Annotated in this window: 62 protein-coding genes; 27 read left to right on the forward strand and 35 right to left on the reverse strand. The window is 59.8% G+C overall.

Annotation, left to right across the window (positions count from 1 at the left end):
- The first annotated feature begins 355 nt into the window (after nucleotides 1-355).
- From KJQ12_RS04110 to KJQ12_RS04155, 10 genes are all read left to right on the forward strand, one after another.
- Nucleotides 356-619 carry a hypothetical protein gene (locus KJQ12_RS04110; RefSeq protein WP_213483617.1) on the forward strand — a complete coding sequence of 88 codons (264 nt, stop codon included), beginning with the start codon at nucleotides 356-358 and terminating at the stop codon, nucleotides 617-619.
- A gap of 238 nt (nucleotides 620-857) precedes the next feature.
- The gene (locus KJQ12_RS04115; RefSeq protein ID WP_213483618.1) at nucleotides 858-1766 is read left to right on the forward strand and encodes an aldo/keto reductase; all 909 of its coding nucleotides are present in this window, start codon (nucleotides 858-860) and stop codon (nucleotides 1764-1766) included.
- A 209-nt stretch (nucleotides 1767-1975) separates the two neighbouring features.
- Nucleotides 1976-2986 (forward strand): methionine ABC transporter ATP-binding protein, encoded by a 1011-nt coding sequence (locus KJQ12_RS04120; protein ID WP_425315956.1) that lies wholly within the window; start codon nucleotides 1976-1978, stop codon nucleotides 2984-2986.
- A complete protein-coding gene (locus KJQ12_RS04125) occupies nucleotides 2976-3638 on the forward strand; it encodes a methionine ABC transporter permease (RefSeq protein ID WP_213483620.1) in 663 nt (220 codons plus the stop codon). The genes KJQ12_RS04120 and KJQ12_RS04125 overlap by 11 nt, the downstream gene beginning before the upstream one ends.
- A gap of 28 nt (nucleotides 3639-3666) precedes the next feature.
- Nucleotides 3667-4587, forward strand: coding sequence for a MetQ/NlpA family ABC transporter substrate-binding protein (locus KJQ12_RS04130; protein ID WP_213483621.1), 921 nt, complete (start codon nucleotides 3667-3669; stop codon nucleotides 4585-4587).
- A 131-nt stretch (nucleotides 4588-4718) separates the two neighbouring features.
- A complete protein-coding gene (locus KJQ12_RS04135) occupies nucleotides 4719-5318 on the forward strand; it encodes a TetR/AcrR family transcriptional regulator (RefSeq protein ID WP_015253754.1) in 600 nt (199 codons plus the stop codon).
- 27 nt (nucleotides 5319-5345) lie between these two features.
- On the forward strand, nucleotides 5346-5804 hold the full coding sequence (locus KJQ12_RS04140; RefSeq protein WP_213483622.1) for a DUF2269 family protein: 459 nt from the start codon (nucleotides 5346-5348) through the stop codon (nucleotides 5802-5804).
- 73 nt (nucleotides 5805-5877) lie between these two features.
- Nucleotides 5878-6660, forward strand: a complete 783-nt coding sequence (locus KJQ12_RS04145) for an alpha/beta fold hydrolase (protein ID WP_213483623.1) — start codon at nucleotides 5878-5880, stop codon at nucleotides 6658-6660.
- A 178-nt stretch (nucleotides 6661-6838) separates the two neighbouring features.
- The gene (locus KJQ12_RS04150; RefSeq protein WP_213483624.1) at nucleotides 6839-7282 is read left to right on the forward strand and encodes a MarR family winged helix-turn-helix transcriptional regulator; all 444 of its coding nucleotides are present in this window, start codon (nucleotides 6839-6841) and stop codon (nucleotides 7280-7282) included.
- A gap of 147 nt (nucleotides 7283-7429) precedes the next feature.
- On the forward strand, nucleotides 7430-8287 hold the full coding sequence (locus KJQ12_RS04155) for a manganese catalase (RefSeq protein WP_213483625.1): 858 nt from the start codon (nucleotides 7430-7432) through the stop codon (nucleotides 8285-8287).
- On the opposite strand, the gene KJQ12_RS04160 is transcribed toward KJQ12_RS04155, so the two are convergent.
- The 6 genes from KJQ12_RS04160 to KJQ12_RS04185 form a co-directional block, all read right to left on the reverse strand.
- Nucleotides 8284-8610, reverse strand: a complete 327-nt coding sequence (locus KJQ12_RS04160) for an AzlD domain-containing protein (protein ID WP_213483626.1) — start codon at nucleotides 8608-8610, stop codon at nucleotides 8284-8286. The genes KJQ12_RS04155 and KJQ12_RS04160 overlap by 4 nt on opposite strands.
- A complete protein-coding gene (locus tag KJQ12_RS04165) occupies nucleotides 8607-9308 on the reverse strand; it encodes an AzlC family ABC transporter permease (protein ID WP_015253749.1) in 702 nt (233 codons plus the stop codon). The genes KJQ12_RS04160 and KJQ12_RS04165 overlap by 4 nt, the downstream gene beginning before the upstream one ends.
- A 143-nt stretch (nucleotides 9309-9451) precedes the next feature.
- Nucleotides 9452-10021 (reverse strand): DUF4256 domain-containing protein, encoded by a 570-nt coding sequence (locus KJQ12_RS04170; RefSeq protein WP_213483627.1) that lies wholly within the window; start codon nucleotides 10019-10021, stop codon nucleotides 9452-9454.
- Complete coding sequence (locus KJQ12_RS04175; RefSeq protein ID WP_213483628.1) at nucleotides 10018-11901, reverse strand: patatin-like phospholipase family protein; 1884 nt, start codon at nucleotides 11899-11901, stop codon at nucleotides 10018-10020. Before KJQ12_RS04175 ends, KJQ12_RS04170 begins: the two co-directional genes overlap by 4 nt.
- Before the next feature lie 88 nt (nucleotides 11902-11989).
- Nucleotides 11990-12634: an FMN-dependent NADH-azoreductase gene (locus tag KJQ12_RS04180; protein ID WP_213483629.1), complete on the reverse strand. Its 645-nt coding sequence runs from the start codon at nucleotides 12632-12634 to the stop codon at nucleotides 11990-11992.
- A gap of 11 nt (nucleotides 12635-12645) precedes the next feature.
- Nucleotides 12646-13506, reverse strand: coding sequence for a DMT family transporter (locus tag KJQ12_RS04185; RefSeq protein ID WP_213483630.1), 861 nt, complete (start codon nucleotides 13504-13506; stop codon nucleotides 12646-12648).
- 169 nt (nucleotides 13507-13675) lie between these two features.
- Here KJQ12_RS04185 and KJQ12_RS04190 point away from each other — a divergent pair, with 169 nt between their 5' ends.
- The 5 genes from KJQ12_RS04190 (at nucleotide 13676) to KJQ12_RS04210 (ending at nucleotide 17600) form a co-directional block, all read left to right on the forward strand.
- A complete protein-coding gene (locus KJQ12_RS04190) occupies nucleotides 13676-14146 on the forward strand; it encodes a MarR family winged helix-turn-helix transcriptional regulator (RefSeq protein ID WP_213483631.1) in 471 nt (156 codons plus the stop codon).
- 132 nt (nucleotides 14147-14278) lie between these two features.
- A complete protein-coding gene (locus KJQ12_RS04195) occupies nucleotides 14279-15451 on the forward strand; it encodes an MFS transporter (protein WP_213483632.1) in 1173 nt (390 codons plus the stop codon).
- 72 nt (nucleotides 15452-15523) lie between these two features.
- Complete coding sequence (locus tag KJQ12_RS04200) at nucleotides 15524-15973, forward strand: Rrf2 family transcriptional regulator (RefSeq protein ID WP_213483633.1); 450 nt, start codon at nucleotides 15524-15526, stop codon at nucleotides 15971-15973.
- Nucleotides 15974-16084: 111 nt separating this feature from the next.
- Nucleotides 16085-16369, forward strand: a complete 285-nt coding sequence (locus tag KJQ12_RS04205; protein ID WP_213483634.1) for an ArsR/SmtB family transcription factor — start codon at nucleotides 16085-16087, stop codon at nucleotides 16367-16369.
- A gap of 61 nt (nucleotides 16370-16430) precedes the next feature.
- Nucleotides 16431-17600, forward strand: a complete 1170-nt coding sequence (locus tag KJQ12_RS04210) for an MFS transporter (protein WP_213483635.1) — start codon at nucleotides 16431-16433, stop codon at nucleotides 17598-17600.
- A gap of 69 nt (nucleotides 17601-17669) precedes the next feature.
- Here the strand turns inward: KJQ12_RS04210 and KJQ12_RS04215 are convergent, their stop codons facing one another.
- The 7 genes from KJQ12_RS04215 to KJQ12_RS04245 form a co-directional block, all read right to left on the reverse strand.
- Entirely contained in the window at nucleotides 17670-18086 is a 417-nt protein-coding gene (locus KJQ12_RS04215) for a hypothetical protein (RefSeq protein WP_213483636.1), read from the reverse strand.
- 88 nt (nucleotides 18087-18174) lie between these two features.
- Complete coding sequence (locus KJQ12_RS04220; RefSeq protein WP_213483637.1) at nucleotides 18175-19347, reverse strand: ABC transporter permease; 1173 nt, start codon at nucleotides 19345-19347, stop codon at nucleotides 18175-18177.
- Nucleotides 19326-20045: an ABC transporter ATP-binding protein gene (locus tag KJQ12_RS04225; protein ID WP_425315957.1), complete on the reverse strand. Its 720-nt coding sequence runs from the start codon at nucleotides 20043-20045 to the stop codon at nucleotides 19326-19328. Before KJQ12_RS04225 ends, KJQ12_RS04220 begins: the two co-directional genes overlap by 22 nt.
- Nucleotides 20045-21304 carry an efflux RND transporter periplasmic adaptor subunit gene (locus tag KJQ12_RS04230; protein WP_213483638.1) on the reverse strand — a complete coding sequence of 420 codons (1260 nt, stop codon included), beginning with the start codon at nucleotides 21302-21304 and terminating at the stop codon, nucleotides 20045-20047. The genes KJQ12_RS04225 and KJQ12_RS04230 overlap by 1 nt, the downstream gene beginning before the upstream one ends.
- Nucleotides 21305-21410: 106 nt before the next feature.
- Nucleotides 21411-22043 (reverse strand): glycoside hydrolase family 11 protein, encoded by a 633-nt coding sequence (locus tag KJQ12_RS04235; protein WP_041853783.1) that lies wholly within the window; start codon nucleotides 22041-22043, stop codon nucleotides 21411-21413.
- Nucleotides 22044-22070: 27 nt separating this feature from the next.
- Complete coding sequence (locus KJQ12_RS04240) at nucleotides 22071-22961, reverse strand: formylglycine-generating enzyme family protein (RefSeq protein ID WP_213483639.1); 891 nt, start codon at nucleotides 22959-22961, stop codon at nucleotides 22071-22073.
- A gap of 77 nt (nucleotides 22962-23038) precedes the next feature.
- A complete protein-coding gene (locus KJQ12_RS04245; protein ID WP_015253740.1) occupies nucleotides 23039-23671 on the reverse strand; it encodes a glycoside hydrolase family 11 protein in 633 nt (210 codons plus the stop codon).
- Nucleotides 23672-24067: 396 nt separating this feature from the next.
- Here KJQ12_RS04245 and KJQ12_RS04250 point away from each other — a divergent pair, with 396 nt between their 5' ends.
- Complete coding sequence (locus KJQ12_RS04250) at nucleotides 24068-25114, forward strand: glycoside hydrolase family 76 protein (protein ID WP_244860413.1); 1047 nt, start codon at nucleotides 24068-24070, stop codon at nucleotides 25112-25114.
- A 48-nt stretch (nucleotides 25115-25162) separates the two neighbouring features.
- On the opposite strand, the gene KJQ12_RS04255 is transcribed toward KJQ12_RS04250, so the two are convergent.
- The 7 genes from KJQ12_RS04255 to KJQ12_RS04285 all read right to left on the reverse strand — a co-directional run bounded on the left by KJQ12_RS04255 (nucleotide 25163) and on the right by KJQ12_RS04285 (nucleotide 33260).
- Nucleotides 25163-26206 carry a glycoside hydrolase family 76 protein gene (locus KJQ12_RS04255; RefSeq protein WP_213483640.1) on the reverse strand — a complete coding sequence of 348 codons (1044 nt, stop codon included), beginning with the start codon at nucleotides 26204-26206 and terminating at the stop codon, nucleotides 25163-25165.
- A 14-nt stretch (nucleotides 26207-26220) separates the two neighbouring features.
- On the reverse strand, nucleotides 26221-27390 hold the full coding sequence (locus tag KJQ12_RS04260; protein ID WP_244860414.1) for a glycoside hydrolase family 76 protein: 1170 nt from the start codon (nucleotides 27388-27390) through the stop codon (nucleotides 26221-26223).
- 8 nt (nucleotides 27391-27398) lie between these two features.
- Nucleotides 27399-28277, reverse strand: a complete 879-nt coding sequence (locus KJQ12_RS04265) for a carbohydrate ABC transporter permease (protein WP_425315958.1) — start codon at nucleotides 28275-28277, stop codon at nucleotides 27399-27401.
- A gap of 28 nt (nucleotides 28278-28305) precedes the next feature.
- A complete protein-coding gene (locus KJQ12_RS04270; RefSeq protein ID WP_213483680.1) occupies nucleotides 28306-29184 on the reverse strand; it encodes a carbohydrate ABC transporter permease in 879 nt (292 codons plus the stop codon).
- A gap of 39 nt (nucleotides 29185-29223) precedes the next feature.
- A complete protein-coding gene (locus tag KJQ12_RS04275; RefSeq protein ID WP_015253734.1) occupies nucleotides 29224-30516 on the reverse strand; it encodes a glycoside hydrolase family 125 protein in 1293 nt (430 codons plus the stop codon).
- Nucleotides 30517-30576: 60 nt separating this feature from the next.
- Nucleotides 30577-31914, reverse strand: coding sequence for an ABC transporter substrate-binding protein (locus KJQ12_RS04280; protein ID WP_213483642.1), 1338 nt, complete (start codon nucleotides 31912-31914; stop codon nucleotides 30577-30579).
- A gap of 188 nt (nucleotides 31915-32102) precedes the next feature.
- Nucleotides 32103-33260 (reverse strand): GntR family transcriptional regulator, encoded by a 1158-nt coding sequence (locus tag KJQ12_RS04285; RefSeq protein ID WP_213483643.1) that lies wholly within the window; start codon nucleotides 33258-33260, stop codon nucleotides 32103-32105.
- A gap of 179 nt (nucleotides 33261-33439) precedes the next feature.
- On the opposite strand from KJQ12_RS04285, the gene KJQ12_RS04290 reads away from it, so the two are divergent.
- The 3 genes from KJQ12_RS04290 (at nucleotide 33440) to KJQ12_RS04300 (ending at nucleotide 35082) form a co-directional block, all read left to right on the forward strand.
- On the forward strand, nucleotides 33440-33634 hold the full coding sequence (locus tag KJQ12_RS04290; protein ID WP_015253731.1) for a helix-turn-helix transcriptional regulator: 195 nt from the start codon (nucleotides 33440-33442) through the stop codon (nucleotides 33632-33634).
- Nucleotides 33635-33649: 15 nt separating this feature from the next.
- A complete protein-coding gene (locus KJQ12_RS04295; protein ID WP_213483644.1) occupies nucleotides 33650-34027 on the forward strand; it encodes a hypothetical protein in 378 nt (125 codons plus the stop codon).
- Nucleotides 34028-34359: 332 nt separating this feature from the next.
- Entirely contained in the window at nucleotides 34360-35082 is a 723-nt protein-coding gene (locus KJQ12_RS04300) for a hypothetical protein (RefSeq protein ID WP_213483645.1), read from the forward strand.
- An 83-nt stretch (nucleotides 35083-35165) separates the two neighbouring features.
- On the opposite strand, the gene KJQ12_RS04305 is transcribed toward KJQ12_RS04300, so the two are convergent.
- On the reverse strand, nucleotides 35166-35747 hold the full coding sequence (locus KJQ12_RS04305) for a TetR family transcriptional regulator (protein ID WP_015253728.1): 582 nt from the start codon (nucleotides 35745-35747) through the stop codon (nucleotides 35166-35168).
- Between the two features lie 168 nt (nucleotides 35748-35915).
- Between KJQ12_RS04305 and KJQ12_RS04310 the strand changes: the two genes are divergently transcribed.
- Entirely contained in the window at nucleotides 35916-36737 is an 822-nt protein-coding gene (locus KJQ12_RS04310; protein ID WP_213483646.1) for an SDR family NAD(P)-dependent oxidoreductase, read from the forward strand.
- A 198-nt stretch (nucleotides 36738-36935) separates the two neighbouring features.
- Nucleotides 36936-37547 carry a hypothetical protein gene (locus tag KJQ12_RS04315; RefSeq protein ID WP_213483647.1) on the forward strand — a complete coding sequence of 204 codons (612 nt, stop codon included), beginning with the start codon at nucleotides 36936-36938 and terminating at the stop codon, nucleotides 37545-37547.
- A gap of 39 nt (nucleotides 37548-37586) precedes the next feature.
- Here the strand turns inward: KJQ12_RS04315 and KJQ12_RS04320 are convergent, their stop codons facing one another.
- The 6 genes from KJQ12_RS04320 to KJQ12_RS04345 form a co-directional block, all read right to left on the reverse strand.
- Nucleotides 37587-38255 carry a TetR/AcrR family transcriptional regulator gene (locus tag KJQ12_RS04320; RefSeq protein WP_213483648.1) on the reverse strand — a complete coding sequence of 223 codons (669 nt, stop codon included), beginning with the start codon at nucleotides 38253-38255 and terminating at the stop codon, nucleotides 37587-37589.
- Between the two features lie 19 nt (nucleotides 38256-38274).
- A complete protein-coding gene (locus KJQ12_RS04325; protein WP_213483649.1) occupies nucleotides 38275-38727 on the reverse strand; it encodes a hypothetical protein in 453 nt (150 codons plus the stop codon).
- 26 nt (nucleotides 38728-38753) lie between these two features.
- Complete coding sequence (locus KJQ12_RS04330) at nucleotides 38754-39866, reverse strand: NADH-dependent flavin oxidoreductase (RefSeq protein ID WP_213483650.1); 1113 nt, start codon at nucleotides 39864-39866, stop codon at nucleotides 38754-38756.
- 184 nt (nucleotides 39867-40050) lie between these two features.
- On the reverse strand, nucleotides 40051-40740 hold the full coding sequence (locus KJQ12_RS04335) for an LrgB family protein (protein ID WP_213483651.1): 690 nt from the start codon (nucleotides 40738-40740) through the stop codon (nucleotides 40051-40053).
- Complete coding sequence (locus KJQ12_RS04340) at nucleotides 40733-41080, reverse strand: CidA/LrgA family protein (RefSeq protein ID WP_213483652.1); 348 nt, start codon at nucleotides 41078-41080, stop codon at nucleotides 40733-40735. The genes KJQ12_RS04335 and KJQ12_RS04340 overlap by 8 nt, the downstream gene beginning before the upstream one ends.
- Before the next feature lie 66 nt (nucleotides 41081-41146).
- Nucleotides 41147-41938, reverse strand: a complete 792-nt coding sequence (locus KJQ12_RS04345; protein WP_213483653.1) for a hypothetical protein — start codon at nucleotides 41936-41938, stop codon at nucleotides 41147-41149.
- 684 nt (nucleotides 41939-42622) lie between these two features.
- On the opposite strand from KJQ12_RS04345, the gene KJQ12_RS04350 reads away from it, so the two are divergent.
- The gene (locus KJQ12_RS04350; protein WP_213483654.1) at nucleotides 42623-42847 is read left to right on the forward strand and encodes a hypothetical protein; all 225 of its coding nucleotides are present in this window, start codon (nucleotides 42623-42625) and stop codon (nucleotides 42845-42847) included.
- Nucleotides 42848-42865: 18 nt separating this feature from the next.
- A complete protein-coding gene (locus KJQ12_RS04355; RefSeq protein WP_213483655.1) occupies nucleotides 42866-43147 on the forward strand; it encodes a hypothetical protein in 282 nt (93 codons plus the stop codon).
- Nucleotides 43148-43195: 48 nt separating this feature from the next.
- Here KJQ12_RS04355 and KJQ12_RS04360 read toward each other — a convergent pair whose 3' ends face one another.
- The gene (locus KJQ12_RS04360; protein ID WP_213483656.1) at nucleotides 43196-45037 is read right to left on the reverse strand and encodes a leucine-rich repeat domain-containing protein; all 1842 of its coding nucleotides are present in this window, start codon (nucleotides 45035-45037) and stop codon (nucleotides 43196-43198) included.
- 23 nt (nucleotides 45038-45060) lie between these two features.
- Entirely contained in the window at nucleotides 45061-45756 is a 696-nt protein-coding gene (locus tag KJQ12_RS04365) for a copper amine oxidase (RefSeq protein WP_015253716.1), read from the reverse strand.
- 248 nt (nucleotides 45757-46004) lie between these two features.
- Between KJQ12_RS04365 and KJQ12_RS04370 the strand changes: the two genes are divergently transcribed.
- Entirely contained in the window at nucleotides 46005-48032 is a 2028-nt protein-coding gene (locus tag KJQ12_RS04370; RefSeq protein ID WP_213483657.1) for an AAA family ATPase, read from the forward strand.
- A gap of 301 nt (nucleotides 48033-48333) precedes the next feature.
- On the opposite strand, the gene KJQ12_RS04375 is transcribed toward KJQ12_RS04370, so the two are convergent.
- The 5 genes from KJQ12_RS04375 to KJQ12_RS04395 all read right to left on the reverse strand — a co-directional run bounded on the left by KJQ12_RS04375 (nucleotide 48334) and on the right by KJQ12_RS04395 (nucleotide 52670).
- Nucleotides 48334-49086 carry an iron ABC transporter ATP-binding protein gene (locus KJQ12_RS04375; protein ID WP_213483658.1) on the reverse strand — a complete coding sequence of 251 codons (753 nt, stop codon included), beginning with the start codon at nucleotides 49084-49086 and terminating at the stop codon, nucleotides 48334-48336.
- Nucleotides 49083-50135, reverse strand: a complete 1053-nt coding sequence (locus tag KJQ12_RS04380; protein WP_213483659.1) for an iron chelate uptake ABC transporter family permease subunit — start codon at nucleotides 50133-50135, stop codon at nucleotides 49083-49085. Before KJQ12_RS04380 ends, KJQ12_RS04375 begins: the two co-directional genes overlap by 4 nt.
- Nucleotides 50132-51154: an ABC transporter permease gene (locus KJQ12_RS04385; protein WP_425315959.1), complete on the reverse strand. Its 1023-nt coding sequence runs from the start codon at nucleotides 51152-51154 to the stop codon at nucleotides 50132-50134. The genes KJQ12_RS04380 and KJQ12_RS04385 overlap by 4 nt, the downstream gene beginning before the upstream one ends.
- A gap of 25 nt (nucleotides 51155-51179) precedes the next feature.
- Entirely contained in the window at nucleotides 51180-52250 is a 1071-nt protein-coding gene (locus KJQ12_RS04390; protein WP_213483661.1) for a siderophore ABC transporter substrate-binding protein, read from the reverse strand.
- A gap of 156 nt (nucleotides 52251-52406) precedes the next feature.
- The gene (locus tag KJQ12_RS04395; protein ID WP_213483662.1) at nucleotides 52407-52670 is read right to left on the reverse strand and encodes a hypothetical protein; all 264 of its coding nucleotides are present in this window, start codon (nucleotides 52668-52670) and stop codon (nucleotides 52407-52409) included.
- A gap of 238 nt (nucleotides 52671-52908) precedes the next feature.
- Between KJQ12_RS04395 and KJQ12_RS19855 the strand changes: the two genes are divergently transcribed.
- A complete protein-coding gene (locus KJQ12_RS19855) occupies nucleotides 52909-53079 on the forward strand; it encodes a methyltransferase domain-containing protein (RefSeq protein ID WP_425315954.1) in 171 nt (56 codons plus the stop codon).
- A gap of 142 nt (nucleotides 53080-53221) precedes the next feature.
- Here KJQ12_RS19855 and KJQ12_RS04405 read toward each other — a convergent pair whose 3' ends face one another.
- Entirely contained in the window at nucleotides 53222-55474 is a 2253-nt protein-coding gene (locus KJQ12_RS04405) for an S-layer homology domain-containing protein (RefSeq protein ID WP_213483663.1), read from the reverse strand.
- A 230-nt stretch (nucleotides 55475-55704) separates the two neighbouring features.
- Between KJQ12_RS04405 and KJQ12_RS04410 the strand changes: the two genes are divergently transcribed.
- Complete coding sequence (locus KJQ12_RS04410) at nucleotides 55705-55896, forward strand: Rrf2 family transcriptional regulator (protein ID WP_213483664.1); 192 nt, start codon at nucleotides 55705-55707, stop codon at nucleotides 55894-55896.
- Nucleotides 55893-56132: a hypothetical protein gene (locus KJQ12_RS19860; protein ID WP_425315955.1), complete on the forward strand. Its 240-nt coding sequence runs from the start codon at nucleotides 55893-55895 to the stop codon at nucleotides 56130-56132. Before KJQ12_RS04410 ends, KJQ12_RS19860 begins: the two co-directional genes overlap by 4 nt.
- Nucleotides 56133-56162 lie beyond the last annotated feature (30 nt).

Genomic DNA, 56162 nt, shown 5'->3' on the forward strand with positions numbered 1-56162 from the left:
CCAAAGATTTGGGCACTTTTTTATGTTTTCAATGAACGGTACTTTCGAAATTTAGGATTACTCAAATCATTGAAAGGTATAATACAGGGAGTGGATACAAGATTTCAAAAGAAAGCACGCAACCCAATCTCATTTCGACATATCGTATATATACGGTTAAAAAATTGTTGGATATTCCTTTACAACGGCAGGAAAGGAGCGCAATTCTCAACCTTCTTTCAAAATTGCGGATTGATAATGGCGGTTTCAAATTTGAAACGGAGGGGGATTTGCTTCAATCAAGTACTAAAAGTCTGTTCTACGGGATTTTTTTGTTTAATGAATTATCAACAGAAAGGACAGGATGAGCTGGTCAATGAATAAATCGACGAATCTGATCTTAATCGGTATTTTGGTGTGTTTGATCATTATAGCTTTCCGTCCAATCGAACGGCAGGTCATGAATACAACCGTTGAAAGTCATGGGTATCATGTGATCTATCTTGGTAATGACAGGGCAGCCGTATTCGATCTAGACCGCGATTCCGGTAAGTATGGTGAAGCGGCGGTCTACGAAATTACGGATTCAGGATTGCGATTGTTATACAAAGACAACATAGGAGAGGACTTGAGAAATTAAAAAGATGACGTACAAGAAAACTGCCGGTCTTTATCAGCCCGGTAGTTTACTCGTCCCAACGTAGTCGGTGAAATTACGCAGTTATCGAACATGAGGGCATCACTGTCGACCGCTAATTGTTGTCCCCATTGCCGAAGTCATGCAGGTAGTAAATTTTGATGGTCCGGGTTCCGGTTGTCCGCAACACCGTGTATGATGGAGGAAGGACAATTACCTTTCGGGAGGTCGCTGATTGGGGATGAAAAAGAACCGGCTTGGACAATCAGACTTGTTCGTGAGCGAAATCGGGCTCGGCTGCATGTCGCTGGGAACGGAAGAGGCACACGCCGTCCGGATCATCCATGAAGCGCTGGATGCCGGCGTGAACTTCCTCGACACCGCCGATCTGTACGATGCGGGGCGGAACGAGGAACTCGTCGGACTGGCGATCCGGGGCCGGCGGAGCGAGGTGATCGTGGCGACGAAGGTCGGCAACCGCCGCATTCCCGGCCGCGAAGGCTGGGTCTGGGATCCGTCGAAGGCGTACATCAAGCAGGCGGTCCGCGACAGTCTGCGCCGGCTCGGAACGGACTATATCGACCTGTACCAGCTGCACGGCGGCACGATCGACGATCCGATCGACGAGACGATCGAGGCGTTCGAGGAGTTGAAACGGGAAGGGCTGATCCGGCATTACGGCATCTCGTCCATCCGGCCGAACGTGATCCGCGAATACGCGCGCCGCTCGAACATCGTCAGCCTCATGAGCCAGTACAGCATGCTCGACCGGCGGCCCGAGGAGGAGACGCTGCGGCTGATCGAAGGGCGCGGCATCAGCCTGATCGCGCGCGGACCGCTGGCCGGCGGCATTCTGACGGAGGGCGGCGCGGCGAAGGCGGAGCGGGACTACCTCGATTACAGCCGGGAGGAGCTGCCGGAAGTGCGGCGCCGCCTGCTGGAACTTTGCGGGAACGGCCGCACGCTGGTGCAGACGGCCATCCGCTACGCGCTCGCCGATCCGGCGGTGGCGACGGTCATTCCGGGCGCAAGCAGCCTGGAGCAGCTCCGGCTCAACCTGTCGGCGGCGTCCGCTCCGCCGCTCGCCGAAGAGGAGCTCGCCGCCATCCGCGCCGTCACCCGGGCCAATCGGTACGAGCAGCATCGCTGAAGACGGGCGGACGGGCCGGATGCGGTCAAGTACAGCGGGCATGGCTCAAGATGAACGAACGGGAACCCCGGACAGGCATCCTCGGGTTCCCGTTTTTTCATCAAATGGGCATTGACAAGTACTTGAAGGTCAATATACTTTTATTTATATCCGACTAATCCAATAAGATAAACAACATTTCATCTGTGCGGTTACCGGGAGGGGTCGGTCTGATCATTTTGGACAACCTGTGCAAATCCTACGGCTCCGGGAAACATGCGGTCACCGTGATCGATCATGTCTCCATGGAAGTGACAAAGGGGGAGATCTTCGGCATCATCGGACAATCCGGCGCCGGCAAAAGCACGCTGCTCCGATGCGTCAACCTGCTGGCGAGGCCGGATTCGGGCAGCGTCACCGTCGGGGGCGTCGAGCTCACCCGGCTGAACACGCGCGAGCTGCAGGCGCAGCGGCGAAAGATCGGCATGATCTTCCAGCATTTCAACCTGCTCTCGACGCTTACTGCCCGCGATAACGTCGCGTTTCCGCTCCGCCTGGAAGGGCTGTCCCGGCAGGAGATCCGGCGCCGGGCGGACGAGCTGCTCGAGATGGTCGGCATGAGCGCCCATGCGGACAAGTATCCGGCCCAGCTGTCGGGCGGGCAGAAACAGCGCATCGGCATCGCGCGGGCGCTGGCCGGCAGGCCCGACGTGCTGCTCTGCGACGAGGCGACTTCGGCGCTCGACCAGGAGACGACCCGCTCCGTCCTGGCGCTGCTGCAGGACATCAACCGCAAGCTGGGCGTCACCATCCTGCTCGTCACCCACGAGATCGAAGTCGTCCGCGCGATCTGCGACCGGGTTGCGGTCATGCAACGGGGACAAATCGTGGAGTCGGGCCGGACGGCGGATCTGCTGCTCAGGCCCGGGCATCCGGCAACGCGCGAGCTGCTGCGGCAGACGGAAGATCCGGACGGCGGGGACGCATCCGGCAGCGATGCGGGCGGAACGATCATCCGGGTGCTCTATTCCGGCGACAGCGCGGGCAAGCCGGCGCTGTCCGAGGCCGTGCGCGGCACGTCCGTTCAATTCGTCATCCTGCACGGCACCGTGTCCCGCATCCGCGACGTCCCCTACGGCCGGATGACGATCCGGCTGACCGGTCCGTCCGGCGAGACGGCGTCGGTGATCGGCAGGCTGCGGGAGCAGGGATGGGAGGTGGAAACACCCGATGTCCTATGACGAAATTCCGTGGCCGATCATCTGGCAAGCGGCGCGCGAGACGCTCGTCATGCTCGGCGCATCGCTCGCGCTGTCCGTGCCGATCGGCCTGGTGATCGGGGTGCTGGTCTTCCTCACCTCTCCCGGCCAGTTCTGGCAGCAGATCTGGGTGAACCGGCTGCTGTCGTTGATCGTCAACGTCACCCGGTCAGTGCCGTTCGTCATCATGATGATCTATGTCATGCCGATTACCCGCTGGCTCGTCGGCACGTCGATCGGAATGAAGGGGGCCATTCCCCCGCTCGTGATCGCGGCCGCGCCGTTCTTCGCGCGGATGACCGAGATCGCGCTGCGGGAAGTCGACCGCGGGGTGATCGAAGCCGCCGAAGCGATGGGCACGCCGCGCCTGCTCATCATCTGGCGCGTGCTGCTCCGGGAGGCGCGCACCGGGCTGATTGCGGGCGTGACGGTGACCGCCGTCAACCTCGTCTCCTACACGGCCATGTCCGGCGTCATCGGCGGCGGCGGCCTGGGGGACCTGGCCATCCGCTACGGCTACCAGCGGTTCCGGTCCGACGTCATGCTGGTGACCGTCGTGCTGCTGGTCATCCTGGTGCAGCTGCTGCAGTCGTTCGGCGACCGGCTCGTTCAGCGGCTGTCCAGGAACCCATAGATAAAGAAAGTCAGGGAGTGAAGAGAACATGAAGAAAGCTTTCGGTCTCATGCTGATCATTGCATTATTGGTGATGCTGTCCGCCTGCGGCGGCGGCTCGGGCGGAGGCGGAGGCGCCAATGCAGGAGCGAATAACAGCGCAGGTTCCGCCGACAATACGGCGGCCAACGCAGGCAATGCGTCCGGCGAGAACAATGCTTCCGCCGCAAATGAGTCACAGGCCGCCGAACCGGTGACGATCAAGGTCGGCGCCACGCCCGAACCGCACGCCAAAATTCTCGAATTCGTGAAAGACAAGCTGGCGGCGGAAGGCGTCAATCTCGAAGTCATCGTGTTCAACGATTACGTGCAGCCGAACGTGCAGGTGTACGAGAAGCAGCTCGACGCGAACTTCTTCCAGCACGTGCCGTATCTCGACGAGTTCAACGCGGAGAAAGGCTATGACCTCGTGAAAGTCACCGGCGTGCACATCGAGCCGATCGGGGCTTATTCGAGCAAGATTTCCGCCATCGAAGAGCTGAAGGACGGCGCGAAAGTCGCCATTCCGAACGACGCGACCAACGGCGGACGCGCCCTGGCGCTGCTGGCGAAGCACAACCTGATCACGCTGAAGGACGGCGTCGGCATCCTGGCGACGGTTCAGGATATCGCGGACAATCCGAAGAAACTCGAGATCGTCGAGCTGGAAGCGGCCACGCTTCCCCGCGTGCTGCCCGACGTCGATGTGGCCGTCATTAACACCAACTACGCCCTCGAAGCCGGTCTGGTGCCGACCCGCGACGCGTTGTTCATCGAGGAAAGCGACTCGCCGTACGTCAACATTCTCGTATCGCGCCCGGACAACAAGGACGATGAAGCGATCCGGAAACTGGCGGCCGCGCTCAACTCGGCCGAAGTGAAGCAGTTCATCGAGGAAACGTACGAAGGCGCGGTCGTGCCGGCGTTCTGATCGAGCCGCAAGCCAAGGCCCCGATGGTTGATCGGGGCCTTCATTATCGTTATTTACAGACCGACGGTCGGTTTGATAAAATAACGCCAAACCGATTACGCTGACATCGTCCGGAAAGGAGACCGCGGCCATTGAAACGGGAAACGAAACGGGAACAGACCAGGGAGCGGCTGTTGGAGGCCACCCGGTCGCTCATCCTGGAAAAAGGGTGCGACCATCTGACGCTGAACGACATCATGGAGCGGGCCGGGCTGTCCAAGGGGGGCATTTTCCACCACGTCAAGAGCAAGGATGAGCTGCTGATCCGGATTCTGGAAGAACGGGCGGAGGAGACGAACCGCCGGTTCAACGCGGCAAAGGAGCGGGAGAAGTCGTTCGCGGCTCCGTTCCGCAGCATCGCCGACAGCCTGCCGGAACTGGAAAATCCCGATGACGCGGGCAACCGGGTGTTCGTCCATCTGCTCGGACGAATCAGCCGCCCCGAAGTGCGCGGCGCGCTCCGGCAATTCTACGAGCAGACGCTGCGCCTGTCGAAGCAGTGGATCGCGTCCGGTCAGGAGGCCGGCGTCATTCCGGCGTCCGTGGACGCGGACAAGTCGGCCGAGCTGTTCGTCCTGCTCTCGCTCGGCCTGCGCGTGCGGGGGATGCTGCTCTCCGGCGCCGGCGGCAACGCTTTTGACGCGGAGGATTTCAAGCGGCTCATCGAACGCTGGCTGCAGCCGGAACCTTGAGGGGCATTCATAAGGAGGTGAAGTCGGATGACTTTGCTGTTGTTCCTGCACATTGCCGGTGCCGTTCTGCTGACGGGCAACATTGTGACCGCGGCGTTCTGGCACTGGCACGCGCAGCGGACGGGAAGCGCGGAAGTCATTCATTTCTCGGCGAAAACCGTCATGAAGGCCGACCTCGCCTTTACGCTGCCCGGCATTCTGCTGATCGTCGGCTCGGGCGCGGCGATGGCGGAGCGGTCGGGCTATGGCGGGGCGTTCAACTGGCTGACCCTGTCCCTCCTGCTCTTCGGCCTGACCGGCTTGATCTGGCTGGCCGTGCTGCTGCCCCTGCAGCGGAGCATGATCCGGCTCAGCGCGGAGGCGCTCGGCACCGGCACCTTGCCGCGCGCCTACTCGCGGGCGCTCGTGAACTGGTACGTGTTCGGAACGGCCGCCGTTCTGCTGCCCATCGCCGTGCTCTATCTGATGGTGGCGAAACCGTTCTGACATTCGGGCATGTTTCCCTCTCCCGGCGAGTATGCTGAAGTGATGGTGACTTTTGGGTCGGGAGGAATGGAAGATGGGCGAATATATAACCGTGGAACCGGGAGTGAAATTGTACGTCGAAGATCTGAACCCCGGAAGCGGCAAGACGATCGTGTTCATCCACGGCTGGCCGCTGAACCACAAGCAGTTCGAATATCAGTTCGATGTGCTGCCCGCCTTGGGATTCCGCGTCATCGGCATCGACTGGCGCGGCTTCGGCAATTCGGACAAACCGTACACCGGATACGACTTCGACCGCCTGGCGGACGACCTCCGCGCGGTGTTCGAGCAGAAGCAATTGCAGAACGTCGTGCTGGCGGGACATTCGGCAGGCGGCGCGATCTCGATCCGCTACATGGCCCGGCACCAGGGGCACGGCGTGTCGAAGCTCGTCCTGATTGCCGCGGCCGCGCCGACCTCCTTCACGCCGGAGACGGCGGAACGGTATCTGGCCGTAAACAGCGGCGACCGGCCGAACCTGATCCGGCATGTGACGGACAGCTTCTTCTTCCGTTATGCGACCGAGCCGTTCAGGGAATGGTTCATCAGCCTGGGGCTTCAGGCGGCAGGCTGGTCCACGGCGGCGATGATCCGGCTACTCCGGGACACGAATCTGGCCAACGATCTCGCCGCGATTAACGTGCCCACGCTGATCATGCACGGCATCCACGATCAGGTGGTGCCGTTCGCGATGGCGCAGGAGCAGCATGCGCGCATCCCGCAGTCCCGGCTCGTGCCGTTCCAGTACAGCGGCCACGGTCTGTTCTGGGAGGAACGGGAAGAGTTCAACCGGTTGATTGCGGAATTCGCGGGGTGACGGCCGGGCCGGATCGAACGTCGACAGCCGCCGGACGCGGACAGCTTCTTCTCCGCCGGCGGCTTGCGTTTTCCGGCCGACAACCGCTCCATACCGGTGCCTTTCGATTGACAATCGCTGCATATCCGGTATTCTATGATTAGAATTCTAATTATATTTTTCGCACGGAGGATCGGACATGCCGCATTCGGAATGGCATTGGGATCAAGGGCCGATCGGCCGGCTCGTGAAGACGGGGTACATCACGCTGCGCCGGGAGATCGAGCAGATGCTGCGCCCCGTCGGCCTTACGCATACGCAATGGAGCGCCCTCGGCGTCATCCTTCATTTTCCCGGCATCACGCCTTCGCAGTTGGAACAGATTCTGATGATCGAGCGGCCGAGCGTCACCAGCCTGATGAACGGACTGGAAAGCCGCGGGCTGATCGTGCGCCGGAGCAGCCCGGAAGACGGCCGGTCCAAGCAGATCTTCCTGACGGATGCGGGGAAAAAGCTGGCCGAGGAAACGCAGCATTTCGCCGTCGTCTTGGAGGAGCGGGTCAAACAAGGCATGACGGAAGACGAGTTCGAGACGCTCAGGTCGCTGCTCATCAAGCTGGTCAAAATTTTCGGTCAGCCGTAGCCGTCTGCCGCGATCAGGTTCTCTCTGTCACAGGGCGGCGGCATACTTTTTTCAAGCATGCAGCCTTCACATCCCGGCGGCACACTTTCCTGGGCGCAACATAGAATGTCGTGGGTAAACACCCAATTTTACGGGAGTGAGGTTGACATGTTCTATCACGTGAAGGAGCTGCAGTATCAGGCGAAACCCGAAAGGCCCGATCCGCTGTTCGCCAAGAAGCTGCAAGAAGTGCTCGGCGGACAGTTCGGCGAAATTTCGGTCGCCATGCAGTATCTGTTCCAGGGATGGAATATCAGGGGCAACGGGAAGTACAAAGATCTGCTGCTGGACACCGGCACCGAAGAACTTGCGCATATCGAAATGCTCGCGACGATGATTGCGAGGCTGCTGGACAACGCGCCGGTCGCCGATCAGGAGGAAGCGGCCAAAAACCCGGTCATCGCGGCGGTGCTCGGCGGCATGAACCCCCAGCATGCCATCGTGACGGGGCTGGGCGCCGCGCCGACCGACAGCGTCGGCTACCCGTGGAACGGCCGGTATATCATCGCCAGCGGCAATCTGCTCGCCGACTTCCGGGCGAACCTGAACGCCGAATCCCAGGGACGGCTTCAGGTGGCGCGGTTGTACGAGCAGACATCGGACCGCGGCGTCAGAGACATGCTCTCATGGCTGCTGGCGCGGGACACGATGCACCAGAATCAATGGATGGCCGCCATTGCCGAGCTGGAGGAGAAGGAAGGCAAAGTCGTGCCGAGCACGTTCCCCCGCAAGCTGGAGAAGCGCGAAGTCTCCTACACGCTGTTCAACTTCTCGCGCGGAGATGACAGCGCGCTGGGCCGGTGGGCGAGCGGCCCGAGCCCGGACGGCTGCGGCCGGTTCAACTATGTCGCGAATCCGGTGCCGCTTGCGCCCGCACCGCATCTGCCTCCGGCGCCGCCTTACATCTACGATACGCCGCCGGGCGTCGTATCGGGCAAGGGACCGTTCGTCCCGCCTTGCTATTAAAGGGGCAGCCAGGCCAGCAGCGCCGTGCAGACCACGCCCGTGACCACCGTCAGCAGCAGGCTGCGGGTAAGCAGCGCGACGGCCAGCGTCGGGATGAACGCCGCCCACTCGAGATTATCCGGCGAGATCCACGCCTCGCCCTCGGTCAGCACGGCCTGCGCCACCAGCGCCGTCATGACGGCAAGCGGCACATGCTTCAGAAATTTCATCACATAACCCGGCAGCTTCAGCCTGCTGATCAGGATGAGCGGCAGCGTGCGCGGAATGAACGTCACGACCGCCGTTCCGATCAGCATCCACAGAAATTCGCGGCTGACGCTCATCGCTCGGTCACCGCCCCCACAATCGCGGCCAGCACCGCCGCCGCCATGACGGCCATATAGCCCGGCAGCCAGATGAAGGCCAGCGCGAAACCGCCGACGGCGCAAGCGATCACGAGCAGGTCGCGCTTGTACTGTTTGCGCTGCAATACGATCATGGCCGCCAGGCCGATGAACATGGCCGGCAGCGCATAGTGCAGCCCGTATCGCTCCGGATCCGCGATCCACCCGCCGAGCAGCGCGCCGAGCAGATTGGCGGCGATCCAGTTGGCATGGGCCGTCACGTTGAGCCCGAACATCCACCTGTCCGCGTGGCGCTCGCCGCCGGTCAGCTTCCCTGCGGCCACCCCGAACGTTTCGTCGGTAAGCTGCGCCCCGATCAACAGATTCCTCAGCGGCGAATAAGCGGCGAACTTCGGCGCGATCGCCGCGCTCATCAGCAAATGGCGCAGGTTGACGAAGAAAACGGTCACCACGATGGACGCGACCGGCGCCCCCGCCATCACCATGCCCGCCGTGATGAACTGCGCCGACCCGGCGTACAGAAACAGCGACAGCAGCCCGATCTCCAGCAGGCTCATGCCCGCCGTCGCCTCGATCACCCCGGCCGCAAAACCGATCGACAAATATCCCAGCAGCGTCGGAACGCAATCCGCCACGCCCTGCCGGAACGACAACGTTACCGCCATCTGTCTGTCCACGATGTCCTCCCCCTTGCAAGTCCAATTAGCGATATTGTAACGGCTGATCCGTCAACGTTAAAGTCTTTTCATAAAAAAAAATGGAGACCGCATCCCGCGCGCATCTCCATTCTCATCTACACCGTTGTTCCCCGTCCCTCCGCCTAAATTCTGAGCATTCCGCGGAAGCCTCTCGCGGCATAGTAGGATTCGGCGCCGTTGTGATAGACGAACACCGTATCATAGCGGCGGTCGCAGAACAGCGCGCCGCCGAGCCTGCGGATCTTCTCGGGCGTCTTGATCCAGCTCGACGTCTTCTTGTCGAACTCCCCGAGCTGCTGCAGCGACCGGTATTGCGCTTCCGTCAGCAGCTCGATGCCCATCGCGGCGGCCATGCCCACCGCGCTGTCCGCCGGCTTGTGCTCTTTCCTCGATTCCAGCGCCTCCTGGTCGTAGCAGACGCTGCGGCGTCCCTTCGGGCTTTCGGCCGAACAGTCGACGAACAGCATCTCGCCCGTCTCCGGGTCCCGTCCCACGACGTCCGGTTCGCCGCCGGTCCGTTCCATTTCATGGAGCGACCACAGCTTCCCGGGATCGGCAGCCTCCAGCCGGGCCTGCACATCGGCCCACGCGATGCCTTCATGGCGGCCGGCAAACTTCTCGAAGCGCGCTTTCAGCGCCGCAAGCAGCGCGTCGCGCTCCGCGGGCGACAACGTTTTGCCTTGCTCGGTCATGGACGAATCTCCTTTCTGCTGTCCAGTTCTTCCAGCCTGCGGGCGATGGCGGCCAGCGATTCGCGTGCGGCCTTCTCCCCCGCCTGAATGCAGATTGCGGATTCCTTGAACGACATGGCGCTCGTGCCGAACTCCGGATTCAGGACGAAGTCCGCAAGCTGCATTTCGTCCTGGATCATCCGCTTGCTCATGATGTCGATCGTGTTCAGGATGGCCCCGACGAAGCTGGACGGCGCCTTCTTCATGCTGTCCGGCACCCGGACGTCCACGGCGATGACGATGTCGGCTCCCATGCTCCTCGCCAGCGCGACGGGCACGGGATGCGCCACGGCGCCGTCCAACAGCAAATGATTCCCCAGCCGTACCGGCCGCATAACCCCGGGAATCGCCGTGGAGGCGCAGATCGCGTGCGACACCTTGCCGGCATTGAGGATGTGCGCTTCGCCGTCCACGGCGTTCGACGCGACGGCGGCGAATGGAATTCTGAGATCCTTAAAATCGGCCGGGCCGATATACTTCTCGACGAACCGCACCATCGGATGGTTGTCGACCAGGCCGCCGCCCGACAGCGCCGGGCGGACAAGCTGCCGCCAGCGCACGGTGGGCAGCACTTCCTCGAACGCCGACGTCGGCTGCCCGCCCGCGTAGAGCGCGCCGATGAACGCGCCGACGCTCGTGCCGGTGATCATGTCGATCGGAATGCCGGCCTGCTCCAGCACTTTGATGACGCCGACGTGCGCCGCGCCCCGGGCAGCGCCGCTGCCGAGCGCCAGCGCGACCTTCGGCCGGGTTCCGGGCTGCCGCACGCTGCCGAACCTGAGATGCGGAATGCGGATGGTCTGGCCGCCGCTGCGGATCAGCGCCTCATGAACCACCTGCTTCAGTTCCCGGATGTTGCCGCCGAGGAACGGAAAGTTGGTGACCAGGTTCAGCGCTTCCTGGGAGATCAGGCCGTCCGGCTCTTCGAATCCCGCCTCCGCGATGAAGGCGCGGACGAGCGCCGGGATATCCTCCTTCCGCTCGCGAAGCGGCGCCATCTCAATGCGAGTCAGCGGAAGGTCGACGGGCTGCCTCGCCGTCAGGATGAGGCGCGCATCGGACGGCGTTTGCGCCAGGCGGCGGAGCTGGCCGGCGGGCAGGGCGTCCGCATCCTTGAGGATCAGGGTGCCTCCCTGTGCCGTGCGGGCTTTCAGTTCCCATTCCTCCGCGCGGAAATCGGCGCCGCTCATCACGAAGACGGGATGTTCGGACCTTTCCGATTGCGCGTGGATTTCCCAGGCCGCGTGGGTCTTGCCGGTTCCCTGTTCGCCGACGATGCACAGCGGCTGATCGCCGCCCGCGAGCGCTGTAATCTCGCCGCGCAGCCTGCGCATGAAGCGGCCTTCCCCCGCCAGCCGGCCGTAGCGGGTTTGCCGCTCTTCCGCGAGCTGGCGCACGATGACGGCGGATCTCGCGTGCTCCTCGAGGATCCGGTCGTTGGAGCTCGCGATGCGCCGGACCATCGCTTCGATCATGTGACGGCGGAACTTCGCGCTCTTGTCCATCAGTTGAAGCAGCCCCTCGCGGGGCATCGATACGGTGACAACCGGCCCGTCGGTCTCCACTGTGGCGCTGGCCGCGCCGCCGGTCAGACAGGACATCTCGCCGAAGAACTGTCCCGCTTCCAGCGTGGCGATATGCGCCCGGGTCTCCTGCCGCACGTATACCTTCAGCGTACCGGACACGATGATATGAAAATGGGACGCCGCTTCATGCTGCCTGATGACTGACGTCCCGCTCGCAAATTCGTTCATTTTCAGATGGGGGCGGATCGATCGCAGCTCATCCTCGCCCAGCTCGCCCAGCAACGGCACTTGACGGAGTTCCACATGTTCGGCCAATAGCAGCATTCCTTTCATCACGCGCCCGGCGTGTCTTGGTCCGGCTCGTACCCTGTCCATTCATTATGGACGGGCCGGCTGCAAGCCGTCAAGCGAACAGCAATGCGGCCGCTTGTTCGGCCTGCTCCATCGCGCGTCGGCGCTTCATTTCCCTCTCCTCCCGAGCGGTATCCATGCCTTCCATCAGAATCGTCTCGATCCGCTCCATACCGATAAAGGAAAGGACCGCCCGCAGGTAGCGGCTTCCATGTTCGAACGGCATGAGCGGCCCGCGGCTGTACACGTCTCCGCTGGACTGGATCAGAATCGCCGTCTTGTCCTTCAACAGACCGACCGGCCCCTCCGGCGTGTAGCGGAACGTCTTGCGCGCCACCTTGATCGTGTCGATATAGGCCTTGAGCAGCGGAGGGATGCCGAAATTCCACAGCGGGTAAGCGAAGATGTAGAAATCGGCCGCAATGAACGCATCGGTCAAGCGATGCACACGCTCCAGGCTCGCCCGCTCTTCCGGTTCCAATTGATCCGGCGCCGAACCGCCCGCCATCTTCTCCCTTGCGGACAAGAACGGGCCGTCAATCAGCGGGATCGGATGGCGGTATACGTCGATCTCTTCGATGACGACCCGCTCCGAACGCCTCCGAACCGCTTCGACCAGACAGCGGCCGACCCGAAGGCTGCTGGAATCTTCCTCACGCTTCGGGTTCGCCTTGATGTACAATCCGTGTTTCACCATGCCGTCTCCTCCTATAACGTGACCATTCCGATGCCGGCAAACGTAAGCAGTACGCCGAACCACTGGCTTCGCATCAGCCGTTCTTTGCCCAGGCACACCCCCCACAAGAGCGTCACGACGGCGAACAGCGAAGCGGCGGTAATCACGATCGCCGTCCGCTCATGCGTCAGGCCGATGTTGTAACTGGTCAAAGCCAGGGCATCCAGCACACCGACCGCCAGCACCAGCAGCCAGCCGCGCCGTTCCTTCGGCCATTCCGGCCGGCGCTTTCCGAGCCACAGCCATGCCGGCAACAGAATGCTCGCCTGCAGCCGCCCGATCCAGACCGTTGCCCATCCCCCGATGTCTTCCACCGGCGTGCGCAGTCCGAAGAACGCCGCGCCGAGCAGCAGAGAAGCCAGGATCGCCCACAGGGCGCCCGCCGCCAACCGGGAAGAAGCATCCGACCGTGATCCCGCGGCAGGCCGCGCGATCGTCGCACAGATGACGCCGACGGCCGTCAGCCCGATTCCCAAGAGCGCGGTCCCGTCCACCGTCTCACCGGACAGCAGCGCCAGGATGACCGTCACGACGGTAAAGCTGGATGCGATCGGCGCCACAACGGACGCTTTTCCGACATGCAGTCCCCGATACAGCGCGACGATCCCGAGAAGATCGACGAACATCCAGAGACTCGCGGCGGCGATGCCCCGTACGGAAAAGATTCCCCGCCATTCGCCCGTCACCAGCAGCATGACAGACAGCAGCACGAAGCCGACGATCTGCATGCACAGCAGCGTCGAATACACTCCGATTTTCCTGCTGGAGCGGGCTGCGGCATAATCCGCCGTCCCGAAGGCGAATGCCGCCATCAGCCCCCACACTGCACCCATCTGGCGCGGCCTCCTTTTATTTGACTTATCAATATTTGATTACGCAATTAATACTGCCACGATTTATTTGCGCAGTCAAATACTTTTTCGGTACAATGGGACTGCACACAAGGCTTGCATGGTAGGGATAGCGGGACTCGGTGCCCGAATTGCGGCTGGGAGGATGGCGATGAAAAGACTGCGGGAAGAGGAGCTGGCGCTCTGGCGGAGTTTCGTCCGGCTGCATGCGAGCGTTATCCGCCGGATTGAGCAGGATTTGGCGGATGACCGGCTCATTCCGCTCACCTGGTATGATGTGCTGGTCGCCCTGTACCAGGCTCCGGACCACAGATTGCGTATGGGCGTATTGAAGGAGCGGACGGTGCTGACGGCCAGCGGCATCACGCGGCTTGTCGAGCGGCTGGAACAGCAGGGACTGGTGCGAAGGGAACGAACCGAAGAGGACCGCAGAAGCACGTATGCGGTGCTTACGCGGGATGGGAAACGCGCGTTTCTGCAAGCGTGGCCGACCTATGAAAAGGGAATTGCCGACTATTTCGTCAACATGCTGAATGCGGAGGAGCAGCGCATCATCCGCTCGGCCTTCGAACGCATGCTCGCGGCGCATGATGCGAAGGGAACGGCATCGGAGCCGTTATGACAACGCGCGGGAATTCGGACACTTGACAGACGGATTAAATAGAACTAACATGGTTACACTAAAGTTTTTACTTTTTTTACCCTTAGTGTAACTGTTTCAGTTACACTAAACAGGAAAGGAGGGCCCGGTATCTTGAATTACCGCTTGTTCATTCTGGCGCTCGGCACCTTCGCCATCGGGACGGAAGGGTTCATGATCGCCGGGGTGCTGCCGATGCTTGCGCAGGATTTGCACGTATCCCTGCCGGCCGCGGGTCAACTGGTAACCGCGTTCTCCCTGGCTTATGCGTTCGGTTCCCCCCTGCTCGCCATGGTCACGGGACGGGTGGAGAGAAGGGCGCTGTTCCTCGGGGCGCTGCTGCTGTTCGCCCTCGCCAATGTCCTGTGCGGGATGGCGAACCATTACGGCTTGCTCCTGTCGGGACGCGTGATGGCCGCGTTCGGCGCCGCGTTATTCGTGCCCGCGGCTTCAGCGGCGGCCGCGGATCTGGTCGCGCCGGAACATCGCGGCAAGGCGCTGGCGGTCGTGATCGGCGGCCAGACGGTCGCGCTGGCTTCGGGGGTGCCGATCGGCACGTGGGTTGCCCACGCGTTCCATTGGCGGACGACGTTCTGGATGGTCGGCATCCTGGCGTTGATTGCGGCCATCCTCGTTCGCTGGCGGTTTCCCGTCATGGACGCCGCCGCATCCGCCCGTCTTCGCGACAGACTCGCCCAGCTCAGGCGTCCGGTCATCTGGACGTCGCTGCTGGCGACCGTATGCTGGGGAACCGGCGCGTTCACGGTGTACACCTATATCGCCGACGTGTTCGGTCAATTGGGCGCGACCCCGCGGATGATCAGCCTGGTCCTGCTGATCTGGGGCGTCTCGAGCCTGATCGGGAGCACCCTGGGCGGATTCGCCGTCGACCGGTTCGGTTCCGCCCGGACGATTCCGCTTACGCTCACCGCCCTCTTCGCGGCGTTGACCTTGCTCTCCGTCCTGACTTCCGGGCCGCCGACGCATCAGGCGCTGGCAATCGGAATCGCGGCGATGGCCGTATGGGGCGTCAGTGCCTGGGCGTTCAACCCGGCGCAGCAGCACCGGCTCATTGCACTGTCGGGGAAAGCGGCAGGCCTTGTCGTATCCCTCAATCCGTCGGCCATTTATCTGGGAAGCGCGCTGGGAGCCGCGGTCGGCGGCCTCGCTGTGTCGTACGGCCATGCTGCGGGATTGGGATATATCGGCGGAGTCTGCGAGCTGCTTGCCATCGGAGCCTTCGCGGCGAGCCGCATCCGGGAGCGCCGGACAGCCGCGGGCGATTGAGCGCGGACCGGCCGTTTGACAGCCTCTTCCCGGCGTAACTATAATGTTGTTACCTGAGGAGGAGGGGGCCAAATGGCGGTCGTCAGCCGATATACGGTGGCGCTTCACATCCTCACCTGGATGGCCCAGGTTGCCAGGAAAAATCCGGATTCCGTAACCTCCAACCAAATCGCGGCAAGCGTCAACACCAATCCGGTGTTCATCCGCCGGGTTCTCTCGCTGCTCCGCAACGCCGGACTGGTCACCGTGCAGCACGGCGCCGGCGCAGGCTGGAACCTGGCCAAGTCGCCGGACGAAATCACGCTCCGCGATGTCTACGAAGCGGTGGAGCAGCATCCGCTGTTCGAGCTGCATCACAGCGAACCGAACCCGGCTTGTCCGATCGGCCGGGGAATTCGGCCCGCGCTGCGCGAATTTTACGAGAAGGCGGAACTTGCCATGAAGCAGGAGCTGTCCCGCGCGACCATCGCCGATGTGTTGGACAAGACGATGTCCGATCCGTCGAACCGCAGATTGAGCTGAGCCGGGCCAAGGTGCCGTCGGACCGCCCGGCGCGCTCGCGCTTGTTGATTTGAAGCATGCGGTTTGATACTTTTCGAAATATAAAAGCAATGGAAAGCTTGGTGCATACCGATGAACGCGACCGAACAGAACCTGAAAGATGCGGTGAAAATCTACAAGGCGCTGGGCGAACCGACCCGGCTCGGCATCGTGCTGCTGCTGTCCCGGCACGCCAACCTGAGCTGCACCGAAATCGGCGAACGGCTGAACGTGGCGTCCGGCTCCACCCTGTCGCATCATCTGAAGCAGCTTGCGGACTGCGGACTGATCGAACTGTCGCACAAAGAAGGGACGTACCACTATTACCGGGTCCGGCGGGAAGTGCTGGAGCGCTTCGTTCCCCCGGATCTCGCGTAATCTTTTTTCGTCCAATATTTCGATGATTATAGAAGTATGGAAACAAGGAGGAGCTTGGGTCGTGAAACAATATCTCATCATTTACTTGCTGGCTTTCGGCGGGTTTCTGGTCGGGACGGCCGAAATGATGATTGCCGGCATCCTGGACCTGATCGCCGATGACTTCCGTATCGCGGTCGGACTGGCCGGCCAATCGGTCACCGCGTACGCGCTCGTGTTCGCGATCGGCACGCCGATTCTGATCGCCGCCTCTTCCCGGATCGAGCGGCGAACGCTGCTGCTCATCGCCTACGCCGTCTTCATCGCGGGCAACATCGCGGCCTTTGCAAGCTCTTCGTTCGGCTGGTTCATGCTGTCGCGTGCCGTGCTGGCGGCCGGCGCCGGCGTCATCGTCGTCGTCTCGCTCACCGTGGGAGCCCGTCTCGCTCCGCCGGACAGGCGAGGCAGCGCCATCGGCACCGTCATCATGGGATTCAGCCTTGCCCTCGTGCTCGGCGTCCCGCTCGGCGCCCTGATCGGCGATTTGTCCGGCTGGCGCACGAACTTCGCCCTGCTGGCGGCGCTCGCTTTCCTGCTGTGGATCGCCCTGTGGAGGCTCATACCTTCGTCCGGAGCCGACGAACCGGTGCCGCCCGGTCGGCAGCTCTCCTCGCTTCGCGACGCGAAGACGGTAAGCGGGCTGCTCGTCACGCTGTTCTGGATCGCGGGCTATCAGCTCGTGTTCACCTATCTGTCGCCGCTGCTAAGGACGTCAGCCGGCATCGACACCGCCATGGTCAGTACGGCGCTGCTTGTCTGCGGCCTGTTCTCGGTGGCGGGTTCGCGGCTCGGCGGATACGGCGCCGATCGTTGGGGAACCGCCCGCACGATCACGTTCAGTCTGCTGACCCACGCCGCCGCCCTGGTCGTGCTGCCGTTCGCCTCCGTATCGATCATCGGCGCACTCGCCGTGCTGGCGGTATGGTTCGGCTCGGCCTGGACGACGACGCCGGCCCAGCAATACTATCTCGTCTCGATATCGCCCGGCGCCGCCGATTTCGTGCTGAGCCTGAACAACTCCATCCTGCAGCTCGGCATTGCGATCGGCGCGGCGGCGGGCGGCCTGATCGCGGAGCTCTCCTCCGTGCGCCAGCTCGGATGGGCCGGTGCCGCCGCCGAACTCCTCGCGCTGCTGGCCGCGGCGTATTCCTTCTCGCGAATCGCCCGAACCGCCGAAAGCCCGCGTCTGTGACAGACGCGGGCTCCCTCACCGCTCCCCGAAGGCGGTTACACCTTCATGGAGCGGCTGTCTTGCCGGCTGCTATTCGTCCTTCACACCGGCCATCTGTTTCTTCAACTGATCCAGTTCCATTTCGGCGCGGAAGAGACGGGAAGCCATATATTCATGTTCCTGCTTGTTCTTGCCCAATTCCAGCATAATATCGTCAAGGCGGCGATCCATGCGCGATTCCATTCGATCGATCCGTTGTTCAAGCTGCCCGAATCGTACGTCGATCTGTTCGAATCGTCTGTCGATCTGTTCGAATCGTCTGTCGATCTTTTCAAATCGTCTGTCGATCTGCTCAAATCGATCATTCATTTGACTTTTCAGCTGCTCGAACCGCTTCTCATTCGCCTCTTTCTCATCTTCAAATTGACTCTTCAACAAGCCAACCGTATAAATGAGATCACCTAGCAGCCCTTCGATCCGGTCCAGCCTTGCATCGACGTTGCTCAAGAACAACACCACCGATACGAATGTGTGTTCTCATATTACCATTTCTGGCGAACAACGTCAATCCGGTTGACAATCTGGCAGGCCCCGCCTACTCAAACCGCAACGCGTCGATCGGCTTCAGGTTCGCCGCCTTGTTGGCCGGGTACATGCCGAACACGACGCCGATCAGGATGGAAAATCCCATGGACAGCGCGATCATGTCCGCGGAATGGACGACGTCGATCTTGACGAGCGACGATACCGCCCGGCCGGCGGCAAGCCCCAGTCCGACGCCGAGCAGGCCGCCCAGGGCGCTGATCGTCACCGACTCGATCAGAAATTGCATCAGAATGTCCCGCTTCTTCGCGCCGATCGCCTTGCGGATGCCGATCTCCCGCGTCCGCTCCGTCACCGACACGAGCATGATGTTCATGATGCCGATGCCGCCGACGAGCAGCGAGATGCCCGCGATTCCCCCAAGGGCGAGGGAGAGCGTGCCGGAGACGGACGCCGCGGTTTCCAGCATGTCCGCCTGATTGAACACGCGGTAGGCGTCGTCGCCATTGCGGAAAATTTTCGCCAGCCTCGCCTCCACTTCCGCCTGAACCGCATCCAGCGCATCCATCGACTCCGCCTGGATGTAGACGCTCCGCACGCCTTTGCTCCGGAACATCCGCTCCGCCGTTGTGAGCGGGATAACGGCCAGTTCGTCATTTGACCCAAGCGCGGAGCTCCCTTTCTCCGCGAGCAGCCCGACGACCTTGTACCGCACCCCGTTGATCCGCACATATTCGCCCACGGGATTTTCGGAACCGAACAGTTCCTCGGCCGTCGCCGACCCCAGAACCGCGACCTTCTGATGGAAGTCCAGATCGATCTGCGTGATGAACCGCCCCGCGGCGAGCTCGTAACCGCGCAGGGGAAAATAATCCGCGTTCGTGCCGATCACGTTCACGCCGGCACCGGCCGTCCCGTATTTCAGCGTCGCGTTGTTGCTGTTATACGGCGCCGCGTATTCCACGCCTTCGATCCCGGCGAATTGCACCGCCTCTTCGTAAGCCAGCGTCGAGGTGACACCCCGGCCGAGAATATTGACCGTCAGCAGATTCGTGCCGAGACTCTGCACCTGCTCCTCGATCTGCTTGCTGGTGCCCTGACCGATCCCGACCAGGGCGATGACGGAGCCGACGCCGATGATGACGCCGAGCATGGTGAGGATCGAGCGCAGCTTGTTGCTCCGGATGCTCTTGAACGCCATCTTCAGTCCCTGGGCGAAATGCATGCCGCACCGCCCCCTTCGTCCAGCACGCCGTCGGCAATCCGCACGATGCGCTTCGCCTGATCGGCAACGTCCATATTGTGGGTGATGAGAATGATGGTGTGCCCTTCCCGGTTCAGCTCCAGCATCAGCTCCATCACTTCGCCGCTCGTCTTCGAATCGAGTGCGCCCGTCGGCTCGTCGCCGAGCAGAACGGGCGGACTGCCGGCGAGCGCCCGGGCGATCGCCACGCGCTGCTGCTGGCCTCCCGACAGCTCGGCCGGACGGTGCCGCGTCCGGTCCGCCAGCCCGACCTTGCGCAGCGCCTCCATCGCCCGCTCTCGCCGCTCGGCGCCCTTCATGCCTCTGTAAATCAAGGGCAGCTCCACATTTTCGAGCGCGGTGAGCTTCGGCAGCAGATTGAAGTTCTGAAAAATAAACCCGATCTTCCGGTTGCGGATTTCCGCCAGCCGGTTCTCCGGCAGACGGCTCACTTCCTCCCCTTCCAGCCAATACTTACCCGAGGTGGGGGTGTCCAGACAGCCCAGGATGTTCATGAGCGTCGACTTGCCGGAACCCGAAGGCCCGATGATGGCGACGAATTCGCCGTAACCGACCGTCAGCGACACCCCGTTCAACGCCTTCAGCACTTCGCCGCCCATCGCGTACTCCTTGCTGACCTGTTCCACCCGGACCAGCGGACGCTCCGTCTTCCCGTCCATCATGGCCCGCCTCCGGGGGCGGCGCCGCCGAATCCGCCGCCTCGCGTCATCGGATCTCTTCCGGCCGGAAATCCGCCTTCGGGGAGTCCCGCGCCGCCCCGGAAACCGCCGATCCGCACGGCCGGGGCTTCCTGCTGCTCCGGAACGGACGACGCCATCGGAATGATGACCGTATCCCCTTCCGCCAGGCCGGATACGATCTCGATGAAATCTTCATTATGTTCGCCGACCTCGACGCTCACCCGTTTCATGGCCGTCTGCAGCCTCGCCGCCTGCCTGTTCCGCGCGCCGCCGGCTGCCGGCGCTTCATCCTCCCGCGAAGCGTTCTCCTCTTCGCCGGGCACGAGGACAAAATATCGCCCGCCCACGGACTGCACCGCCTCGATCGGCACGTAGAGCGCATCCTGCTTCTCCATGGTCAGGATCGTCGCTTCGGCGCTCATGCCCGCCTTCAGCCCGTCCGCTTCCGTCAGCAGCACCGTCACATCGAACGTTGCCACACCGTTGCTGGACGAGCCCTCATCCGCGATCTGCGCCACGGTGCCTTCGAACACCCGGTCCGGCAGCGCGTCGGCCCGCACTTCCGCCCGCTGTCCGACCTCCACCTTCGCGATATCCAGCTCGTCAACGCTGATCACAAGCTTCATCCCGCTGTAATTGACGACCTCGCCGAGTTCCGCGTTCTCGCGGATGCGATCGCCCGCCTCCACATCGAAGCCGGTCAATTTGCCGTCAATCGGGGCCGTGATCGGATCGGGGCCCGCATCCTGCGTCTTGAGATCCGCAATCTCCTGTTCCAGCTGCCGGATGTCCAGCTCCTTCGCGCGAATGTTGAGCATGATCGAATCCGTATTCTCGTCCGCCCGCATCGCGTTCTTGTATTGGAGCTGAAGCGACTCCAGATCCAGCTTCGCTTTCTCCAGACTGATCCGCTTGCTCTCGATCTGCCGTTCGGCATCGTCGTCTTCCCGCTCGAAGGTGATGAGCACATCGCCCTTCTTGACCGGATCCCCGTCCTTGACATGCACTTCGGCGACGGTGCCCGCAGACGCCGCCGCAACGGTTTTCCGCTCCACCGGTTCGATGCTTCCGGTTCCCGATACGGAAGCCGTCAGCGTGCCTCTCTGGACGGCGGCCATCGTCTGCGCCGCCAATCCGCGGACCGGTTCTTCCCGCTGCTGCAGCCACAGCCATCTTCCCGCCGCAATGACCGCAACGAGCGCCGCCCCGACGGCGATGTACCGCCATTTTCGCTTCACCGGCAATGCCCATCCTTTCCATCCAGGTGTTACCGGCACAAATTATGAAAGACAACCCTGAATGGAAGCTGAAGGAAAGCTTAAGATGAGCTGAAAATGGACGGCATTACCACACGGTGACGCTCGCCTGTCCCGCGGCGCTGCCCCCTTCGACGGCCAGAATCTGGTGCAACCAGTTGTTCCCCAAGGGCATGCCGGCGTCTTCCCACGCCTTCACATGCGCTTCGAGCGTAACCGTGGATCTCGAACCGATCGGCCGCTTCGTCTGGCGAACGCTCCAGTTTTGCTGGAACGTCTGCGTGCCTTCGGGAGACGGCGCATTGAACCGCAAAGCGTGATACAGATCGTACCAGGCCCCGTCGATGTAGACGGATCCCCGGTAATCGGCAGTGACGGGCCGCCAATTCCCCCAGTTTTCGACGACGCGGTATTCGACGAGCGGATTTCTCATCCACCCGTACACCAACAGAAATGCGCTGCCGTCCGTCTGAAAATCGCTTGCAGTATAATGGATGACCCGGCCCGGCGATCCAATCTGCCAGCCTTTGCCCGCGATGAACAGCGCGTTCCCGCTCCAGTCGACGGAATATTGGCCGTCCGGTCCGTTCACGGCGTTTACGTTTCCGTTGCCGTTCGTCCAGAAATACCAGTTCAGGTCCGCGCTTGCGTTCACGGCGAACAGTCCGTACAGCAGCGCAACGGCGGCCAGCGCCGCCGCCATCCGTTTCCTCCATCTCATCGCGTCTGTCCTCCTTTCAAATCTGAATCAGGCATTGCGCGCGACGCGAAAACCCTGGTCTGGACCGACGCCGCTCGCGTCGAACATGCCCCGGAACTTGATCTCGAGGGTGTGGACGTCGCCGAGCCATCCGCCGCCGCGCACGACGCGGAACATGCCCGATTCCACCATCTGATCCTCATACCAGTCCCAGCACCATTCCCTGACGTTGCCCGACATGTCGTACAGCCCCAGTTCGTTCGCCTTCTTGCGTCCGACGGGCCGGGTGCGGTTCTCGTTGTTCTCGATGGACTGCCAGCTCCAGCCGCCTTTCAAATACCGGTTTCCGGCGTTGCGCCAGTTCCACGACACGTCGTCCGGCTTGTTGCCGCCGCTGTACTTGTAGCCCTTGCTTTTTTGACCGCCGCTCGCGGCGTATTCCCATTCCAGTTCCGTCGGCAGCCGGTAGCCGTTCGCCCCTTCGTTGATCGTGACGATCCATTTCAAGGGGTCGATCTCGCTCTTGTTGTCCGGGTCCGCCTGACTTTTGTCGATGTTGTAATACGGCTCGAGCCCCTCCATCAGGCTCCTGCGGTTGCAGTACTCGATGGCCTCGTACCAGCTGACCGAATCGACCGGGAGATTGTCGCCCCTGAATTTGGACGGATTGCTTCCCATCACGGCCGTCCATTCCTTCTGCGTGACTTCATATTTGCCGATATAGAAATCCTGAACGGCGACCTCCCCGCCGGAGTAATTGGAACGCTTGTGCTTAAATGTCCCCCCTTCAACCAAAACCATCTGATCCGACAAAAGCTTCCCGCCCGTCCGATCCGTCTGTTCCGCCCCGCTCACCTGCACGCTCGAACATCCGCCGACCGCAACAGCCGCAGCCACCAGGACAAAAACCGCGCAGACCAACGTCTTCTTTTTGCTCACGATACGGCCCCCTTTGCTTGAACAGATGCTGCCAAAAAGAGAAGGCCGCCGGCTGGACAGCCGGCCGGCCCGTCTCATTACCAAACCGTGACGTTGGAGTATCCGCTGCTGTAATAGCCTTCGGTTGCGAGCACCTGGTAAGACCAGCTGCTGCCCATCGGCATGCCGGCAGCGCCCCATGCGTTCACGTGGTTCTCGAACGTGATGGAGACGTTGCTGCCCGTCGGGCGTTTCTGCTGACGAACGCTCCAGTATTGTTGGAACGTCTGCGTGCCGTCGATGGACGGTGCGTTGTAGCGCCAGCTGTGATAGAGGTCATACCATGCGCCGTCGCTGTACACGCTGCCCCGGTAGTCGCCGGTCGGGCGGTAGCTGCCCCAGCTGTCGACGACGTAGTATTCGATGAGCGGGTTGCGCGTCCAGCCGTACAGCGTCAGATACGCGTTGCCGTTCGGCTGCCATGCGCCGGCGTTGTAGTTGACAACCCGGTTGTGCGCACCGTATTGCCAGCCCTTGCCGATGACGAAGTTGCCGCTGTTGCTCCAGCTTACGCTGTAGTTGCCGCCTTGTCCGTTCGTCGCGTTCACATACCCGATGCCGTCCGTCCAATATTGCCAGTACGTGTTCGCGCTGGCGCCATTTACGGCGAACAATGCGGATACCATCGCCACGGCCACCAGCACCGCCATCAGTTTCTTTTTCTTGAACATTACTTTTCCCTCCTGTCAAAATGTGATTTTGATATGATAGCGCTTCCCAACCGACCAACAATCAACCGGTGTCAAATGCCGTATGCATTTTACATACACCTCCTTTGCAGGTAAATTATAGGATGTAAGCGCATTCTGTTCAATGTGAGAAATTAAAGGATTCCCCCCCACAGATTTAATCGATTTCATTCCGGGCGGAAAATGGAACCATCCGGCTCCGGACCGCGTCCGGATGAGGCTGTTCTTCCCGGAGATATTTCGACATGACTTGTAATATTAATATAATTGACATTATATCAATATATGTACTAAAATGTTTGTAAGCGCTGTCTATTGGCGGTTGGATCACTGCATGACCCACCATAACGGCAGAAATACCGAGGGGAGATCGAAACCGTGGACAATCAAGTGCTGACCGAAACCAGCCAGGCGGATTGGAAAATCCGTGCGGAGACCGCCCAGGAGGAATTGATTTACAACTTCTGGAATCCCGAACTTCAGATCATGAACCAGCTCGCGCCCTGCGGCGGAAATTGCAATGATCATCTGATTTATTGGTGGCATGCCCATGTCGTCGACGTGCTGGTCGACGGATACGAACGAACCCGCAAGCACAGCTACCTGGACCGGATCGACCGGGTCGTCGCCGGCGTCCGGCAATTGAACGGCGAGACGCTGCTGCACAATTACTACGACGACATGGAGTGGATGGCGCTCGCGCTGCTGCGCGTGTACGACGCGACGGGCCGCGAGGATTACAAGGAAGCGGTGCTGGTGCTCTGGGAAAGCATCAAAACGGCATGGAACGGCCATATGGGCGGCGGCATGGCGTGGAAGAAAGATCAGCTCGATTACAAGAACACCCCGGCCAACGCGCCCGCCAGCATTCTCGCTTCCCGGCTGTACCAGCGGTTCCGGCGCCCCGAAGATCTGGAATGGGCCCGGAAAATCTATCAATACAACAAGGACACGCTGGTGGACCCGGACACCGGTTTCGTCTGGGACGGCATCAACCGGCTGGGCGACGGCAAGATCGACAAAGACTGGGAATACACGTACTGCCAGGGCGTATTTCTCGGAGCCGGCATCGAATTGTACCGCATCACCGGAGACCGGACGTACCTGGACGATGCGCTGCGCACGGCGAAAACTTCATTGGAGCGTTTCGTCCTGCCGGACGGCATGCTTCCCGACGAAGGCAAGGACGATTGCGGGCTGTTCAAAGGGATCTACATCCGCTATTTGCGGGAGCTGCTCCGCATTCGGCCGGAGCTGTCGGACATCCGCCGGATGATGCTGCACAACGCCGAGACGCTGTGGCGGCAGGGACGGGATGAGAAGGGCCTGATCAGCCGGAGCTGGAAGGACCGGCCCGAAAGGGTCGTGCAATTGTGCGCCCAGCTCAGCGGAATCATGCTGATTGAAGCCGTCGCCTCCCTGTAACCGCGCAACCATTCAGGGGCCGCCCCTCATGGGAACGGCCCCTTCCCTTTATGCAATCCGCGTCATCGCCTCGAGCAGCATGACGCCGCTCAGCTGCGTCGACAGTTCGACCGGATATCCCGCCGGCGCGTCCCAGCGCTCGCCGAACAGCGGCCGGTCTCCATCGAGGCGGCCGCGCCGCCACAGCGACTCCGCGTTCGTCTCCAGCAGCCCGATCCACGGTGCCGCTTCCCCGGTTGCCGCAGCTTCCGCGGCGAGCAGGGCGAGATACCGGACGAAAATGCCTTTGAACAACCCGCCGTCGCCGCCGCCTTCCGGGGGCAGCACGCCTTCGGGAGACGCCAGCACCGCTTTCGCCGCCGCGGCGGTCCGCAGCGCCTGATCCCGGTACGCTTCGACCCCCGTCATGCGATACAGTTCCAGCGCCGCGCCGATGAACACGCCCTGACAGTACGTGAACTTCCAATCCTTGTCGATCGCCCCGTCGCCGAGGCGGTTCATCCCATCCCACACGAATCCGGACTCGGGATCGACCAGATGGCGGAGCTGCCACTCATGGATGCGCAGCGCCCATTCCAGATCCGATTCCCGGCCGAACGCCCGGTACAGCCGCGCCGCCAGAATGGCCGCCGGCGCGTTCGCCGGCGTGTTCTTGTAATCCGGCTGCGATTTCCGCCAGGCGATACCGCCGCCGCAATGGTCGTTCCACCCGCCCCGGATGTCCGCCCACAGCTCCAGAACCGCGGCCTTGTACCGTTCGTCGCCGGTTGCCTGATAGGCGCGGAGCCAGGCGATCGCCATCCATTCCATGTCGTCGTACAGCTCGTTGATCCATGTGCCGCCGTTCCGTTCCAGCAGACCGTCATAGATCTGGCGGAGCCGTTGCTCATACAGCGGATCGCCGGTGCGTTCGAACGCATCCGTCAAATTCTCGACCGCGTGCGCCATCCACCAGTAGTGGAAAATCGTGTTGCATTTCCCGTCGGGACAGGGCGTTGCGATATTGTACATCCGGATCGCATCATTCCAGAACATCGCATCGAGCGCCTGCTGCGCCTCGTCCGCCCTGCGCCGGCATTCATCGGCTTTCATCTCATCCGCTCCCGTCATCCGATGTCAAGCATCTCAAGTTGTTCCAGCACCGCGAGCATTTCGAGCAGCATCATGCCGCTGAGCTGCGTGCTGAGCTGCACGACCGCATCCGGCGTCTGCGCCCAGGAGTTGCTGAACAGCGCGGCATCCGGATGTTTGCCGTACACCCACAGACTTTCGCCGTTGGTGAGCAGCATCCGCACCAGTCCGTCCGCCCGGCCGGGGTCTTCTTTGATCAGCTCGGTCAGGTACCGCACCAGAATGCCCTTGAACAGCGCGCCGTCGCCGTCGCCTTCGGAGGGCAGCATGCCCGTGGCGGGGCTCGTCATCTGCCGCTCGACATACGCGGCCGTCTTCCACGCTTCATCCAGGTAGCTCCGGTCCCCCGTCGCGCGGTAGAGCTCGACCGCCGCGCCGATGTAGACCCCCTGGCAATACGTGAACTTCCAATCCTTGTCGATCCGGCCGTCGCCCTGCCGGTTGATGCCGTCCCATACGAGGCCCGTCTCGGGGTCGACGAGCGTCTGCCGCTGCCACTCGAAAATGCGCTTCGCCCATTCGAGATATTGCTCGTCGCCGAATCGGTCGTAGAGCCTCGCGCCGAGGATGACAGCGGGGGCGTTGGCGGGCGTATTTTTGTAGTCGAGCTGCTCCTTCCGCCAGGCGATGCCGCCGCCCATCTCGTCGTTCCATCCCGTCAGGATGTCTTCCCAGAGGATGAGCGCGGCTTCCTTGTACCGCTCGTCGCCGATCTGGTCATAAGCCCGCAGCCAGGCGAGGGCCATCCATTCCATATCGTCGTAATAGGCGTTGGGAAAAATGGTGTTCCGATCCAGAATCCCCTGGTACATCGCGTCAATCCGCTGCCGGTAGCCGTCGTCCTTCGTTCGGGCGTAACCGTCAACCAGCGTGTCGAGCGCGTGGGCCTGCCACCAGTAATGGAACGGATCGGTGCACAGCTGCAGCATGCAGGGGGCTGCGTTGTTGTGAAGCCCCCGCTTCTCGTCCCAGAACTGTTGGAGCAGCTCCTGCTGCGCAAGTTCGGCGCGCGCCGACCAGAGACCGCCGCCGCGTCCGCCCCGCTCGCCGCCGAAGACCGCCGTGCAGACCCATACGCCTGCGGCAACGAGCAGTCCCGCAACAACCGCCGCAATCGTCAACCATGTCCTCCGTTTCCGTGCCATGGCCGCGCTCACCCTTTGATCCCGCTGAAGGCGATGCCCTGGGTGAAGTAGCGCTGCAGGAAGAGAAACAGGATCAGGATCGGCAGCACGGCGACGAGCGCGCCGGCCATCATCGGGCCGTAGTCCGTCTGGTAATTGTACGAGAACGCCTGCAGCCCCATCTGGATCGTATGCTTCGCGGGATCGTTCAGCACGATCATCGGCCACAGGAACGCATTCCAGCCGGCCTGGAAGGTGAAGATGCCGAGCGTCGCCAGGGCGGGCTTCGTCAGCGGCAGGTAGATCCGCCAGAAGATCCGGAACTCGCCTGCCCCCTCAATGCGCGCCATCTCCATCAGGTCGCTCGGCAGCGTCAGGAAGAACTGGCGCATGAAGAACACCGCGAACGAGCCGGAAGCGCCGGGGAGAATGACGCCCCAGAACGAGTTGATCAGGCCGAACCCGCCGCGCCCGAGGATGTCGTTGCCCCCGAGCAGCGGCAGATGTTTCAGCACGAAGAAGCTCGGGATGAGCGTCACGACGCCCGGGATCATCATCGCGGCGAGCAGGATGGCGAAGAGCGGCTTGTTCAGCCGGAACCGGAGCTTTGCGAACGCGTACCCGCTGAGCGAGCCGAAGAACAGGTTTGTCAGCACCCCCATCGTCGCGAGAAAGAACGAGTTCCAGAAATACAATCCGAACGGCACGGTCCGGAAGGCGTTCTGGTAATGCTCGAAGGTGATATGGGAAGGCAGCCAGCGGATCGGAAGGGAGAAGATTTCCTCATCCGGCTTGATCGACGTCATCAGGCTCCAGAAGAACGGCAGGAACATGAAGACGGACATCGCGATCGCCAGGATATAGAAGACCGCGGCGCGTACGTTTCGCGAAAACGGCGAGCTGCCAATGTCATGGGCGCGCATCAGTCTCATCCTCCTAGACAAACGTTTCGTCGGATTTCGAGATCCGCATATTCAGAATGGAGAAGATCAGGATGGACAGCGCCAGCACGAAAGCCTGCGCCGAGGCGTACCCCATCTGCAGCTGGTTGAACCCTTGCTGGTAGATCAGATAGACGGGCGTCTTCGTCGCATTGGCGGGCCCGCCCTGCGTCAGCACGAACGCCTGGTCGAAAAGCTGCAGCGCGCCGATGATGGACATCGTGCTCACGAGAAACGTCGTCGGCTTGAGCTGGGGCCAGGTGATGTAGCGGAAGCTTTGGAACCGGTTCGCCCCTTCCAGCCGCGCGGCTTCGTACATGTATTCGGGAACGCCCTGGAGCCCGGCCAGATAGATGACCATGTTCGCGCCGACGGACTGCCAGAGCGTCACCATCACGATCGAGGGCATCGCGGTGTTGGTCTGCGCGAGCCACGCCGGACCGGTGATGCCGAGATAGCCGAGCAGCGCGTTCACCAGGCCGTACTCCGGATGGAGCAGCCACAGCCATACCGTCGCCGCCGCGACGGCCGACGTCAGCGTGGGCAGATAGGCGGCCGTCCGGAACAGCTTGACGCCGAGGCCGGCCCGGTTCAGCAGCAGGGCGATCGCCAGCGAAATCGCAATGTTCAGCGGGATGAAAAGCACGGCGTAATACAGCACGTTCCGGAACGTCCGCCACAGCAGGTCGTCGTGGATCAACCGCTCGTAGTTGGCGAAGCCGACCCAGTTCATCCGGTTCAGGACGTCGTAATCCGTAAAGCTGAGGTACAGCGCCATGACCACCGGGATGACCGTAAAGACGGTGAACAACAGCATCGTCGGCGTGATGAACACGTAGGCCGTCCGCGCTTCATGCCGTCCAAGGGATTTCATGGATGACACGGTGAACCCCTCCCTTGCATCTCCATGCGCTCACTTCTCGATGCGGATGCCGCAGATGTCAAGCGCCAGTTCGCAGAACATCATGTTGGCCCAGGAAAACCATTCCCTCGTAAAACGGGCCGGGTCATTGGCGTCGAAACTTTCGTGCATCATGCCGGCGCCGCCGTCGGTCTCGACCATCAGCCGGAGCTTGCGCTTCTTCTCCTCCGGATCGCCCGTCGTCAGTCCTTCCATGGCGATCGCGATATGCCAGACGTAGCCGGCCGGCGTGTGGGGACTGCCGATGCCCCGCCCCGCGCTTCCCTCGTAGTAATAGGGATTGTGCTTGCTCAGGATGAACTTCCGCGTGTTCAGGTAGACGGGATCGTCGGCGCCGGTGTAGCCGAGGTACGGAATGGACAGCAGGCTCGGCACGTTCGCGTCGTCCATCCATACATACCCGCCCATTCCGTCGCATTCATAAGCGTATATCGGGCCGAACTCCGGATGCTCGCAAACGGCGAACTCCCGGATGCCGCGGTCGATCTCGGCGGCCAGCGAAGCCGCGCGTTGCACGAGCGCCTCGTCCTTCAGCACGTCCCGGCCGATCTCCTGCAGATAGCGCAGCACGACCACCGCGAACATATTGGAAGGAACAAGATAGCCGTAGGTGCAGGCGTCGTCGCTCGGCCGGAAACCGGACCAGGTCATGCCGGTGTAGCGCGTCTCCGCCCCCCGGCCGTCCCGGATCAGCGTGTCGGTCGGCACGCCATTCAGGCGCTGGAAGCGATAGGAAGAATCGCGTTCATGATGCTGCTCCCGCCGCCACACCTCGAGGATCAGATCGACCGCCTGGCGGAACGTCCCGTTGAATTGCGCGGTCAATCCGGCGTTTTTCCACAGCAGCCAGCTGAGCTGGATCGGATAGCAGAGCGAGTCGATCTCGTATTTCCGCTCCCAGATCCACGGATTCATCTCCGTGATGTCGCTCTGGTGGCCCTGACCGTTCGGGGCGGCGTTGAACGCGTTCGCGTACGGATCGAGCCGAATGAACCGGAACTGCCTCTCGATCAGCCCGAGAATCATGCCGGCGATCTCCTCGTCTTCCTTCGCCAGCAGGATATAGGGACGGACCTGCGCGGCGGAATCGCGCAGCCACATGGCCGGAATGTCCCCTGTGATGATGTACGTGGTGCCGTCGGGCAGTCGTTGGATCGTGCGTTGGAGCGTATTTTGCATGCAGGTTGCGAAAATGTCGGCCGCTTCGGGCATGTCGGCCAGTCTCCGGCGAACCGTCTCGATCAGCCGAATGACCGATTGCGGCGTTTTCAACATTTGGGTCATGATGTCTGGCACCTCCGGGTTGGGATGAAAAAGGGGAGGGCAAGCCTCCCCTCATGTCCGTTACTTGACGTCGGCGTTCTCTCTGAGCAGCCGGTCGCCTTGTTCCTGCGCCTTGCCGAGCGCTTCTTCCGCGCTGAGATCGCCATTCATGAACAGCTGCAGATTCGGGATGAGTCCGTCGACTTCCATCACGGAATATCCGGGATGCTGCGGACGGATCTTCGCGAATTCCAGCGTTTCAAGGAACGGCTTCCAGAACGGATCGTCCGCGAAGAACGGATCTTCGAGCGCCGGCTTGAAACCGGGGATGTTGAGGCTGGTCTTCGCCCACAGCAGCGCGTTGTCCTTGTTCGCCAGCCACCACTTGATGAACTCCCAGGCTTCTTCCTTGTGCTTCGAGCCTTCCGGAATGACAAGGCCGAATCCGCCCATCACGCTGCCGCGGTCGCCGTTCGGTCCGGCCGGCGGCGGCACGATGCCGAAGTCCAGCTCGTTGCCGTATTTCTTGTAAGTGCTGAGCATCCACGGGCCCGTGTAGTGCATCGCCATCTTGCCGGTGACGAACACGTCCTGTCCTTCGCCCAGCCCCTGCTCGAAACCGATCTTGTACACCTTGTCTTCGTTGAGCAGCTGGTCCCAGAACCGGAGGACGGAAAGTCCCTGCTCATTGTTGAAGTTGGTCTTGCCGTCTTCCGTGATCATCGTGCCGCCGGCCTGCTGGAGATACATGTTGAACAGCCCGACGTCCGACAGCGAGAATCCGGATACTTCCAGCTTGTTGCCGTTCCATTTCGTCAGTTTGCGGGCCGCTTCCCGGAGTTCATCCCAGGTTGCGGGCGGCTCCACGCCCGCTTCTTCGAGCAGCTTCTTGTTGTAGAACAGCGCGCGCGCATCCACCGTCAAGGGCAGACCGTACAGCTTCCCGTCGTATGAAAGCTCTTTCAAAGCTTCGCCGTAAAAATCGTCCCGCGATATGCCGTCCCGGTCCATGTACTCGTCGATCGGGTGCAGCACGTTCTTCGGCGCATAGAGCGACGTTCTCCACCGGTCCCAGAACAGGATGTCCGGCGATCCGCCCGAAGTGGCGGCGGTCAGGAACTTGGTGATCATATCCTGCTGCAGCACGTACTTCACGCGGATCCGGTCCTGGGACTTGTTGAAGGCGTCCACCATCGTCTCGAACTGCTTCTGGCCTTCGCCGCCCCAGTCACCCCAGAAGGTGAGCTCCACCGGTTTGCCGCCCGAAGCCGAAGACTTCCCGTCGTTCGACCCGCCCGATGAACCTCCGCCCTGGCCGTTCCCGCCGGAACCGGCGCCGTCGTTCTTGCCGCAGGCGGCCAACAGCGTCAGCGCCGCAATCAGAACCATCGTGAGTAAAACGCTGCCCAGTCGTTTCATGGTCACAACCCCCACAACCAGAATGATAAGCGCTTACAGTTATTATATTAAAGACGCAATAATGATATGTCAATATATTTGTTTGTCGAATTTGGTATATTATTTTCGAGGGCGGAAAGAGGTGCAAAAAGCCCGGAATCGACTTCCGGGCTTGCCTTTTCGGTTTGGGCGGCTGACTTTTGGGGAACTCAGCGTGTCGACGAACCTTCAATGATCCGGTACGGGATTATGTTGTGCATCTGGACTTCTTCCCCGTCCCACAGCTTCTCCAGCAGATCCACGGCTTTGCGGCCCATCGCAAATTCGTCCTGCCGCACATGCGTGAACCGGTGGTTGCCGAACGGCTCGTCCGGGGAATCGAAGCAGACGATCTGACAGTCTTCGGGAATCCGCTTGCCGAGACTGATCAGCGCCTGGTGCACGATGAGCGCGAGGTTGTACTCCGCGACGACGAATGCCGTCAGATGCGGATTCCCTTCGACAAATCGCCTCACCGTCTCGATGTCGACGCTGATGTTGCGGCTCTCGAAGGAGCGCGGCAGCGAACTGTACAGATTCGTCATCATGTGGCCCGGCGGAAGGCTCAACCCGCGCTTCGCGAACGCCATCGTGAAGCCGATGATCCGGTCCTCGATCGTCGACGTGTTGTCCGCCGGCGCGGATATGAAGCCGATCTGCGTATGCCCGCGCTGGATCAGGCGGTCGGTCAGCTCGAACGCGGCCTGCCGGTTGTCCGTGTAGACCGCGGCGGTGGCGATCCCTTTCAGATAGCGGTCGATCAGCACGACCGGGAATTTGTCCAGCACCAGCCGGACGAGCTCGGGGTTGTAATGTTCGCCATGCACCGGGAAAATGACGATGCCGTCAACGCCGAGATGCATGAAGGAACGGATCGCTTCCTCTTCCTCTTCGCGGTTGTCGTAGGTCAGCTTGATGAACATGCGGGCGCCGATCTGCGAGCACCGCTCCTCGACGCCATGAATGAGCCGGAGGCCGTAGGAATCGGCGAAGTCCGGCAGGATGAAGGCGATCGTCTTCATCGGCGACGCGGACCGGGCCGGCGCGTTCTTGGCACCGTCTTCTTCCTGGTCCCCGTTCGGATCCAGCGGCTTCAGACTGTCCAGGTCCGGCAGGTTTTGCGAGACGAACGAGCCTTTGCCCTGCACCCGTTCGATCACCTTCTGGAGCGCCAGCAGCTCCAGCGCCTTCTTCGATGTAATGCGGCTGACGTTGAAGTGATCGGCCAGTTCTTTCTCCGACGGCACCCGATCCCCGCTCGTCAGTTCGCCGTTTTTGATTTTTTCTAATAAATGGTTGTATATTCGCTCGTACAGCGGGACGTTCATCTTGTGCATCATCCTTATCACCATATCTTGATATATCAACTATACCTCTTGATTTCGGATATATCAATCAAAAACTTTACGATTGGTGTAAAGGACACTTTACGTAAAGGTTGCATTACATTAAAATGGAAGTGAACGCTCGGCTTGACTTGAATCATTGAACATCCGGGGTGGGACATTTGAAAAACAGACTGCCGGAGTACCGAAAAAAATACAATCTGTCCCAGGACAAATTGGCCGAGATGCTTGAGGTGACGCGGCAAACCATCATTTCGATCGAAAAAGGCAAATACAATCCTTCGCTGCCGCTTGCGATCAAAATCGCCCGCATTTTTCATACCGCCGTGGAAGAGATTTTCATTTTGGATGAATAAGAAAGGAGTGCGGACATGCTGTCCAAAAAACTGCTGATCCTCTTCGGCTTTGGCTGGCTGGTGATAGGCGGCTTTCTGGCACTGGTTCAATTCATGACCAGCGACGCCAAAAATTTCGAAAACTTCTTTGTCATCGCAAGTTTGGCGATCATCAGTTTCACCATGGCCGATTTGGCGCCTCACCTGCAGCGCAAAGACGAAAGAATCCAATATATTCGGCAAAAAGGCGCGTTTTATACCTCCATCCTCACCCTGTTTTACTGTGTTGTGCTTTGGTTGTTGACACAATACGGCAATCTTGAGATCAGCGTCAAACAAGCCGTCCTCATTATGCTCTCACTCGTCAGTTCCACGCTGTTTCTCTCCTGGTTCGTGTTGTCGAGGAAATATTGACAGGACAGGAACCTTCCCGGGCGTGTCGGCCGCTGAAATGGTCCGTGCTGAACCCCGAGCTGCCTTCCGGACACCGGCTTGCCCGGTGTCCTTTTCTTCCTTCCCCATTGAACCCCGCACTGTTGCAGGACGGAGCTCGTCTCGGACGTACCGATTTCATCAGCATCCATAAAGAGTTTATTATTCTATTTTATTCTAGTTTATGCTAATATATAGAATGAAAGCGTTTTATAGAAAGGAGGGGTTTATAGAGCAAACGCGGAATGGGTGACGGTCATTCCCAAAGCGACGAAGTACGGTGAACGATCAATCCGGTAAAGGAGGAAATTTCCATGAGAAAAATGTACGGCAAATTTCTTGTCTTGATGCTTTCATCGATTTTATGCGTAATATCCGTTTTCGATGGTGTCAGCAATGCCCATTCATCCCATTCCTCCTCTTCGAGTACGGAACAGTTTGCAGAGATGATCGCAACGTATCACGATCATGCGGTCGAACTCACTGACGAGGAATTTTCGCAATTGCAACAGGTCATTCTCGAAAAATGGGATCAGGGCGAAATCGAAACCGTTGAACCGAAAAGCAAATTTGATTTTGACAGAGCCAGGGGAACCGCATTCGACGGGGAATTGGAGAACGTAAAGACGTATTATGTGTTTATTCCCTTCCGGGAATCGGCGGGCCACTTTATGCCGCTCAGCGGAATAACCTTCGCTTTCGCAAATGACGGAACCATCGTTCAGGCACACGAAGTCATCATTGACGAGGCGGAAAATGCATTTGATATCAAAATTTACAGCAACGGTGCGTTGATCGGCTCCCATGTTGTGGATGGAATATCGGGCCATAGTGACGGGATGGTGAGACCTTTCGGCTACTGGGAAGATGTGGCGGAATGTCTCCAAAATTTTGGTGCGGACGGAAGCATCGTTGCAACGGCGCTTGCGGCCTGTTCACTTGTTTGCCCTGTGACAGGGCCGGCCGGCTGTGCGGTTTGCATCGGCATTTATTTGGCAGTTGACGCGGGTGTCATTGTCGGCTGTCTTCTTCAATAAAGAACGGGAAAAGGCATTGTTCCGGCTGCGGGCTGCGGGACAATGCCTTTTTTGCCTTTTCGCCGCATCGCGCTCCTCCTCTGTCAAGACATGAACAGCCTGTCAATCAAAGACATCAGGTACGGAAGCGCCTCCTCGGCCAATGCTTCAGCCGTCTCCTCGCGGCGGGCGCTCCATTGGACGACGATGCCGACGATCGACCAGCTGATCATGGTCGCCACCCGTTCCAGTCGCCGTCTGTCCGCATGCGGCGGCTGCGCTTGATCCAGGCAGTCCATGATGACGCCGTACAACTGCCGCTTTACGCCTTCCTCCATGGCCTGGGTCAACGTCCGCCTCGCATTCAGACGCCGCGTCGTTTCAACCTGCCAGTGGCAGACAGCCAGCATCAGGCGGCGCACCAGTTCGGCTCCCCGAAGATTCGCGTCTTGCGGAATCCAGGAAGCCAGCGTCTCGGCGAACAGGTCGGCCATCGTCGCGTCAAGAAGCTGGTATTTGTCCTGGTAATGGTTATAGAAGGTCGCACGGTTCAGTTCGGCGCGGTCCACAATATCCTGTACGGTGATGTCTTCGAAATCTTTGACCGCCAGCAAATCGATGAATGACTGCCTGATCATCGCCCTCGTCCGTTTGACGCGCGGATCATTGTTCCGCACACGCCTCATGCGTTCCTCACCTCTTCCGGAATTTCGCCGATTTCTCCGAACTGTCGATTAGTCGACACCATCCCGGTTTTGCGGATGGATCGGGGACCGGTCCCGTTCTAGCATATCTTATATAAATGTTGATTAGTCGACAAGTATCGAAAAATTCGGAGAGAGGGGATTGGATCGATGGACGATCTTTTCGTCTCGGGAGGCACATCCGGCATGGGCCGGGGACTCGCCATGCATTATTTGCGCCGGGGAACGCGGGTGACGGTGACCGGCAGCGATCGCGCGAGAGGCGAGCAATTTCTGGAGGAAGCGGCGCGTCTCGGCGCCGCGGATCGGGCCGCGTTCATCCAGGCCGATCTGACGAAGCTTGCGGACAACCGCTTCGTCATCGACAAGGTCAAGGCGCGACACTCCAAGCTTGACGGACTCGTGCTGACGGCGATGCGCACCTATCCGCGGCGAACGTTGACACCGGACGGTTTCGAGAGCACGTTCGCGTTGTATTATGTCAGCCGCTTCGTGCTCAGCTACGGTTTGACAGAGTTGCTGGAGCGGGGCGAACGTCCGGTCATCGTCAGCGTCGGCGGCACCGGCATGACGAAGGGAGCGATCCACTGGGACGACCTGACGCTGCAGCATGGATACAGCCTGATTCGGGCGACGCTGCAGGCAGGCCGGGCCAACGATCTGCTCGGCGTCGCCTATGCGGAAAACCACAAGCACGGCAAAACCCGCTTCCTGCTGATCCACCCGGGCTACACGAACAGCGGCACGAACCACGTCAAGCAGCCGTGGAGAACGGTCATGCGGCTCATGGGCCGCCTGTTCGCCCGGCCCGTGGAGCGCAGCATTCAGCCGATGATCCGCCTGATGGACGACCCGCCGCCGCAGCCGCTCATCGCATGGGACCGCGACCGGCCCGTCGATCTGTCGCTGCCGACGCTCGACAGAACGAACGCGCTCCGGCTGTATGAGCTGACCAAACATCTGCTAAGTTGAACTTTTCCACGAAATATTTCCTGCATCCCGGGTCGGATATCCGTCATGAGGGAGTACCAGAGATCCGTACTGTACAAGCATTATTTCCCGAGAAATAATGCATTCGCATGGGGCCATCTGAACCGTATCCGTCGATGCATCGTCACATTAAAAAAAACACTATCCAATAAAGTCCGTCAGAGCTCGGAGTGGATGCCCATGGATGTCAAGGAACGGAAGAGGTGCACATCTAAAGTTATTGCCCTCGCGGTGTTGAGCGGAATGGTGATGGCAAGCGGGTGCTCCGGGAATCCGGGACCTGGCAAGACCAATTCGGATTCCCTTGTGATGTCCCAATTTGAATCGAACGACGAACCGTCTCCAACGCCGACCGATGCTCAACATCAGGATTCAGATGCCAAACTGGCCGAAATCCATTATACAAGCGAACAATTGGACCGGATTTCGAAACTTGCGGCGCAGGCAGGTTTGACCAAGGTGTATCTGCCCCGAATGGCCGTTGAAGGCAACCCTCTCGCCGATGTTGAACTCCATGAGAACACCTTGATTCTGCATTACAAATCCATGAGGCTGGAGCAAAGCGGGAACGCCCGGGATGACGTGGAGGGGATGCATATCCGGCAAGTGGAACTGGGGAATGGAGCGACCGGAGAATGGCTGAACGGCGAGGACTTTGCGCCCAAGCACCGGTTCTTCAGGTTCCGGATGGACGGGATGCACTTTTTCATGGATGATTACATGTATCTTCCCGAAGAGCAGGTTCAATCCATCGCCGAGTCGCTCGTTGAACTTGATGAACTCAGATTTTAAGAATTCCTGTCGTCCCTGAGACCAGGATTAACGTGCCTGTCAGGGCTTGAGCATGCGCATGATGACAGCGGTATACGGGTAATGCTTGTCGTATTCCTCCGGATTCTCCAACGCCAGCGTTGACAGCCCCTGAATGCATTGGAAAATCATCAAGGCCAGCTTCTCAGGGGCGTCCCGGACGATCTCGCCGCGCTTCTGTCCCTCGGTGATCAGTTCCATCATGGTGTCGCGGACGGTCTGGAACCTTTTCATCAGCAATTCGCGCAAATCTGCGGCATCCGTCGAATCTTCCTTCAGGTTCGAGAAGATCCTTCTCATCATTTCAAGGTTGTTGCCTGTCGCGGCGGCCCCTCTCGCTGCCTGGGCGGCGATTTCAAGCGGACTCGCCTGACGGTGCCTGGGCTGGAGCATGCTGTTGATGAGCGCTTCCAGCCGCTGCGTCGGCGTATCGCCGGCTTGCATGATGCGCTGAGACAAATCCGCATCGGTTTGCAGCGTCTGCTTCAAAAGTTCACAAACGATCGCTTCCTTGTTTGGAAAATAATGATAAATCAGCCCCGGACTCACGTTGGCGGCAGCCGCAATGTCCGTTATGGTCATGGCCCAGCCCTTCCGTGCAAAAACCGTTTTGGCCGCATCCAATATATTCTCGCGCTGCGCTTCTCTGATCCGTTTGTTCTCTGCTTCTGACCGCGGAATGGTGATCACCCCCTTGGCAAACCTGTCGTCAAATTTTCATCCGGCTAAGGATGGGATGCAACAATTGATGGAGCGTGTAGAACAGCAGGGCGGAAGTTACGCCAATCCGTGTGAAGGGCCGGATCCCCCGATAGAAGTCCGAGTCCGCCAGAGAAAGCCACCCTTGCCCCGAAAAAATGGCGCCTGTAAGGATGAGCATGTACAAACACGTTCCGACAAATCCGGCTCCCGCATACAACACTGCCCCGGCAAAGAGCCTTAACACGGGATGCCGGATTTTCCATTGCTGCAGCACGGCATCCATAAGAATTGAAACTGGCAATCCGACGAGCATCACGGCCGGGGTGATATACGTGAACAGAATGAGAAAGTTGACGTGAAATCCTTGATATGCGCTTATGAGCAGCATGCCGGCCGCCCCGGACAAAATCACGGAGGTGAGTACGGCAACGCACAATCGGGGCACCAATGCGACTTTCAACGCGGACATTCCCCTCTTTTCCCTGTTTATGCTTCCGGCTCGACGGGGAACCAACCGGGAACGCGCATGATGATCCCCCACAGCGGGTCCGGTATGGCCAGACGATGCTGGTCGTGCCTGGAAAGTGTCGTTCTGATTTCATTTTCTCTTCCTTGAGCGATCTTTTCAAGCCAATCCGGTTCCATCACCAATTCACGTCCCAAGGCAATCAGTGGAATTCCCGATTGCAGCGCCCGGACAGCCTCCTCCGCCGCGCGAATCGATCCGGCGCCGATGACGGGGATCTGCCCACCGGCTCGTTCCTGTATGATTTCCACATACGTCCGGCCGCCGCTTTCCCCGTTCGGGACGGACCAGAAATCGTTCTGCGAAACATGCAGATAATCCAGCCGTTCCGCGGCTATGGCTTCAACCAGCTCAAGCGTATCCGCCAACGTGATGCCCGGGGTCAACGTCTCCTCCGGCGTGAGGCGATACCCGATTACAAAAGGTTTGTCCGCATGCAGGGCTGCGACCCGCTTCACTTCCCGTATCACGTCCAGCGGAAAAGCCATCCTGTTCTCCAGCGATCCGCCCCATTTGTCATTGCGCCTGTTCGCATGGGGCGAAAAAAACTGCTGAATCAAGAACCCGTTGGCCCCATGGATCTCCACACCGTCAAAGCCGGCTTGGATCGCCCGTCTGGTCGCCTCGCCGAAAGCGCGAACGATCGCCCGTATTTCCTCCTCCGCCAACTCGCGGGGCACCACAGCACCCTCCCTTTCGGGCACCGGGCTGGCGCTCACGATATCGGGGATGAAGGGCGGGCATTTGCGTCCTCCGTGGGCGATCTGAAGGACGGCTTTTGCCCCCTTGCCTTGGATGGCGGCAGCCAGGGCGCTCAGACCGGGGATCAATTCGTCCCGATCGGCCGCAGCCGATCCCGGAAAACCGCCGTTCGGCGCCACCGCCGCGGAGCCTGTGATCACCATGCCCGCATTTCCGGCCCGGCGGGCGTAATAGCGCAGTTCCGCTTCCGATACGGTGCCGTCCGCATTGGAAGAGGAGTGCGTCATCGGCGCCATGACGATGCGATTCGACAACCGGACGCCATTGGCGAAAACAAACGGCTTGAACAGCGATTGAAAGCTTTCCTTCATTGCGATGCACCCTCTCTTTTCAATGTTTTTGATTAAATATTTTATTCAATGAAAAACAGCTTAGCACCGGCTTCCGTCATTGTCAATCCAATGGAATGCAATTTCATCCGCCGACCTTTATTGCGAGATGATGAAAAAGATATAAAAAAACGAAGCTTCGGGGCGTATGCGCCCTGAAACTTCGCTACAACAACCACCAATAAACAGGCACAAAGATGATCGGCGTCAAAATCGCCGAGGCCGCCATGGCGAATCCGCTGATCGAGCCCTGGATCTCGGACTCCAGCAGCAGGCGGGCGGTGCCGATGCCGTGGGAAGTCGTGCCGAAAGCCGTGCCGACGGCGATGTCCGAGCGAATCCCCGCCAGGCGCGACAAGGCCGGCCCGAGCACGCTGCCCGTCAGTCCGGTCAGCACGGTGAACACGGCGCCCATCTCCGGCACGCCGCCGATCAGCGACACGATCTCCACCGCGACGGGCGAAGTGACGGTCTTCGGCAGCATGGAGAGCAGCACCGGCCGCGATCCGCCGAGCAGCCACAGCAAGAGCGCCGTAATCCCTATGCCGAACAGCGTGCCGAAGGTCATGCCGGACAGGATTGCGGCGATCTTCCTGCGCACCAGCGGCCAATGCTTGTAGATCAGCGTGCCGAGCGCGATCGTCGCCGGTCCCAGGAAGAAAGATACCAGGCTTCCGCCGGCATTGTAGTCCTCATAGGGAATTCCGGCGCACAGCAGAAACACGATGAGCACGGTCGCAGCAGCCAGCAGCGGATGGAGCTGCCGGAACCATCGGTCCCGTACCCAGCAGGACAGCGCGTACGCCCCTACGGTCAGCGTCACGCCGAACAGCGGGTGGCTCGTCCACTCACTCATGCCGCGTCTCCCTCCGCTCCAGCCACTGTGTCAGCCATCCGGTGACCGCCAGCGACAGCAAGGTGCTGAGCAGCAGGCCGCCGATGATTGCCAGCCAGGATTCCCGGATTTCCCGGAAATAGACCATCGTGCCGACGACGAACGGCAGGAAGAACAGCAGCATGTGCTTGAGCAGAAACTGCGCCGATTCCTCGACCCACTCGAGTTTGATGATTTTCAGGAACAGGCAGGCCGTAAACAGGATAAGGCCGATCACATTGGCCGGCAGCGGCAGCGATGTTCCTTTCTGAATCCATAAGCCCAACAAGTGAAATGCAAGCAGTATGGCGAAACCGGCCATCTCTCTCACCACTCCCCTGATGGATCCAGTATAGCATGTGATGGATTATCCGGATGTCATTTTGAACTAGAGATCTTGCCCATCAAAATCATCATAAGACGAGGGGACAGGAAAATGGTGTAGTATCCAATTATCAACTTGGCTTACTTGATCCGACATGTTGACGCCGATAATATATACGTTTTCCAGCAAATCGTTCGTCCTGAAATAACGGTACAACGTCTTTGCGTAAATCGAATCGCTCAAAATCGAGTAAATAGCCAAACATTTTAATTCATTTTCCGTAAAAAACGATTTGAAGGTCGTAGCATAGGCTCTCTTTAACGATTCGTTGTCATAGATATTATTGATCGCCTCGAGAGCTGAAGACACCAGACTGACAAAAACGGTAAACCAATAATGGTTAATTTTGATGTACCGATCAAACGCTCCGACATTCCCATCATTCGCTTCTGCGATGTCCAGTTCTTCATCAGATCTTAAATCCGTCAATCTTTCCAATTCAATGTCTCCGTTAAAAATATCATCCTCCACTTTTTTCAGAATGACATCGACACGTATGATTTGTTGCAATTCCTGAATCCTGCTCAAAATCAATTCATACTTTTTCGAAATGTTTCCCTCTTTGTTCGCTTTGTTCTGATAGTAGAGTGTGACGACAACCGTAACCAACGTAATACCGGAAAAGATCGTGTTCAATGCGCCGAACGAATCTCCGAACTGTCCGCGTGTTTCCCAACGGTTGATGAAGGTTGTAACCATCAAAGCATAACATGCTACAAGGAGCAGCAATCCCAGGTATAGAACGATTGTCGCTCTCTTGACACGACTACTCCCGGATATCCTTCTCTTACCCATGAGAACCTCCGCAAACGTTTTCTATGAGTCTACAATACCAATCAATCACCCATCAAGTGATCAATTATATTCAAACATTACCCGTATTTCTCAACCGTTCTTGGTATGATGGTACTGGATGAATATCTTAGGAGGCGGTTGAACTGAGCCATAATGCGGACATCGCCCTAAAAGTCTTGTCTCAATATGCCGTTGTGTGCTGATCGCTCGATTTTATTGGCCACAGCGAAGCGCCGTCTATAAATTCACGGATCGGGAAAGCAACCATTTCAGTCTGGAAGTCCACAAGTCGAGAAGCGAAAACCTAGAAAGCTTCTGGGCGTCGCGGGAAGCGGTTCGTTCCAAGATGATATGGCTTCGCGCCTTAAGCCGGGAGACGGACATCACCCTGTCCGCTCCCGTCATGAACGTTCAAGGGGATCTCGTGACGATTGTGGACGGTGTCGCCTGCTCGCTGCTAACATGGGTGGAGGGCGAAGTGAGAAAGGATTTTGCGTCCGTGGAGAAAGTCAGCGCCATCGGCGAAATGACCGGCAAGCTGCACAGACAGTCGTCGAATTGGGCCATCCCGGAATCCTTCACGCGCCCGGTACTGGACGATGCCCGCATAATGAAGGCGTTCGTAAGCCTGGAATCCGCGTCCCTGGTCGGGCAAGCTTCCCGCGGACTTCGCTCCGGGCTGAGTTGCTTCGTGCCTACGCCAGACATTACGCGCTGCCGCGAAATCATGTCGAGCTGCTGGAAAGATTCTATCTCGCGGCGATGCTCGATACGATGAACTTCTGGCTCGGCCTGCCGGACTGGACGGACTGGATGCCCGGCATCGTCCGCAAGCTCGCCGACCGGGAAGCGGCCGCATACCTCAAGGGTGAATCGTTCCTGTTCAACGGCGCACCGTATTGGGAATGACGAAGGAGCGGGTTGAACATGAACGACATGACGGCAATTGCGAAGGAAGTTTGGAATCCTGCATTCCGGGAACGCCTGCTCCATGCCTATTCCCGATATCGTCCGCTGCCGGATCGCCATGTCGAGCTGCTGGAGGGGTTCTACATCGCTTCGCAGCTCGATACGATGAGCTTCTGGCTCGGCCTGCCGGACTGGACGGAATGGCTGCCCGACCATATCCGCAAGCTGGCCGGCCGGGAAGCGGCCGCGTATCTCCGCGAGGAATCGTTCCTGTTCGGCGGCACGCCGTATTGGGAATGACAACAGGAAAGCCGCCCGACCTCCATTCGGTCGTGCGGCTCATCATGCCTACGGACTCAATCGCTGGGGCGTCTTGTGCTCCGCCTTCGTGATCACGTTCCGGATGAAACGGACGGCTTCCGCGCGGGTCAGGTAGTCGTCGCCGAAATACCCTTCGATCGTGGCGGACGTCTTGCCGCTCGACAGCCCTTTGTCCAGCAGATACCGGATGGCGTCGTCCCCGGTCAGGCGCTGCCCTTGAGCGGCGGCGATCAACTCCGCCACGGCCCGCCTCGTGATCGGCTGGCTGCGCTGTTCCGGCCATACCGGATAGCCGTACGCCAGCGCGAACTCGTAATATTTCCGGCTCCACGGCGTGCTGACCGGTTCCTCGGCAAGCCCTCGCATCGCGATGAGCAGCATTTTGAGGAACTGTTCCTCCGTCGTGATGCCGGCCGGATCGAATTTTCCGTTCCCGATGCCGTTCACGATCCCGCGCTCATACGCCCACTGGATGTCCGTTTCCGCCCAATGTCCCGCGATATCGGCAAAAGGATGCCGGCCGCGGATGATCGGGAGGTCTACCCATTCTTCCGTATCTTCCCCGTCGTCCGTCTCTCCTGCCGGTGACTCCGGCTCGCCGGCTTCCGGGACGCCCGCGCCCGGGTCGGCCGTTCCGGAACTCGCGCCTCCTGTGCCGTCCGCCGCGCCCGGGCCGGCGGGAACGGGATCGCCGCCCGCAGGCGGTTCATCCTCATAAGGATACACCTTGCCGGGATTCTGATCGCTCACATCCACGGTCGATCCCCTGACCAGCCAGCGGTTGATCACCGTCGTGTTGTCGGCGCTTTCCGTGTCGATGCGATTGCGGGCGAGATACACTTCGTGCGGAACCAGGTTCTCGATCGGCTTCAGGCTCGAGATCCAGTTGTCTTGTGCATCGAGGATGAACAAATCATAGAAGTTTTTGAGCGCTTCGAGATCCCGGATCCGGTTGTCGTCCACCTTGAGCGTCCTCATCTGCGTCATCGATGCGATCGGCGACAGATCGGCAATGAAATTTCCGCCCGCGTCCAGCGCGACCATGCGGGACAGTCCGCTGATCGGAGTCAAATCGTGAATGGCGTTGTTGCGGATCGACAATTGGATCAGATTGGTCAGACGGCCGAGATGCCGAAGCTCGGCCTCTTCCCGCAAATTCACCTGGTTCAGATGCAAATGGCTGAGCCACGTGTTTGCGGTGAGCGATTCCAGGCTTCTGACCGGATTGCCGCTCAGATTGAGCTCACTGAGCGAAGTCCAGTTACGCACAACGTCAATGTTCACGATCCGGTTATTTTGCAGTTCCGCCCTCTCCAGATGGGTCAGACCTTCAAGTCCGTCCAGCGAAGCAATGCGATTGCCGGACAGGATCAGCGTTCTGAGCTCGGTCAGGCTGCCGAGCGGCCGGATATCCTCCAGCAGATTTCCTTGCAGATCGAGGCCCCGGAGCGTCGTCAGTTCCGTAATCGGGGTGACATCCCGGATCTCCCATCTGCTGGCAACCAGATAATCGACGTTGCACGGCTTGAACGCCTGGATGCCCTCAAGGGACCGGATCTTCCCCGGCGCCGAGGAATAGATCGTCAAGATGCGTTCCCATTTACGGGAGAATGCTTCGCAATAACGGGCAATGTCCGATTGGCGAATCACATCGCCTTCGACACCCAGTTCCTTGATCGCCCACTGCTTCAGAATGGGATCCGGGAATTCCACGACCGGGTCCGAACCGGGCAGCGGAATCCGGATATCCGGAAGCGGGATCAAGGGTCCCGTCAAGGAAGCCGCGGCCGTACCGGTCCAGCCGGCTGCGCCGATCAGCAGCGCGCCCAGAATCACCAGCAATGCCCTTAATCGGTGTCGGTGCCGCACCTCCGTCTCCCCCTTCCGCCATCTCATTGATAGTACGATTTGTCCACCGCGATGCGCACCGCAGCCGACTTGTTCGGCTCGGTCGTCATGACGTCGACGGACAGCGTCCGGATGCCGGTGATGTCCACCTCGATTTCCTTCAGACCGTCGGCTTCCGTCACGACGACCGACTTCAGGATGACCGTACCCGTCGGGTCGTTCCGGTTCACGATCCGCAGGTCGACGTCGTCGCCGTCCACATCGACATAGAGCACCAATTTGGAATACTTCGCATCCGGCTCGAGCTGGATATAGCTGTTGGAGTTGATGACGTTTCCGAACAGCGCCACGGTGCCGTGGTCGGTTCCGTTGATCAACCGCTGCGAAGCGTCGCTGATGATCCGCGAAGACACCGGCCGGTAATTCTCGGTGATGACCGGCACTTTGGTCGTCCTCTCGCCGATGTAGATCGTTTTGCTGGCCGCATCGTAGGCGATCGGCACGCTCAGCGCTTCCGCCACGGCGCGCACCGGGAGATACGTCCGGCCTTCGAACGTCATGGGATAGAGCCGCTCGCCGGCGACGTTCATTTCCCACGGTCCGCCGTTCAGCACAATGGCGATCTCCTTGTTCAGATAGGCCCGCACCTCTTGCAGCAGGGCATCCCCCGCCGCGGTAAGCGAGAGCGAGAAGCCAACCATCATCGAAATGACCGCCGTCAGTAACATGCGCGTTTTCATCGTCAATGCAACCTCCATCAAGGTGAAATGGTTATGGAACAGTCCCGCCGATCCTGATCCCATCGTAAGGGAAGCCGACTCCCACTTTCACTGCCACCCTCGCCGAAATTTCACCGCGCGCGGATGGGACTTGAGTCACTGTCGCCAAAGCCCTCCCCATCTGGCGATAAATTCCTTATTTCGTACAATATCCATCCGGAATTGGGACATTTATAATGAGAAATACAGACGGGGAAAGGAGAGAGGTCATGAAGAAAGTGCACGATCTGCTGTCCGAAAGGCGGTGTTTTGTAGGCCGGAAGGATGAGCTGGCACTGATGGCGGATCATCTCTCCCGAAAAAATGAGAGCTGGGGCATTCTTCACGTGCACGGTCCCGCCGGCATGGGGAAGACCGCGCTGCTTCAACAATTCGCCCTGATGAACGGCTCGATCCCGTCGATCTATGTCAAAGCCAATCCGGCGTTTGCCGACCCGGAACAATTCGAACAGGCCGTCCGCCGCAGACTGGCGCAGCTTGCGGTCGGGGAAGACGGCCCGTCGGCCGGCATGAGTCTTGCGGATACGCTGAACCATGTTGCGGGGAAACACGGGGGGCTGATGCTCCTGCTCGACGGCCTGAGCGAATGGACGGATATCGGGTATTGGCTGCGCGAGGAATGGCTGCTGACCCTGTCCACGGACATCCTGGTGTTCAGCGCCGGCAGGCAGCCGCTGATCAGCTGGCAGACGCTTGACAGTTGGGCGCATCTCATCCGGAACATCCCCCTCGGTCCGCTGCCCAAGGCGGACTGGATCCGGTATGCCGCCGCGCACGGCATCACGGACCTGAAGACGATCGATCTCATCGGCCGGGTATCGGAAGGCGTTCCCCTGGCGATCAACCTCGTCTGTCAAGACATCCGCTCGCGGGGCGGGAAATGGCGTCCGGAGACGGACAAACGCTCGCTGCTGGACATGTTCGACCGGGTGATCCTGCATCCGGACAATCTGTCCGGGGTCAACCGGCTGCTGCTGGATCTGGCATCGCTCGTCTATACGTTTGACCACGAGATGCTGGAATACATTCTGGGAGAAACCATCCCCACCGCCGAGTTTCAGCTTCTGTGCCAATCCTCGTTCGTCCGCGTTAATCCCGAGGGCGGCTGGACGGTCAGCAACGGCATCCGAAGGTGGGCGAAGGAAGGGCTCAAGCGGCGTTCTCCCGAAGCCTATGCGCAGTACAAGCTCCGGGCGGAGCAGATCCTGGAGCGCAGGACAGCCGCCGCGGCATCGTCGGCCAACGAGGTCCAGCAAGAGATGCGCAGCGGAAAAATGTTTCTCCACGACAACGACATCATCCACGGCTATATCTACTACGACGATGGGCTGCACTTGGCGGGCCGGCCCGCCAGACGCGAAGATATCCCGCTTCTCCGGGAGATGTACCTGAAGCACATCGTCGCATACCCGGAAAACTTGCCGGACACTTCGCATCAGGAACAATATCTGACGGATGTGTGGAACGTCGATCCGTCCGTCATCCATGTCTTCGAGGATGAAGGCCGGCTGGCCGGATTTTACGCCGCGCTGCCGCTGGACGATCCGCGTTTCCGCGAGTTGCTGGACCGCAACCCGGCAACCCGGGCATTCTCCGCCTGCACGCCGCCGGAACCCTGCGACTGGCTGTATTGGCTGATCGCGAGCGATCCTCCGCTTGATCAGGGATTCGCGGGACAGGTGCTGCGCGACATGCTGCAGAACAAGCTTCCGGGCAACCGGATCACGATGATGATGCCTTCGGTCGAGTTCACCGAAGCGGCCAAACTGGTCGGGTTCCGGGAAGTGCCGGAAGCGTTCTGCCCTTCGGACGACGGCTGCAGCTTCTATTTCTTTCAGCTCGATGCAAGGCAGCGCACTGCCGGGAATCCGGACCCCAAGGAAGCATCGGAAATGTGGATGGAGATCGCCAAGACACTCCTTGCGTCGTTCAAGCAGCTGGAGCTTCGGGAACCGGTGCTGCATCAATGTCAGCGCATATGGGGAACGCACTACAGTCTGAGCCAGCTGGTAAGGTATGTGCAAAATACGATCATCAGCGAATGGCGGCGTCTGGAACACGGATCCCCGAAGGAGCGGAAGATGGCCCGGATTCTGTACTACGCCTACATGCAGAAGATCGGCACGCACGAAGTGGTCGCCGAACGGCTGGGGCTTCCGTCGTCCACCTACTACCGTTACTTGAGCAAGCTGATTCGGGAGATTGCGCGCGCGTTGCAATATTACAGGGGAGTCTGACGCACAGGTCAGCCTCCCTTTTGTGTGTCCAGTCCGGGGTGACCGGCGTGTAGTGGAAATGCGGAACGTGGTGCAAATGTGCACCATATCAAGCCCGAAAAAGGTGGAACAGCCAAATATGGTGCAAATCTGCACCTTATTCACCAGATTTCGTAAAAATAGTTCAAATGTAGTGCAAATCTGCACCATATTCACCAGATCCCGCGAAATTCGTCCAAAATGTAGTGCAAATTTGCACCAAATCAGCGCATAAAAACGGCAAAGACTCCGGCGCATGCCGAAGCCCCAACCCATTCCCTCATTAATATACCGCGATCTTGCCGTACGGCCCCTTGATGATCTCGATTTTCGTCTCGAAGATGTCCGACAGAAGATCCGGCTTCATGATATCTTCCACCGTGCCGAACGCGGCGATCTGCCCGTTCTTCATCGCGCAGATGCGGTCGGAGTACCGCGCCGCAAAGTTGATGTCGTGCAGCACCATGAGGATGGTCCGGCCGAGCTCATTTGCCGCCCGCCGCAAATGTTCCATCATCTGCACGGACCGGGCGATGTCCAGATTGTTGAGCGGTTCGTCAAGGAGCACGTATTCCGTCTCCTGGCACAGCACCATGGCGACGTACGCCCGCTGCCGCTGGCCGCCCGACAGTTCGTCCAGAAACCGGTGCTCGAGATCGGTCAGCTCGAAGAAGCCGATATATTTCGAGATGATCGCTTCGTCTTCCTTCGTGAGCCGGCCCCTGGAGTACGGGAACCGGCCGAATCCGACGAGCTGCCGGACCGTCAGCCGCGTGATGAAGTGATTCTCCTGCCGGAGGATGGTCAGAATTTTCGCAATGTCGTTCGACCTGGACCTCGCGACGTCCATGTTCGCGACCCGGATCTGCCCCTCGTCCATGTTGAGCAGCCGGCCGATCATGAGCAGCGTGGTCGACTTGCCCGCGCCGTTGGGGCCGATCAGCGAGGTGATTCCCGCCTTCGGAATCTCGATGTTCAGGGGACCGATCCGAACCTCGTCACCGTACGATTTCCTTACGCTTCTTAATGTGATCATAGCGACCTCTTCCTCAAAATGACGATCAGAAACGCGATGCCGCCGAACAGTTCGATGATGACCGATACGACGGTCTGCGCGCGGAACACGTGATACAGCAGCAGATACGCGGTTGTCAGCATGCAGAACCCGATCGCGAACGCCATCGGCAGCACATACCGGTGGTCGTATGTAGGAGCCGCCTGATAGCTCAGCAGCGCAACGAGAAATCCGAAGAAAGTCATCGGACCGACGAGCGTCGTCGAGACCGACATCAGGACGGCGATCAGGACGAGCACCAGGATGATGTTCGCCTGATAGTTCACGCCGAACGCGGTCGACACATCCTTGCCCAGCGACAGGACGTTCAGCTTCCTGGAGAGCAGGTACAGGCACAGCACCGTCACGAGGACGAGCGGGATGACGATCGGGAAATATTCCGCGTCCGCGTTGTTGACCGAGCCGATCAGACGGGCCTGCAGCAGATCGAACTCGGACGGCGAGAGCACCCGGCGCATAAATCCGGACACCGCGTTCAGCCCGGCGCCGATGATGATGCCGATGAGCAGCATCAGATGCAGGTTGCCGTACTTGCCCGACAACAGCCAGCCGAACAGGATCAGGCTCAAGGCGATCATCAGCGCAACCTGCAGGAAGAAAGCGCCCGTGCCGGTAAACTTGACGAGCGCCGCCGCGCCGAAGAAGAAGAGCACGCTCGTCTGGATGAACGAATACAGCGATTCATAGCCCAGCAGCGACGGCGTGATGATCCGGTTGCTCGTGACCGACTGGAAGGCGACCGTCGAGAAGCTGTGGCAGAGCGCCGCGATGAACATGGCGACGACGGCCGTAAGCCGCCGCTTCACCACCGGGATGAACGACGGCGAATCGACGGGTACCGGATTTTTGTACAGGATGAGTCCGAGCGTGGCCAGCAACCCGACGCCGATGAACAGGATGAGCAGCATCCAGTAGCGCCGCTCGTCTCTCCGGGTGCGGAAAGCGCCGGTGGTTCGGGCGCGAAGGCTGCCGCTGGCGTTTGTGGCAAGACCGATATCCAGTGTGCTCATCGCAGCCTCCTGCTCCTTCGTTGCCGCAGCAAAATCAAGATGAAGACGACCGCTCCGACCGTTCCCAGGATCAGCGAGACGGGCACTTCGAAGGGCATGATCACGACCCGGGCGATGATGTCGCACAGGGTGATCGTGCCCATCCCCGTCAGGCAGACCCACGGCAGATTGCTGCGCAGATCATCGCCCCGGACCATGGAGATGATGTTGGGGACGATCAGGCCCAGGAACGGAATGTTGCCGATGACGGCGGCGACGATGCCGACGCAGACAGCGATCAGGGCGTTGGCCAGCACGATCAGCCGGTTGTAATTGACGCCCAACGTCGTGGCGACTTCTTCGCCCAGGCCGGCGATGGTCAGGCGATTGGCATACAGGAAAAGGATGACGGTGACGATGACGATGATCCACAAGTATTCGTATCTTCCGATCTGAACGGGGGCGAACGAGCCGATGAACCAGTTCTCGATCACCTGCGACATGTTGAAATAGAGCGTCACGAAGGTGGACAGCGCCGAGATGACCGCGCCCAGCATCAGCCCCATGATCGGAACGATCAGCGACGAACGCAGCCTGACCCGCCGCAGGAAGAGGAAGAAGATCATCGTGCCGACAAAAGAAAACACGATGGCACCGGTCATGCGCAAGACGAGCGAAGGCCCCGGCACAAGCAGGTAAACCGCGAGCAGTCCAAGACCCGCCCATTCGGTCGTCCCGATCGTGGTCGGCTCCACCATTTTGTTCTGGGTCACAAGGTGCATGATCAGTCCCGTCATCGCCATCGCGGCGCCGGTCAGCATCAGGGCGATGGTGCGGGGCACCCGGGTGATGAAGAACATGTCCCTGCCGTCCGCCTGCCCCCAGATGTCGTACACGCCCGTGAACAGCGAGATGACGCCGAGCGCCATGACGGCAAATATGGCGAGAACGAACGGTACGGTGAAAATTTTCTGGGGGTTCGCACTCTGACCGGAAAACGGAGGTTGAGAACGGATCTCAACCTCATTCAGCGAACGCATGAGCACGGTGCCATACTCCTCCGGTTTACTTCTTCAATGCGTTGGCAAGCGCTTCGAAGATTTCAATGAACGTCTGGATCGACTCGTTGGTGTACGTATCCGCCGGAGCATATACGATTTGTCCCTTCGTTATGGCCGTCGTATGTTGCAGCGCAGGCGAATTTTCGATGACGTCCTGGGCCGGCACCTTCTCTTCCGTGCTGTTGATGCCCGCGTCGCGGTCCATGACGAACAGCCAGTCGGGGTTGCTCTGGGCGATCGCTTCCACCGAGATCTCGTCGCCCTGGTGGTCGGTCGTCGTATTGTCGACTTGCAGCGAGGGCACCCAGCCGAAAATGTCGTACAGCGGACCCCACACGCGGCCGTTGTGCGGCGCCGAGTAGCCGATGTTGCCGCCGGAGACGATGACGCTCATGACGGTGTCCGTGCCGTTGTAGGCGGCCCTGGCGGCTTCCAGCGCCTGATCGAATTGCTCGATCAGCGCTTTCGCTTCTTCGTTCTTGTCGAAGATCTGTCCGAGCAGCGTCGTAACCTCTTTGAAGCCGTTCACCAGTTTCTCGCCCGCGGTGCCGTCATCGGCGGACACATCGATGTTCAGGTTGACGACCGCGGCGTTCGGAACCAGCTTCTTGATGTCTTCATGGTAGCTCGCGAAACGTTGGCCCACGATGACAAGCTCCGGATCGACCGCCGCGATGATCTCCAGGTTGGGCTCCCGGTGGTTCCCGATGTCTTGCACCGACTCATCCGACACATAGCCGGAGCCGGCCGGCATGACGCCTTTCGGAGCCGCAGCGAGCTTGACGCCCCACGCTTCGAGCGTCTCGAACGTCCGGTTGTCGAGCGACACGACCGTCTTCGGATTGACCGGAATCGTGACCGCATTGCCGCTCGCATCCGTATATTCGATCGCCGCCGGCTTGTCGGGCCTGGCCGCAGCCGTCTCGGCCTCATTCGAGCCGGCGGCGCTGCTCGTGTTGTTGTTCACGCCGGCATTGCCGCCGGAATGGTTGCCGCTCGTCTTGTCCGCGCTGCCGCAAGCCGCAAGCGCCAGTACGAGTACGGCCGTGAGCAAGAGGGTTGCATATCGTTTCATTGCGTCTCTCCCCGTCCTTTGCGTTTTTCTTATTGATAATGAATATCATTATCACAGATGAAATTATAGCAACCCCTTTTCCAAATTTCAACACTGAAAAATGTAAAAAAATATGGCAGGCTGTCTTGGCGACAACCTGCCTTACGATTCGGGCTCTTACCGTTTCAGTCTGATCCGAATCGCACCCATGTCTTCGGATGCCGGATCCGATTTTTTCAGGCCGGTGATGATCAGTTCATACTGGTTCCCGGCTTCAACCGGTTCATATTGGAGGTAGAACATGGCGTCGTTGCCGGAATAGGTGCCTTTCGAAACGGCTCCCGGCAATCCCGAGACAACCGCATGAGTCGCGTCAACGTCATGGCTGAACCTGACGAACAGAAGTCTGTGCGCATCGGAATTTTCCGTCAAGATGTACACGCCGTCGACATCCCGGGACAGGTATTGATTGTCGGAGAGATTCACTTGATTGGCAGTAATGACATTCAGGCCAAAAGCTCCATCTCTCCCAATTCAAACCTTCATACCCGGAATAAACGGAGGCGTGTCCCATGCGGGAAAACAAATATGACGATCCGGTTTTCTTCGAAAAATACAGCCAGACGAACCGCTCAAAGATGGGACTGGCCGGCGCGGGAGAATGGGAGACGCTGCGCAAATGCTTGCGGTGGCCAGAGAAAAAACGCGCTTCCCGCAGCTGGAATATCTTTGCTGCGCGATGGAAGGTGTGGAGTTTCCCGAGGAAAGTTTTGATATCGTCCTCAGTTCACTTGCGTTTCATTACGTGGCGGATTATGGGCGGTTGGTCGGGAAGATTCACAACAGCTGAAACCCGGCGGCAACTTGACGTTCACGGTCGAACATCCCGTTTTTACCGCCCATGGGTCCCAAGATTGGCATTCGGCCGAGAAAAGCGACGCGAAAGCGTGAAGGGCGCATACGCATCCCGTGCGCATGCGCCCGTCATCGGATCACCGGATCTGTTCGCCGCCCTCCAGCCGGATTTCAAAATAGTGGTCCCGCGACGCTTCTTCAATTTCCAGATAAGCCCAATGGGCCGCCGGCACATCCGGCCAGCTCGGCCGCGTGACGCCATGCAGCGGACCGCGTCCGAATATCCGGTTGATCACCTTGACCGCTTCCGCCCGGGTCAGATGATTGTCCGGCCCGATTCTGCCGTCCCCGTAGCCGCCGAAGATGCCGGCCGCAGCAGCCGCCTCGATGGAAGCCGCCGCCCAGTGGGTCGGTTTCACGTCGGCAAAACGGGGGTTCGCACCGGCCGGTGCGCCGAGATTCTGGTACCGCGCGGCGATGGCCGCCATCTCGGCCCGCGTGACCGGAGCGTTCGGCCTGAAGTTGCCCTGGGCGTCCCCGCCCATCAGACCGGCGCTCTTCACGTATTCGATCTCGGCCGCCGCCCAATGGGTCGGCTTCACATCCTTGAAGGTGCCTTGACCGCTCCGGGCGCCGCCAAAGTCCAGGTTGCGCGCCAGCAGCACGGCCAGCTCGGCCCGCGTGATCGCCTGATTCGGCCGGAAGGTGCCGTCGCTGAAGCCTCTGATGTATGCCGGGTGATACAGCACCTGCTCATCCGGCTCCTGTCCGTCGCCGGGCGTGTCCGGGGTTTCCGGGGTCTCATCGGGTTCCGAAGGATCGGGCGACGGAGCCGGCGGCACATAAGGCACGCCGATGTAGAGCCGCTCGACCGATACTTTCGCAACTGCTTTCTCGACGACTCCCTCCACGGTGCCTTCCACCGTGAAGGTTCCCGGGTTGGCGTAACTTGCCGGATCGATCGCATCCCATACGACCGCGCGCTCTTCCGAAGCGATGCCCGTCGCGTTGTGATTGATATCCACCTTCACTTTGTCAGGCAGCACCGGCGCGGTTCCGGCCGTCGTGCGGACGCTCACTTCCTCGATGCCGCGCACCTTGCTCTGCGCGAAGAGCCAGTCGATGAGCATGCCGCGCTCCTCGTCCACATACTCGTTGTAGACCGGGAGCCATACGGCGTGGCCGTCGAACTTCCAGCCGTTGTACGGCGGGTTGTTCAGCCGGTTCTCCGGCAGAATGCTCAGCTTCGAATCATGCCAGAACGGGCTGTAGGTATTGTACGTTTCGACAACCCGCTCGTACAGGAAGTCGTCCACATCCACGAATACCCACAGCGGCAGGTACGCGACCGCCTTCGCATTGGCCTCGTTGCCCGGACCGCCGGCGGGACACAGCGGTGCCGCGGCTGCCGGGAAATCCGGGAACGTCTGCAGGAACGTCCAGGTCGAACCTCCGCCCATCGAGAACCCGGTGATGTAGATGCGGTTCGGGTCCACCTTGCCGTCTTCGATCCATTGGTCAATGACCGCCTTGACCTTGTGCATCGCCTCCGGTGTCGTCGCGTTCCGCGGCGCCAGCACATGGGTCGGGTGCTTCGCCTGGTTCTCCGGATTCGCCCATACGGTGCCGCCGTTGCTGAACCGGATCGGCGTATAGATATCGTTGCCCTGTCCGCCTCCGTGGAAGAACACGACAAGCGGCAGCGGCCCTTCGGCTTCTTCGCTCAGGAAATAGCTGTAGTCCAGTCCGTCATGGTTCGCGTACTTGAACTTATCCAGCACCGGGCTGACGACAGCCGTCTGGGTGAAACCGTCCGGCACGAGGGTCGTTCCGTCCGTGAACTTGATGCCGGAACCTTTGTACGTGATGGTGTACTGCGAATCGAAGGTATAGCCGCCGTCATTCGTGGACCCGCCGTCGCCCCAGCCGACATCCGGGAAGTCGATGACGATGTACCGTCCGGTGTCGGAGCGGGAACCGACATCGTTCACCTGGCTTACGTACACATCGATAATCTCGCGCGGGCCGTCATACGCGACGTAATCCGGGTCGACGATCCGGGTTTGCCGCACGTGCGCTTCGAAATCGTCCTTCGACAGCGAGGAGCCGTCGACTTCCTTGCCGGCGTCGATGATGACGGCATCCGTGCGTTCGTGGAAGGCGAAGTTCTCGTTCCTCAGAATGAACGGGAGATATACGGCTTCCGTTACCGTTACAGTTGCCGGCTCCAACTCCGTTTCCGGCACAATTTCCGGCACGGCTTCCGGCCCTTCTTCCAGAACGGTATCCGAAGCCGTCTCCGGCGGGTCTTCCGCCGCGATAACGGCAGGGAGGTGGAGCGTCAACATGAGGAAAGCCATCAATGTCGCGATCAGCTTTTTCTTCACCATGACAATTTCGCCACTCCTTTCGTTTATAACGTTTTAGCAAAACGCCGGAGTTGAACGAAATATCCCCCTTTTACCACCCCCGTCCAAGATAATACGTTTTAGCATCGATCAGTCTAGCAAAAGCCATTGGGCATATACTGTCGTATCCTGGGGGTCGGCCAAACTTTTTTTATGCGCGGTCTCGACACGGCTGGCCGGCTCCTTGACAAAAATGAAGCCTATCGAGCAGCATGTGGACGGCCGTTCTGGACATCATCCATGCCATCGAAGGGACGGCTTCACTGTTCCATTGCAGCCTGAACGGGCATGCGAAATGTGTCATTCAGGACGTGATGGTTGCCGCCGAACGGGCCATGGAAGAGCGGTTGAAGCAGCAGAAACTTGCGGATCTCGCGGACAAAGAAGCGGCAGGCACACCATGAAGTCGGTCCTTAATGTGAAGGAGGCTTGCCACGAAAGACTGTGTCATTATCGGCTGCGGGCGGCGAAGTCAAGCACTGCGCTCGTGCTTGGCCGGTCCCGCAGAACGGTGACGCTGATCGACGATCACCGCCCCCGCAACGCGGTTACCCGCGCATCGCACGGTTTTCTGATCCGCGACGGTATCGAGGCGGGGGCTGCGGTCAATGCGGACCTGTCCGAGGAGTTGTTCGCCTAGCTGAAGGCCGCGCCGCCCCCGGCCGGATGA

Origin of the sequence: Thermobacillus xylanilyticus, from assembly GCF_907165215.1 — a bacterium.
GTDB lineage: Bacteria > Bacillota > Bacilli > Paenibacillales > Paenibacillaceae > Thermobacillus > Thermobacillus xylanilyticus.

Bases quoted from the DNA above. Each gene is read 5' to 3' on its own strand.
- KJQ12_RS04355 (WP_213483655.1), top strand. From the start codon at position 42,866: ATGAACGACATGACGGCAATTGCGAAGGAAGTTTGGAATCCTGCATTC.
- KJQ12_RS04130 (WP_213483621.1), top strand. From the start codon at position 3,667: ATGAAGAAAGCTTTCGGTCTCATGCTGATCATTGCATTATTGGTGATG.
- KJQ12_RS04160 (WP_213483626.1), bottom strand. From the start codon at position 8,610: ATGAGCGTCAGCCGCGAATTTCTGTGGATGCTGATCGGAACGGCGGTC.
- KJQ12_RS04275 (WP_015253734.1), bottom strand. From the start codon at position 30,516: ATGACCCAAATGTTGAAAACGCCGCAATCGGTCATTCGGCTGATCGAG.
- KJQ12_RS04300 (WP_213483645.1), top strand. From the start codon at position 34,360: ATGAGAAAAATGTACGGCAAATTTCTTGTCTTGATGCTTTCATCGATT.
- KJQ12_RS04380 (WP_213483659.1), bottom strand. From the start codon at position 50,135: ATGAGCACACTGGATATCGGTCTTGCCACAAACGCCAGCGGCAGCCTT.
- KJQ12_RS04370 (WP_213483657.1), top strand. From the start codon at position 46,005: ATGAAGAAAGTGCACGATCTGCTGTCCGAAAGGCGGTGTTTTGTAGGC.
- KJQ12_RS04145 (WP_213483623.1), top strand. From the start codon at position 5,878: ATGGGCGAATATATAACCGTGGAACCGGGAGTGAAATTGTACGTCGAA.
- KJQ12_RS04205 (WP_213483634.1), top strand. From the start codon at position 16,085: ATGAACGCGACCGAACAGAACCTGAAAGATGCGGTGAAAATCTACAAG.
- KJQ12_RS04305 (WP_015253728.1), bottom strand. From the start codon at position 35,747: ATGAGGCGTGTGCGGAACAATGATCCGCGCGTCAAACGGACGAGGGCG.
- KJQ12_RS04310 (WP_213483646.1), top strand. From the start codon at position 35,916: ATGGACGATCTTTTCGTCTCGGGAGGCACATCCGGCATGGGCCGGGGA.
- KJQ12_RS04365 (WP_015253716.1), bottom strand. From the start codon at position 45,756: ATGAAAACGCGCATGTTACTGACGGCGGTCATTTCGATGATGGTTGGC.
- KJQ12_RS04140 (WP_213483622.1), top strand. From the start codon at position 5,346: ATGACTTTGCTGTTGTTCCTGCACATTGCCGGTGCCGTTCTGCTGACG.
- KJQ12_RS04255 (WP_213483640.1), bottom strand. From the start codon at position 26,206: ATGAAAGCCGATGAATGCCGGCGCAGGGCGGACGAGGCGCAGCAGGCG.
- KJQ12_RS19860 (WP_425315955.1), top strand. From the start codon at position 55,893: ATGAAGTCGGTCCTTAATGTGAAGGAGGCTTGCCACGAAAGACTGTGT.
- KJQ12_RS19855 (WP_425315954.1), top strand. From the start codon at position 52,909: ATGCTTGCGGTGGCCAGAGAAAAAACGCGCTTCCCGCAGCTGGAATAT.
- KJQ12_RS04235 (WP_041853783.1), bottom strand. From the start codon at position 22,043: ATGAGATGGAGGAAACGGATGGCGGCGGCGCTGGCCGCCGTTGCGCTG.
- KJQ12_RS04125 (WP_213483620.1), top strand. From the start codon at position 2,976: ATGTCCTATGACGAAATTCCGTGGCCGATCATCTGGCAAGCGGCGCGC.
- KJQ12_RS04295 (WP_213483644.1), top strand. From the start codon at position 33,650: ATGCTGTCCAAAAAACTGCTGATCCTCTTCGGCTTTGGCTGGCTGGTG.
- KJQ12_RS04170 (WP_213483627.1), bottom strand. From the start codon at position 10,021: ATGACCGAGCAAGGCAAAACGTTGTCGCCCGCGGAGCGCGACGCGCTG.
- KJQ12_RS04315 (WP_213483647.1), top strand. From the start codon at position 36,936: ATGGATGTCAAGGAACGGAAGAGGTGCACATCTAAAGTTATTGCCCTC.
- KJQ12_RS04155 (WP_213483625.1), top strand. From the start codon at position 7,430: ATGTTCTATCACGTGAAGGAGCTGCAGTATCAGGCGAAACCCGAAAGG.
- KJQ12_RS04345 (WP_213483653.1), bottom strand. From the start codon at position 41,938: ATGGGTAAGAGAAGGATATCCGGGAGTAGTCGTGTCAAGAGAGCGACA.
- KJQ12_RS04385 (WP_425315959.1), bottom strand. From the start codon at position 51,154: ATGCGTTCGCTGAATGAGGTTGAGATCCGTTCTCAACCTCCGTTTTCC.
- KJQ12_RS04115 (WP_213483618.1), top strand. From the start codon at position 858: ATGAAAAAGAACCGGCTTGGACAATCAGACTTGTTCGTGAGCGAAATC.
- KJQ12_RS04390 (WP_213483661.1), bottom strand. From the start codon at position 52,250: ATGAAACGATATGCAACCCTCTTGCTCACGGCCGTACTCGTACTGGCG.
- KJQ12_RS04375 (WP_213483658.1), bottom strand. From the start codon at position 49,086: ATGATCACATTAAGAAGCGTAAGGAAATCGTACGGTGACGAGGTTCGG.
- KJQ12_RS04405 (WP_213483663.1), bottom strand. From the start codon at position 55,474: ATGGTGAAGAAAAAGCTGATCGCGACATTGATGGCTTTCCTCATGTTG.
- KJQ12_RS04180 (WP_213483629.1), bottom strand. From the start codon at position 12,634: ATGGTGAAACACGGATTGTACATCAAGGCGAACCCGAAGCGTGAGGAA.
- KJQ12_RS04245 (WP_015253740.1), bottom strand. From the start codon at position 23,671: ATGTTCAAGAAAAAGAAACTGATGGCGGTGCTGGTGGCCGTGGCGATG.
- KJQ12_RS04330 (WP_213483650.1), bottom strand. From the start codon at position 39,866: ATGAAGGAAAGCTTTCAATCGCTGTTCAAGCCGTTTGTTTTCGCCAAT.
- KJQ12_RS04280 (WP_213483642.1), bottom strand. From the start codon at position 31,914: ATGAAACGACTGGGCAGCGTTTTACTCACGATGGTTCTGATTGCGGCG.
- KJQ12_RS04260 (WP_244860414.1), bottom strand. From the start codon at position 27,390: ATGGCACGGAAACGGAGGACATGGTTGACGATTGCGGCGGTTGTTGCG.
- KJQ12_RS04200 (WP_213483633.1), top strand. From the start codon at position 15,524: ATGGCGGTCGTCAGCCGATATACGGTGGCGCTTCACATCCTCACCTGG.
- KJQ12_RS04285 (WP_213483643.1), bottom strand. From the start codon at position 33,260: ATGAACGTCCCGCTGTACGAGCGAATATACAACCATTTATTAGAAAAA.
- KJQ12_RS04190 (WP_213483631.1), top strand. From the start codon at position 13,676: ATGAAAAGACTGCGGGAAGAGGAGCTGGCGCTCTGGCGGAGTTTCGTC.
- KJQ12_RS04335 (WP_213483651.1), bottom strand. From the start codon at position 40,740: ATGAGTGAGTGGACGAGCCACCCGCTGTTCGGCGTGACGCTGACCGTA.
- KJQ12_RS04225 (WP_425315957.1), bottom strand. From the start codon at position 20,045: ATGGACGGGAAGACGGAGCGTCCGCTGGTCCGGGTGGAACAGGTCAGC.
- KJQ12_RS04270 (WP_213483680.1), bottom strand. From the start codon at position 29,184: ATGAAATCCCTTGGACGGCATGAAGCGCGGACGGCCTACGTGTTCATC.
- KJQ12_RS04410 (WP_213483664.1), top strand. From the start codon at position 55,705: ATGTGGACGGCCGTTCTGGACATCATCCATGCCATCGAAGGGACGGCT.
- KJQ12_RS04220 (WP_213483637.1), bottom strand. From the start codon at position 19,347: ATGCATTTCGCCCAGGGACTGAAGATGGCGTTCAAGAGCATCCGGAGC.
- KJQ12_RS04340 (WP_213483652.1), bottom strand. From the start codon at position 41,080: ATGGCCGGTTTCGCCATACTGCTTGCATTTCACTTGTTGGGCTTATGG.
- KJQ12_RS04110 (WP_213483617.1), top strand. From the start codon at position 356: ATGAATAAATCGACGAATCTGATCTTAATCGGTATTTTGGTGTGTTTG.
- KJQ12_RS04150 (WP_213483624.1), top strand. From the start codon at position 6,839: ATGCCGCATTCGGAATGGCATTGGGATCAAGGGCCGATCGGCCGGCTC.
- KJQ12_RS04185 (WP_213483630.1), bottom strand. From the start codon at position 13,506: ATGGGTGCAGTGTGGGGGCTGATGGCGGCATTCGCCTTCGGGACGGCG.